Raw genomic sequence first — 57113 nt, forward strand, 5'->3', positions numbered from 1 at the left:
AATCGCGCCGCGGCGGCGCGTCGCGCCGCTCAGCTCGCGCGCGTCGCGGTGGCCTCGGTCTCCTCGAGCTCCTCGCGGGCCTCCTCGCGCGGTGTCAGCACGACGCGCGGGCGGAGGCCGCTGAAGCGCACCCGCAGCCCGCGGTACTTCACCAGGTAGAACACGCCGACCAGCGCCGCCGCGAACCCGCTCGCCGCGCCGACCCCCATCGCCCAGCGCGGGCCGAACGTGTCGGCCACCCAGCCGACGATCGGGGCGCCGACCGGGGTGCCGCCCATGAAGATCGCCATGTAGATCGCCATCACCCGGCCGCGCAGCAGCGGGTCGGTCGTCATCTGCACGGTCCCGTTCGCCGTCGTCATCAGCGTCTGCGACGAGACGCCGATGATGATCAGCGCGGCCGCGAACAGCCAGTAGGTCGGCATGACCGCGGCGATCGCGCATCCCGTGCCGAAGAACGCCGCGCCGGCGAACAGCAGCGACACCCGCGGCCGCTCGCGCCGTGCGGCCAGCAGGGCGCCGACCACCGAGCCGATCGCCATGATCGACGACAGGATGCCGTACTCGCCCGCCCCCTGGTGGAACACGCTGACCGACATGGTCGAGATGAAGATCGGGAAGTTGAGGCCGAACGTCCCGATCAGGAAAACCATGACCAGGATGACGATGATGTCAGGCCGCCGCCGGACATACCGGAAGCCGTCGACCAGTCCGCCGCGGGAGCGCTTGGCGCGCGGCGACCGGTACAGCTTCTCCTTCCGCAGCAGCATCAGCGACAGCAGCACCGCGCCGAACGTCGCCGCGTTGATCAGGAACACCCAGCCCGCGCCGACCGCGGCGGTCAGCAGACCCGCGACCGCCGGGCCCAGCAGGCGCGCCGAGTTGAATGACGCCGAGTTGAGCGCGACCGCGTTCGACAGGTTCGGGCCGGCCACGAGCTCCGACACGAAGGTCTGCCGCGCGGGGGCGTCGAACGCCGCCACCACACCGAGCAGCAGCGCGAACACGTACACGTGCCAGAGCTGGATGACGCCGGTCACGGTCAGGAGGCCGAGTCCGAGCCCGAGCAACCCCATCATCCCCTGCGTCGCCATCAGCAACCGGCGCCGGTCGAGGTGGTCGGCCGCCCAGCCGGTCACCGGCAGCAGGATGAGCTGGGGCCCGAACTGCAACGCCATCACGAAGCCGACGGCGGCCGCGTTGTTGTGGGTGAGCTGGGTGAGGACGATCCAGTCCTGCGCGGTGCGCTGCATCCACGTGCCGACGTTGGAGACGAGCGCACCACCGGCCCAGATGCGGTAGTTGACCCCGGTGAGGGAACGGAACATCGCACTCACGAGTCGGCGATCTCCCGCATGATCGCTGCGGCCTCGGCAAGGGTCTCGCGCTGCTCGGGGGTGAGCGTGCGGAGGCGCTGGTTCAGCCAGGCGTCGCGGCGGCGGCGCGTCTCTGTGACGAGCTGGAGGCCGGACTCGGTCGGGACGACGACGACCTTGCGCCCGTCGACGGCGTCAGCCGTGCGCACGACATAGCCGGCCTGCTCCAGGTGATTGACGGTGCGGTTCATGGAGGGCGGGGTCACGCGCTCGTGCTCGCTCAGCCTCCCGATCGTCCCGGAGCCCTCGCGGACGAGGAATGCGAGCGTCGAGGTCTGGGTGTCGCTCAGCTCGTCGTCCTCCTTCTCCGCGCGCAGACGCCGCGACAGTCGCGCGACGGCGATGCGCAGCGCGCTGCTGAGGTCGTGCGTCGAGAGGCGTCCCATAGATAGTTAGCCTATCAAATTAGGCTGGCTAAATAAAACGCTGTGCCAGAATGAGCCCGTGCAGCGAGAGTTCAGCGCCGACGACGGCCTCCGCATCTTCTTCGACGTCTACCCGGCTGAGCGCCCGCGCGCCGCGGTTCAGATCGCGCACGGTGTCGGGGAGCACGCCGGCCGCTACCGGGCGCTCGCCGAGCACCTCGTCGCCGAGGGCTATACCGTCTACGTCGACGACCATCGCGGCCACGGCCGGACCGGGATGGAACAGTGGCACGGCGACGCGTCCAAGCTCGGCAAGCTCGGGCCGGGCGGCCTGCGCGCGGCTCTCCGCGACTTCCGCGCGTTCAGCCGGCTGATCCGCGACGAGAATCCGGACCTCCCGCTCGTCCTCGTCGCCCACAGCTGGGGCTCGCTGATGGGACAGCTGACCCTCAACCACCACGCCGACGATTACGACGCCGCTGTGCTCACCGGCACCGCCTACCGGATGATCGGGTCGATGAACAGCGGCGACCTGAACAAGCGGCACGCCCACCTCGGCACCACCGGCGCCGAATGGCTCAGCCGCGATCCGGCCGTCGCGCAGGCGTTCGTGGACGACCCGCTGTGCACGCTGGTTCCGCTGCAGAAGCTGTTCGGGATGGCCGACGCCGCCCGCCTGCTCGGCCGGCCCGCGCGGCACTTCGCCCGCGACCTCCCGCTGCTGATCGCGGTCGGCGACGACGACCCGCTGGGTGGCCCGGCCTCCGCCCGCAAACTCGAGCGCGCATACCGCACTCGCTCCGGCCTCTCCGACGTGACGACGATCGTCTACCCCGGTGCCCGTCACGAGATCTTCAACGAGACCAACAAGGAGGAGGTCTACGCCGACGTCACCGCCTGGCTCGACCCCCGCATCCCGGCCCGCATCTGACCCCGACTTCCCCGAGTACGCCCGAATTCCGCCCAAAACCGCCGAGTACGCAGATTATCGGCGTACTCGGCTGTTTCTGGCGGAATTTGTGAGGAGTCGGCGGTCGGCGGCGCGGGTTCTAGGCTGGTCCCATGCATGGTGAGTACAAGGTTCCCGGCGGAAAGCTCGTCGTCGTCGACCTGGAGGTCGTGGACGGGCTGATCTCGGGGTTCCGGCTGGCGGGGGACTTCTTCCTCGAGCCGGACACCGCGCTGGAGGCGATCGACGCGGCCGTCAACGGCCTCCCGGCCGAGGCCGACTCCAAGACCATCGTCGCCGCCGTGAAGGACGCCCTCCCCGAGGGTGCCTCCCTGCTCGGCTTCTCGCCCGAGGCTGTGGCCGTCGCCGTGCGCCGCGCCCTCGCCCGTGCGACGAGCTGGCGTGACTACGACTGGCAGATCGTGCACTCCAAGGCCGTCACCCCGCTTATGCACCTCGCCCTCGACGAGGTGCTGACCACCGAGGTCGGCGAGGGCCGCCGCGGCCCGACCCTCCGGATCTGGGAGTGGGAGGAGCCCGCCGTCGTCATCGGCAGCTTCCAGTCGGTGAAGAACGAGGTCGACCCCGTGAACGCCGAGAAGTACGGCGTGAAGGTGGTGCGCCGCATCACCGGCGGCGGCGCGATGTTCATGGAGGCGGGCTCGGTCGTCACATACTCGATCTACGCCCCCGCCGACCTCGTGCAGGGGATGAGTTTCGCCGACAGCTACGCGTTCCTGGACGAGTGGGCCATCATCGCGCTCAAGTCGCTCGGCATCGACGCCAGCTACGTCCCGCTCAACGACATCACCAGCCCGAAGGGCAAGATCGGCGGCGCCGCCCAGAAGCGCCTCGGCTCCGGCGCAGTGCTGCACCACGTGACCATGAGCTACGACATGGACGGCCAGAAGATGACGGAGGTCCTCCGCATCGGCCGCGAGAAGATCAGCGACAAGGGCATCACCAGCGCGGCGAAGCGCGTCGACCCGCTGCGCAGCCAGACCGGCCTCAGCCGCGCCGAGATCATCGAGCAGATGAAGCTGACCTTCCGCAGCCTGTACGGCGCGACGGACGGCGACCTCACCGATGCGGAGTACGAGGAGGCCGAGCGGCTGGTGGCGTCGAAGTTCGCGACAGAGGAGTGGCTCTACCGGGTGCCCTGACCCGGGGCGTCGCGAGCCTCCCGCCGGCCAGCCGACCTTGGCGGTTCCTGTGCGTCAGCGGAGCGTTCAGAACCGTCCGGTACCCTTGACGGCGTGAATTGGTGGGCCGTGGTCGTGGTGGTGGGCATCGTCGCGGCGATCGTGACGGGTGTGAAGCTCGGCTGGATCGACCTCTCCAACAAGGCCGCCCGCGGCTCCAGCAGCATGAGCGGCGCGATCGGAGGCTCGTTCGACGAGATCTTCGCCCCCACGCGCCACGAGGCCCAGCAGGAGCTCGACCGCCAGTCGTTCCTCCCGGCTCCGGCCCCGCTCCCCGGCGACGGCGGCGACGCGAGCGTCCTGGACGCGGGCAAGATCACGATCGACGTCGGCTCGGCCGGCCGCGGCCAGCGCGCCGAAGGGCGGGCGCCGTCGGAAGAGGGGCGCGCGACGACGCGCACCACCGCCTCGCATCGCGGTTAGGCCGTCACCTCAGCGCCGCTGCAGCTCCTGATACTCGGGGTGGTCCGCCAGCCACCGCCGCACGTACGGGCACGTCGCGATCACCCGCAGGTCCGTCCGGTCGCGCACGTCGTCGAGCGCCGTCTGCACCAGCTGGGAGGCCATCCCGCGTTCGCGCTTCTCCGGGTCGACCTCCGTGTGCACGAACACGATCGCGTCGTCGCGGAGCTCGTATTCGGCGATCCCGATGACCTCGCCGTCCTTCAGGAGGGCGTAGCGGGACTGGTCGGGCTGGTTCTCCACGGAGAGGGTCATGCCGTCAGGGTACCCGGCATCCCGCCGCGCACCCGCGAATACGGGAGAATGGAGGAATGTCCGAACCCGTCGCCGCCACGCAGCCGCTGTGGCTCGCCGACGGGCCGAGCACGATCGTCCACGGCGACAACCTGGAGGTCGTCGCCGGGCTGCCGTCCGGAGCGTTCCAGCTCATCTATCTCGACCCGCCGTTCAACACCGGCCGCTCGCAGGCGCGGCAGCGCACCACGGCGGTGCGTGCGGAAGCCGGCGCCGGCAGTGTCATCGGGTTCAAGGGGCGCAGCTACGAGCGCATCAAGGGCGACATCCTCAGCTACGACGACCGCTTCGAGGACTACTGGAGCTTCCTGGAGCCGCGCCTGATGGAGGCCTGGCGACTGCTCGCCGAAACCGGAACGCTGTACCTGCACCTCGACTACCGGGAGTCCCACTACGCCAAGGTGCTGCTCGACGCGCTGTTCGGCCGGGAGTCGTTCCTCAACGAGATCGTCTGGGCGTACGACTACGGCGCCAAAACCAAGAACCGCTGGCCGGCGAAGCACGACACGATCCTCGTCTATGTGAAGAACCCCGGCGACTACTTCTTCGACTCCTCCGCCGTCGACCGGGAGCCCTACATGGCGCCAGGCCTGGTCACCCCGGAGAAGGCCGAGCTCGGCAAGCTGCCCACCGACGTCTGGTGGCACACCATCGTGTCCCCGACCGGCCGCGAGAAGACCGGGTACCCGACCCAGAAGCCGGAGGGCATCCTCCGCCGCATCGTGCAGGCGTCCAGCCGGGAGGGCGACTGGGTGCTCGACTTCTTCGCCGGCAGCGGGACGACGGGCGCGGTCGCGGCGGCGCTCGGCCGCCGGTTCGTGCTGGTCGACCGCAGCCCCGACGCGATCGCGGTGATGCGGAGGCGCTTCAGCGAGCGGCCAGAGGTGCGGTTCGTCGGCTGACGGCGTTCACGCGCCGGGCTCGCCGGGCTGGGGTTCGGTGGGCGCCGCTTCGACGGGCGCCGCTTCGACATGCGCCTTCAACGCCCTCATGGTGCGCCGGCTCTCCCGGGCCGCCATCATGACGAACATCGGCTCGACAGCGCGGTACATGCCGCGCGTGGTGAGCTGGCCGATCCGGGTGACGCGGGTGACGCCTCCCCGGTCTTCGACGCCGTACACGATGAGCGCGTCGACGCGCCCGGACGGCTTGGCCTGGTGGAAGCGCAGTTCATGGTCGGGGACGTCGTCGATCAGTTCGCCGCGCATCCGCCCGACCATCGTCGAGTCGACGTACGTCGCGGAGTCCGGCACAGCCGCCGCGGTGGGCACGCGGGTCCCGCGGTAGACCAGCGAGTGGCCGAGCCACGCGGGGTAGGCGTCGACCGCCCGCAGCGCGGCGTAGACGTCGTGCGCGGGAGCGTCGATCTGGATGGTGTTCGTGAAGCTCCTCATGGTGCCCGTCCTACACCGTGCGGGCGGGGTTGCGCACCCGCCGCCTTCCGGGCGACGTTCCGGCTCCTCCATGGAAGTTCCCCGGGACGGTGTGGAAGGCTAGTCAACTATGCGACCCGCACCCCTCCGCCTGCTCCCGTTCGTCTGGGGTGCTCTCGGGTCGGTGGTGCTGTTCGTCGCGATCTACCTGTTCTTCGTGCAGAGCTACATCGGCCAGGTGATCGACGAACAGTCCTTCGCGGGAGCCGAGAAGTGGAAGGGCGACCTGATCGACTTCGCCCACACCTTCCTCAACGCGCTGCCGCTCGCGGCCGTCGTGATCGGGGCGATCATCGCCGTGATCATCGTCCTGGTGAGGCGCAACTGGATGGTGTTCGCGATCGCCGTGGGCGCCGCGATCGCGGCGAACGTGAGCACGCAGGTGCTGAAGTACTCGGTGCTCTCCCGCCCGGCGAAGGGTGTGGACACCGGCCTCGCGAACTCGCTGCCCTCCGGCCACACCTCCGTGGCGGCCTCGGCCGCGCTCGTCGTCTTCCTCGTCGCCTCGCCGCGCCTGCGGCCGCTCGCCGCGGTGGTCGGCGCGGTGTTCACCATCGCCGCAGGAGCCTCCACCCTGGTGGAGCAGTGGCACCGGCCGAGCGACGTCATCGCCGCGATGCTCGTCGTAGCGTTCTGGGCCTGCGTCGCGGGCGCCGTCCTCGCCGGGCTGCGCCGCCGCCCGGCCGACCCGCCGGTGCGGTCGAAGCTGTGGGCGCTGGTCTGGATCGCCGGAGCGTGCGGGGTCGTGGCCGCCGTGGCGCTCGCGGTGACCTACAACGCGACTCAGAGTCACACCGAGCACCTCTTCGTCGCCTACGCCGGCGGCGTCTCCGCGATAGCGACGACAGGCTTCCTCCTCGCCGTCATCGGCAACCGCCTCTACCGCGCCCTCGCCTGAGCCCCTCACCCTCCCCAACCCGCGAGTACGCGAATAATCCGGCGAAAACGGCCGGGTACGCAGATTATTCGCGTACTCGGCGGTTTGGTCAGGAGCTTTGGCGGATGACGAGTTCGGTGGGGAGGAGGGTGACGCGGTCGACGGGCTCACCGGCGAGGCGGCGGACGAGGACGCGGGCCATCGCCTGACCCAGGCCGATGGACGGCTGGTGCACAGTGGTCAGCGGCGGGGTCGCGGTGAGCCCGAAGTTGTCGTCGTCGAAGCCGACCACCGCGATGTCGTCCGGGATGCCGAGCCCGGCCTCGTGGATGGCCGAGTACGCGCCCGCCGCCATCTGGTCGTTCGCGGCGAACAGGCCGTCGATCGGCCGGCCCGTCGCGAGCAGCCGGCGCATGGCCTCCATCCCGGAGTACGGGGAGAAGTCGCCGTACTCCACCAGCGAGCTGTCCAGCCCGTGCGCCTCCAGAGCCTGCCGCCAGCCGGTGTAGCGGTCGAGACCGGCGGGCATGTCCTGCGGGCCGGTGATGAGCGCGATGTTCCTGCGGCCGCGCGCGATCAGGTGCTCCGTGGCCCCCGCCGAACCCGCGACGTTGTCCACGTCCACGAAATACGACTCGTGCTGCGCCTCGCTGACAGGACGGCCGCCGAACACGATCGGCAGCGTCGACCCCAGCTCCGCGTAGGAGTGGTCGCCGGAGTGGTGGGAGACCACGAGCGCACCGTCGACGTTGCCGCCCATCAGGTACCGCCGGGTCTTGTCCGGGTTGGTCTCCGATGAGATGACCATGTTCAACGTGTACTCGGTGTCCGCCAGGCTGAGCGCGACGCCCTGCACGATGGACGCGAAGAACGGGTCGGCGAACACCTTCGCCGTCGACTCCGGCACCACCAGCGCGATCACCTGCGTGCGGCGGGAGGCCAGCGAGCGGGCGGCGCGATTCGGCACGTAGTTGAGGTCGGCGATCGCGCGCGTCACCGCCTCCACCACCTCCGGCGTCACCCGCGGGGAGCCGTTCACGACGCGGGACACGGTCGCCCGGGAGACGCCCGCGCGCGCGGCCACCGCCTCCAGGGTCGGCACGCTGCGACCGTCCACCTGCTCCGTCGTCATGGGGTCCTCTCCTCGGGCCGCTCGGGCGTCGGGGGCGTCGGTCGACGCCCGACCTATGTTAGGCGCGCGCGGCTGCCGATCGAGTGGGCACGCCCACGACCTCGACGGAGCGGGCCGCCTCCGCGATGACCCGCGCGTACGCTCGTCCGGAGTCCTTCACCGTGCGCTCCAGCGTCTCGTAGTCGACGTGCACGATCCCGAACCGCTTCGCGTATCCCCAGGCCCACTCGAAGTTGTCGAGCAGCGACCAGACGAAGTACCCGCGGACGTCCGCACCTTCCGCGATAGCCTCCCGGACCGCGTCCAGATGGTCGAGGATGTACGCCTCGCGCTCGAGGTCGCGGATGCGGCCATCGTCGTCCACCACGTCGTCGTACGCCGCGCCGTTCTCCGTGATGTAGAGCGGAGGGAGCGCCGGGTACTCGGCCGTCAGCCGCACCAGCAGGTCCCGGAGGCCGTTCGGGTTGACCTCCCAGCCCATGGCGGTGGTCGGCAGGTCACGGGGCGGGAAGGTCACGAACTCGCTGCCGACGAACGGCGACGACTTCGGCCGGTCGGTGGGCGCGGGCGCCTGTGCCGCGTCCTCAGGGAGCGGCCGGCCGCTGACGTTGTCGTCGTGGTAGTGGTTCACGCCGAGGAAGTCGATCGGCTGCCGGATGACGCCGAGGTCGCCGTCGTGCACCAGCTCCTCGAAGCGGTGCTCGCGGAGGTCCTCCAGCACGTCCGCGGGGTAGGTGCCCCCGAGCAGCGGGTCGAGGTACATCCGGTTCCACAGCCCGTCGATGCGGCGGGCGGCGTCCCGGTCGCGAACGTCCTCCGGGTCGTCGGGGATCGCGTTCGTCAGGTTGAGCGTGATGCCGATCCGCAGTTCTTCTGCGCGGCCGTCGTGCTCACCGGCGAGGTCGCGGATCGCAGCGGCGGCGAGGCCGTGCGCGAGGTGCTGGTGGTGGAGGGCGGCCAGCGCGGCGCGCGGCTCCCGGCGCCCCGGTGCGTGCTCGCCTGCCGCGTACGCGATGAGCGACGAGCAGAGCGGTTCGTTGAAGGTCGTCCAGTGCGTCACCCGGTCGCCGAGTGCGTCGTACACGGCCACCGCGTAGTCGCGGAAGCGGTACGCGGTCTCGCGGTTCGCCCAGCCGCCGCGCTCCTCCAGGGCCTGCGGGAGGTCCCAGTGGTAGAGCGTCAGCCAGGGCAGGATGTCCGCCTCCAGCAGCTGGTCGACCAGTCGGCTGTAGAAGTCCAGTCCCGCCCGGTTGACGGAGCGGTCGCCGGGCTTGACGCGGGCCCACGAGGTGGAGAACCGGTACGACTGGAGGCCGAGCTCCCGCATCAGGGCGACGTCCTGCGGCACGCGGTGGTAGTGGTCGATCGCGCGCTCGGGGCTGTCGCCGCCGGCGATCGCGCCGGGAACGCGGGCGAACGCGTCCCAGATCGAGTCCTCCTTGCCGTCCTCGTGGGCGGCGCCCTCGATCTGGGCGGCCGCGGTCGCGGAGCCCCAGAGGAAGCCGGTCGGCCAGCGCGCCGCGTCGAGCGAGGGGAGAGCGGCGGTACGGTCGTCGGTCATTCGTTAGCCTTTCACCGCACCCGCCATGATGCCGGAGACAAGCTGCCGGCCGGCGAGCACGAAGAGGATGAGCAGGGGGACAGTCGCGAGCACGGCGCCGGCGAGCACGATCGAGTAGTCGACGTACTTGGCCGACTGCAGCTGGCTCAGCGCGACCTGAAGGGTCGGGTTCTGCGGGGCGACGAGCAGCGGCCAGAGGTAGTCGGTCCACGCGGTCATGAACGTGAACAGCCCGAGGATCGCCATCGCCGGCCGGGCGGCGGGCACGCCGACGTGCCAGAACGTGCGGATCATGTTCGCGCCGTCCACCCGCGCGGCCTCGATCAGCTCGTCCGGGATGACGTCGACGAGGTACTGCCGCATGAAGAACACGCCGAACGCGGTGACCAGGGTCGGTACGATCACCGCGCCGAGGCTCCCGGTCCAGCCGAACTGCTTCATCACCATGAACAGCGGGATGATGCCGAGCTGGGTCGGCACCGCGAGCGTGCCGATGACGAACACCAGCAGCCCCTCGCGGCCGCGGAACCGCAGCTTCGCGAACGCGTACCCGGCGAGCGTCGAGAAGGCGACGACCGAGGCGGTGATGACGGTGGACACGATGATCGAGTTCCCGAGCGCCTGCCAGAACGGCACAGTGTCGAGCACGGCGCCGACGTTCTTCCAGAACTGGCCTCCCGGCAGCAGCGGGGGCCACGTCGAGGTCAGCACCGTGCTGTCGCTGGAGCCGGCGACGAACGACCACCACAGCGGGTAGGCGCCGCCGACGAAGATCGCGATCAGGATGCCGTAGGTGAGGAAGCCCGGCCGGCGGTCGATGCCGAGCGCGCGGCGGCGCGGAGTGCGCTCCGCGGCGGGGGAGGTGCGGGTCGCGGTGGTCATACGTTCTTCTCCTCGTTCGCAGCGGCCAGCGTGAGGGCGCCCTCGGCGCTCGCCGCAGGTCCGGAATCGGAGTCGGTCTCGGTCGCGACGGCGTTCGCCGTGGCCGACGCCCGGCTGCGCGCCAGTCGCTTGGCCGTCCGCGACCGGTGCACGCGCGCTTCGGTGGAGGCGATGCGGCGCGAGATCAGGAAGTTCAGCACGCCGAACGCCACGATGAGGAGGAACAGCATCCACGCGATTGCGGACGCCCTCCCGAAGTTCTGCCGGTTGAACGCCATGTCCCACAGGTAGAGCACGGTCGTCTGGTACTGCCGCTGCGGGCCGCCCGGCACCGCGCTCGACGGGTTGAACAGCTTGGGCTCGGTGAAGATCTGGAGTCCGCCGATCGTGGCGGTGATGATCACGAAGATCATCGTCGGCCGGATGCTCGGCAGCGTTATCGAGAAGAACCGGCGGAACGCTCCCGCTCCGTCGAGTGCGGCCGACTCGTGGATGTCGCGCGGCACCGCCTGCATCGCGGCGAGCAGGATCAGCGCGTTGTACCCGGTCCAGCGCCAGTTGACCATGGTCGCGATCGCAATGTGCGAGGGGAGCGTTTCGGTCTTCCACATGATCGGGTGGAGGCCGACGGCCTGGAGGATGTTGTTGATCAGCCCGTACTTCTCGTCGAACGCGCTCGAGAAGATCAGCGTGACGGCGACGGGGGTGACGACGTAGGGGAGGAGCACGCTCATCCGCCAGAAGGTCTTCGCCCGGAGGTTCTGGTCGAGCATCGCCGCGATGAACACCGCGGCGATCAGCTGCGGGATGGCCGAGAGCAGGAAGATGCTGACCGTGTTGAAGAGCGAGTTCCAGAAGAACGGGTCCTTCAGCTCGGTGACGTAGTTGGCGAAGCCGACCCACTGGCCGGGGCCGGTGAGCAGGTTCCAGTTGTTGAGCGAGACGACGAACGTGTAGATCAGCGGGAACAGTCCGACGAGGGCGAAGAGCACGAAGAACGGCGCGACGTAGAAGTACGGCGACGCCTTGACGTCGAAGCGGCTGAGCTTCTGCCTGAAGGTGAGTGCCCGGCGGTCGTCGCGTTCGCGCGGGGCCGCGGCGGGGGCGGCCTCCGGGGTGCGGGTGACGGTGGTCATGCGGTTCTCCATGAGGGGAGGGGTGGAGCGGAGCGGATGGCTCAGGTGAGGGTTCGGGCCCCGCCCGCCGACAGCAGCGGGGCCCGACTGGTGAGGTGTCCTACTTGTTGACGACGAGCTGGTCGAGCAGCTTCATCGCGTTGGCCCAGGCCTGGTCGCCGTTCGCCTTGCCCGAGTCGAGCTGCTGCACGGACGGACCGAAGACCTGGGACTGGATGACCGAGTCGTCCGGTCCCTTGTACTGGGCGACGACGCCCTTCGCGCGCTCCGCCAGGATCTGGCCGACGGGGGCGTTGTTGAAGAACTTCGTCAGGTCGCTCGCGCCGGTCACTCCGGGGTCGGACTGCGCCGCGGTGACCGAGGGGAACGTGCCGGCCGCCTGGAAGGTGGCGACCTGCGACTTGGCCGTAGTGAGCCAGGCTGCGAGGGCCGCGGCCTCCTTCGGGTGCTTGGACTGCTTCGGGACGGTCAGGAACGAGCCGCCCCAGTTGGCCGCGCCGCCCGGGAAGACGTTCGCGAAGTCCCAGCCGGTGGAGGCGTCGCCGCCGCCGGCCTTGACCTGGCCCTGCACGACGCCGAGCATCCAGCCCGGGCAGACGAACGTGGCGAACGAGCCGTCGGTGAACGCCTTGCCCTTGCCCCAGTCCCACTGGGTCTGGTTGGAGGACAGCCCAGCGGCGGCGCCGCCGGCCAGCTTGCTCCACAGCGCCTTGAGGTCGCTGTTGTTCTGGATGTTGAGCTTGCCGTCCTTGGTGTAGTAGCCCTCCGGCTGCTGGTTGACCATGGCGTTCCAGATGAAGCCGGACTGGTCGTAGAACGCCTTGCCGGTGGCCGCCTTGTACTGCTCGCCGACCTTGAAGTAGTCGTCCCAGGTGGCGTTGGCGCCGCCGAACAGCTTGGCGACGGAGTCGCGGTCGCTGGGGAGGCCGGCCGCGGCGAAGAGCTTGCCGTTGTAGCAGAGGCCCTCCGGTCCGATGTCGGTGCCGTAGCCGATGATGCGGCCGTTCTTGTCGGTGGCCTGCTTCAGCTTCCAGTCGACCCAGCGGCTCTTGATGTCGTTGGCGCCGTAGTCCTTGAGGTCGTTGAACTGGTCGGAGACCTGCATGACCTTGGAGAGCCAGCCCTCCTCGACGGCCTGGACGTCGGGGAGCCCGCTGCCGGCGGCCTCCTTGGTCTGCCAGTCGGTCAGGGCGTTGTCGCCGGTGTCGATGTTGGTCGCCTTGATCTTGATCCCCGGGTGCTCCTTCTCGTACTGCGAGTAGAGCTTGTCGAAGCCCATCGTGCCGAACGTCGTGACGGTCAGCGTGATGGGGTTCGAGCTGGTTCCTGCGTCGCTGCCGCTCGCTGAGCAGCCAGTCGCGACGAGGGCGAACGAGGCCGTTGCGGCGAGTGCCGCAGCGACCTTGGTGCGTCGTGAAAGCTTCACGGATCACTCCCTTGTGCGTGTGTGTGCGTGGTCTGGTGTGACCAGTGAGAGCGCTCTCTTTGAAGGCCGTGAGAGCGCTCTCACGGTTGGATGAGAATGTAAATCCCGTGGGGCGCGGATGTCAAGCGCGACTGTGGTCGCGCTCTCATCGTTGAAAAGACGCCAATTACTTTCTGGAAGGCGAAATGCGCGGTATTCCGCGGGTGGTGAGGCGCTGCGTGATCGAACCGTGACCTTGATTGGCCGCCTTTTAGGTAGACTGACCTACCTAGATAGGGGAGAGGCACCGATGGCGGAGTCCGCACGCAACAGCGGGGTGCGTGTCGGCGCTGCCCGCCGTCGCATCCTCGAAGCGGCCGCTCGGCGGTTCTACGCCGACGGCATCGCCGCGACCGGGATCGACGCGATCACCGCCGACGCCGCCGTCGCGAAGATGAGCCTCTACAACAACTTCGCGTCGAAGTCGGCGCTCGTCTCAGCCGTGCTGGAAGCCCGCCACGCCGAATGGCTGGCCCTCTACGCCCGCCGCGCCCGCCGGGCCCCTGATCCGTTCACGCGGATCCTCGCCGTGTTCGACGCCTACCTCGACCAGGCCGCGCTGGCGCCGGAGCCCGGGTACCGCGGCAGCGGCCTCCTGAACGCGGCGGCCGAGCTGCCGCTCGGCGACCCGGGACGTGAGACCGTGCGCCGCCATCTCGCGGAGGTCGACGCCATCCTGGCGGCCGGGCTCCGCGAGCTCACCGACCGTGCCCGCGCCGACCGGACGGCCCAGCACCTCTCCTACGTGCTCAACGGCGCACTCGTCCGCGCCGGCCTGGAGGCCGACCGCCGCCGGCTCCGCGACGCCCGCGCCCTCGCCGTGGACGTGCTCAGCGCCCTCTAGTCGAGCGACATTCGGCACGAATGTCGCCTTTCGCGCCGCCTTTCCCCACATTCGGCACGAAAGCGGGAGGGACCGCCCGGCGGGGGGCGGAGGCACATTCGGCACGAATGTCGCGTTTGACGCGCGCATTCGCGACATTCGGGACGAATGTTGCGGCCTGGCGCGACGCGGCAGGCGGGTCCAGACTGGTCCCGGCCCGTGGCAGGAGGGGAGGGTGCGCGGATGCCGGTCATCATCCTCGTCGGCTTCGCCGCCGTCGCGCTGTGGTCGCTCGTCGCGCACCGGTTCGAGCGGTTCGGGATCGCCGGTCCCGCCGCACTCGCGGTGCTCGGCTCGCTCGTCGTCCTCGTGGACGTGAAGGGCTTCACCGACGCCATCGACAGCGATGTCGCCCAGCACGTCGTCGAGCTGATCCTCGCCGTTCTGCTCTTCGTCGACGCGTGCGAGGTGCGCGGCGGGATCTTCGGCGGCCAGGGCCGAAGCCTCGCGCGGCTCGTGTTGATCGCCCTCCCGTTGTCGCTCGCGCTCGTGGTCGTGACCGGCGCCTGGCTCCTCCCCGCGCTCAACGTCTTCGTGCTGATCGTGATCGCCTGCATCGTCATGCCCACCGACTTCGCGCCGGCCACCGCTCTGCTGCGGTCGGGGCGTGTCCCCGCCCGGGTGCGCCAGATCCTCAACGTGGAGAGCGGCTACAACGACGGCCTCATCTCGCCGCTGTTCGCCATGTCGGTCGCGATCGCCGTCGCCCTCCCGAGCATCCTGAAGGTCGCGAACAGCGGCGCGCAGCTCTCCGGGGCCAGCGAGAAGGAGGTCGAGAAGAACCTGTCGGAGGCCGTCTACGCGTTCTTCGGCGCGGTCCCGGCGACCGTCGTCGCGATCGTCGTCGGCGTCGTCATCGGGGGCGTGCTCGGCCTGCTGACCCGCTGGGCCTCCGACCGCGACTGGGCGAACGCGTCCGGGATCCGTTTCGTGATGCTCATCGCGCCGCTGCTGACCTACGGGATCGCGACGCTGCACGACCTGGCGGCGAACGGCTTCGTCGCCGCCTTCGTCGCTGGCGTGATGTTCCGCGTCACCCGCACGCGCCGCCGCGAACTGCGCGCGGTCCCGCAGGACGAACTGCTGCTGGTGGAGGAGGCCAGCACGGTCGCGTCCGACTTCGTCTGGTTCATCCTGGGCGGGATGACGACGGCGGTGATCGTGGAGGGCATCGACTGGCGCGTGCTCGTGATCGCGGTGCTCGCGCTGACGCTCTTCCGCGCCGTCCCCGTCTACGTGTCGATGCTCGGCTCGCCGGTGACGTGGCGGGAGCGCACCTACCTCGGGCTGATCGGCCCGCGCGGCACGGCCTCCATCGTGTTCGGGCTGCTCGCCTACAACCACCTCCCCGACAGCGACAGCGGCGACGTGCTGAGCGTGACCGTGCTGACCGTGGTGGGGAGCATCGTGCTGCACGGCGTGGTGACGCCGCTGGTGCTGCGCCGTGTGCCGCCCCAGCCCGCGGGCGCAGACGGCGGAACGGCCGCCGCCCGGATGGGCGACGGCCGTCCCGTCGGTGAGGTGGAGTGAGCCCGGTCAGTCGACCGCCGGCCGCGGCCGCTGGGCGGCGACGGAGGCGGTGTCGACCACCGGCTCGATGAGCGCGCCGGTCTCTCCCGCCACGCGGCTGGCGATCAGGCCGAGGTCGGTCTCCTCGAGCTCCTCGCGAGCGGCGGCGTCGGTGTCGGCGGCGGCCATCGCGCCCACCGGAACCGGCTGGCGCTCGCCGGCCTCGGCGCCCTCGCGGGCGGCTGCCGCCTCCGCGCTGGCGTCCGCGGCCTCCTGCAGCGCCGACTTCGCCCGGAGCGGCGGGGTCTTGAAGAACAGCGACAGGACGAACGCGACCAGGACCACGATCATCGCCACCCAGTAGACCTGCACCGCGGAGTTGTTGAACGCGACCAGGAACGGCTTGGAGAGCCGCGGGTCGGCCGTGTTCAGGAACGAGGTGTCGTTGATGTCGGAACTGTTGTTCGCGTTGTTGCTCTTCTTGAGCTGCGTCTGCATGACCGGCACCAGCGTGTCCACGTAGGCGGAGCGCGCCGTCGCGTCGGAGAAGTCCAGCGTCACCGTGCCGTCGCTCGCGACCTTGGCGTACGGCGCCTGCGCCTCGATCTTGGTCGCGGCGGCCTGGATGGCCTGCTGCTGGGCGGCGGCCTCCGCCTGGGCCTGAGCCTGCGGCGGGATGTGGCCCGCGGCGACCTGACCGGCGACGGCCTGGGTGGCGGCGGCCTTGGCGCCGTCGACGGCCTTCTGCAGCGCCTGCTGCGTGGCGGCGGTCGCCTTGCTCGTGATCGGCGTGTAGATCTTCTCCATGATCTGCTTGTTCTCCGGCGCGGACGCGACCGACGGGGTCAGCGCGGCGTCGAGGGCGCTGGTCAGCGTCGGCTTGTCGGTGAGCGCGGTCTGGATGTTCGTCGGGAAGACCGTGAACAGCAGCGACAGCAGCACCGCGGTGCCGAGCGTTCCACCGATCTGACGGAAGAACGTGGAGGCGCTGGTCGCCACACCCATGTCGCGGAGGCCGACCGAGTTCTGGCTGGCGATGGTCAGCGTCTGCATGAGCTGGCCGAGGCCGAGACCGATCAGCAGCATCGCGCCGGCGATGAACCAGTACGAGTCGCCGAACTTCAGGAACGTCAGGTAGAAGAACCCGCCCGCGAGCATCGCGGTGCCGATGATCGGGAACTGGCGGTAGCGACCGGTGCGCGCGATGATCTGGCCGGAGGCGATGGAGGACACCATCAGGCCGAGGATCATCGGGAGGAGCTGCAGTCCCGACAGGGTCGGCGAGGAGCCGAGCACGATCTGCAGGTAGAGCGGGAGGGTCAGCATCGCACCGAACATGCCGAAGCCGACGAGCACGCCGATGACGGTCGCCATCGAGAAGGTGCTGGAGCGGAACAGCTTGAGCGGGATGAGCGCGTCGTCCTTCATCGCCATCTCGATGAAGATGAACGCGATGATGCCGATGGCGCCGATGACGTAGCAGGAGATCGAGGCTGCGCTGCCCCAGCCCCAGTCGCGGCCCTGCTCGGCGACGAGCAGCAGCGGCACGAGGGCGACGATGACGCCCGTGGCGCCCCACCAGTCGATGCGCGCGGAGCCGCGGTCGTGCTTCGGCAGGTGCAGGAAGCGCAGCACCATGAACAGCGCGGCGATGCCGATCGGCACGTTGATGAGGAACACCCAGCGCCAGCCGGCGATCCAGAGGATCTGGTTCGCGCCGGCGAAGAGGCCGCCGATCAGCGGGCCGATGAGGCTGGAGATGCCGAAGACGGCGAGGAAGTAGCCCTGGTATTTGGCGCGCTCGCGCGGGGCGAGCATGTCGCCCATGATCGCGAGCGGCATCGACATCAGACCGCCGGCGCCGAGGCCCTGGACGGCGCGGAACGCCGCGAGCTCGAGCATGGAGGTCGAGAACGACGCCAGGACCGAGCCGACGATGAAGATGGCGATGGCGATGATGAACAACGGCCGGCGGCCGAAGATGTCGGAGAGCTTGCCGTAGATCGGCGTCGAGATCGTCGACAGGATCAGGTAGCCCGTGGTGACCCAGGCCTGCTGGCTGAGGCCGTGCAGGTCGTCGCCGATCGTGCGGATCGCGGTTCCGACGACGGTCTGGTCGAGGGCCGACAGGAACATGCCGGCCATCAGGCCGAAGATCACGAAGAGGATCTGCCGGTGCGACATGATCGGTTTGGGTGCGGACACTGCCGCGCTGGTCTGACTGGACATCTGTCTCCGTGTCGAGAGTCGTGTGAGGGGACGCCCGTCACTGTCGGAGCGTCACGCCAATGTGGGGCAAAGAATTTTGCGGAGAGTGCAAAGTTACACCCAGTGCGAGTCTTTCGGCAACGTGAGACTACGCTTCAGCCCCGCCGTTCGCCACGGGCGAACGTCCGAGCGAATTCCGCGCGGTGACGGGGGCGGCCGTGGATTCTCGCGGCTGTCGCAGAGCGGGCTTGTGCCCCGTCCAGGTGTCGCATAGGCGTCGGGGGTACGGTGGCCGAGGTGATTCCCGTCACCCTCCGAATCATCCCCAAAGGTCGTATGAGTCTTCTCAGTCGTTCCCGCCGTTTGTTCGCCGTCGCCGCTACGGTGGCCGCCGCCGCCCTGCTGTTCACGGGGTGCGCTGGCGAGCCGTCCCCTCTGACGAAGGCGATCGCGAAGGTGGCGCCCGTGGCGCAGCCGAAGAATGCGACGGTGTCCGGCATTCAGCCGGCCGTGGGCAGCCTCTCGGGCGGCTCGGCGACCATCACCGGCACGAACCTCGACAAGGTCGCCTCGGTGCAGATCGGCGGCCAGCCGGCTCCGGTCACCCAGCCCGGCAGCGACAAGATCGTCGTGACCGTCCCGCAGGCGGCGAACTGGGCGGCAGGCGCGGTGCCGATCGTCGTCACCGCGGCCGACGGCGCGGTGATCCCGACCGCCGGCAAGACCTACACCTACCAGGCGCAGACCCCGGTGGACCAGCAGCTCGCGTACGCGCTGGCGCACTGGAACAACTACAACACGACCCAGTACGGCGACCTCAACCCGGTCGGCGGCGACTGCGCCAACTTCGTCAGCCAGACCCTGATCGCGCGCGGCTGGCAGATGAACTCCGACTGGTACAACCACGACGCCGCATCCGACTGGAGCCCGGCCTGGGGCTACGTGCCGGCGATGGACGACTACTTCCGCGAGAACGCCACCAAGCTCGGGCTCACGGAGTACTCGTTCGACCAGCGCGACAAGATCAAGGTCGGCGACATCGTGATGTTCGACTGGAACGACAACGACTCGCTCGACCACGTGCAGATCGTCTCGGCGGTGAACAACGTGAACGGCAAGATCAGCATCGAGATGGCCGGCCACAACACCGACACCGACTACCGCGACCTGGACCACACGATCACGGTCGACCACCCCGGTGCGATCGGTCACTTCTGGAGTCTCTCAAAGTAGGAGGCCGTGTCCGGGCGAGACCGGGAGCGCGCTGACAGCCACAGACACCTCGGGCGTCTATGCTCGGGGCGTGAATTCGAGAGGTCTCCGACGCGTGGCGGTGGCGACCGCAGCGGCGCTCGTGCTGCTCGCCGTCACGGCGTGCTCCGCCGCCGGCCAGCCGTCCCGCAAGCCCACACCGTCCCAGGTCGCCGTCTCGCACGCCTCCCGGCCTGTCCCGACGGCGACGCCGACCGCGACGGTGGCCGCCTTCGACAAGACCGCACACTCGATCGACGACCCGGCGAGCATCTGGGTGGTCGTGAACAAGCCGCGCCCGCTGAACCCGCCGAACTACGCGCCGGCCTCGCTGGTCTACCCGGAGGTCACCTTCGTCAACCGCCAGCCGATGCGGCCGGAAGTCGCGGAGGCGCTGGTCGCGATGTTCCGCGCGGGCAAGGCGGAGGCCGGGCTCGACTTCTCCGTGCAGAGCGCCTACCGGTCGTTCGAGTCGCAGACCAATGTCTACAACGACGACGCCGCGCGCAACGGCGTCACCGCCGCCGACACCGACACGGCCCGTCCCGGCCACAGCGAGCACCAGACCGGCCTCGCGGTCGACATCAGCGCCGTCCCGGCCAAATGCTCCCTCGACGCCTGCTTCGCCCACACACCGCAGGGGGAGTGGCTGGCGGCGAACGCCTGGCGCTTCGGCTTCCTGCTGCGCTACCCGGCCGACAAGGTCGCGGTCACCGGCTTCACCTTCGAGCCGTGGCACTTCCGGTACATCGGCGTCTCGCTGGCCACCCAGCTCAAGGAGACGAAAGTCACGACCCTGGAGGAGTTCTTCGGAGTGCCGGGTGGGACGGAGTACCACTAGCAAGCACTGCTAGTACTCGAACGGTTTAGAACACGTGACCTGCGCGGCCGTCTGCCCGTGCACGTTCGAGGGCAACTCGACGGAGCCTGCGTCCGTCACCTCGGGCTGGGTCTCGACCGGGGTGGGCGCCTCCTCCGCCGTCTCCGAGCCGAGCCCCGTGTCGCCCGTGAGAGAGACCGGGCGGTCCTCGCGGAGCGCGGACATCAGCAATTCGGCCTCGTGGGAGTCAGGGGCGACGCCGTCGCCCTCCAGATGGTTCGGGTACTGCACGAAGACGACTTTGGCGGGATCGACGTCCTTCAGCGCCATGCCGAGCGAGGCGATCGTGGTGATGTTCCTGAGGCTCTCGGAAAGCTGGATGTTGTCGGCGGCGGCCTTCGCGAGAGCGTAGACCTTGACCGGGTTCGCCAGGGTGTCCGCGCTCTTGATCGTGCGGATGAGCGAGGACAGGAAGACCTGCTGGTTGCTGATCCGGGCGAGGTCCGAGCCATCGCCGACGCCGTGCCTGGTGCGCAAGAAGGCGAGCGCCTGCTGTCCCTGGAGGGTGTTGTCGCCGGCCTTCACGTCCAGCCCGCTGTAGGAGTCCTTGATGTCGCCACTGACGCAGACGGGCACTCCGCCGACCGCGTTGGACATCTCGATGACGCCGTCGAACTCGATCACCCCGGCGTAGTCGATCTCGAGCCCGGTGAGCTTCTTCACGGTCAGCGCCGTGCAGGCGAGCCCTCCGTAGCTGAGGGTGGTGTTGAGCTTCTGGCGGCTCATCGTGCTGAAGCTGCCGCCGTCGGGGTTCGGGCAGGACGGGATCGGCACGTACAGGTCGCGCGGGAGGCTCACGATGGTGGCGTTCGTGTGGTCGGCCGAGACGTGCAGCAGCATCGTCACATCGTTGAGCGCCGCGCCGCGAACGTCGTAGGCCGGATTGCCGCCTCCGCTGTCGCTGCCGGTGAGGAGGACGTTGAAGGCGCCGTCGACGGCTCCGACCCGCGGCGCGATCGCCTTGCCGGCCTCGTCGACGAGCCGCACCGCCTCCTTCGCGTTCACGGTCGCGAACACGTCGAAGGCGGCGAAGCCGACAAGAGCGGCAGCGCTGACCGCGACGACGGCGACCGAGCGGAGGGCCAGCGCGCCGAGCGAGGACCGGAGGCTGCGGGGCGCGAGACGCCCGTGCCGGGCGACGGGCGCACCGTGCGAACGCTCGCTGGCGCGCGCCTGCGCGCGGGTCGGGGCCTCGTGCTTCGGGTGGGACTGCATCGCAACAGGCTAGCCGTCGATCCTGAATGTGTAACGTAAGCAGTGAAGGTATGAATTTCACGTGGAGACTCCTCCTGGCAACGCAGCGACATCACCCTGAAGTCCGGTAGACACCTCAGTACAGTTGGACGCATGGTCGTCGACGCGCAGGCGGTGCAGCAGACAGAGAGCGCGCGGCAACGCGCACTGGCCGGCCTTCGGGTGGTCGACACGGGGCCGGAGGCGCGGTTCGACCGGATCGCCCGGCTCGCGCAGCAGCTGTTCGCCGTCCCGATGGTGAGCATCACCCTCCTCGACGGCGATCGCCAGTGGCGCAAGTCGCACATCGGGCTGACGACCGAGGCCCCGCGAGAGAAGGCGTTCTGCGACGTCACCGCCCGCCAGGACGCCGCGCTGATCGTGCCGGACGCGACGGGCGACGCGCGTTTCGCGGACAACCCGTTCGTCGTCGGGGACCCGCACCTGCGCTTCTACGCGGGCGAGCCGCTGCACGCGCCGGGCGGGGAGGCCGTCGGCACCCTGTGCGTGCTCGACACCGAACCGCACACCCTCAGCCCCGAGCAGGAGCGCGTGCTGCGCGACCTCGCGGACTGGGTGCAGGACGAGCTCAACCGCGACGACGAACTCGACCGCGCGGCGATCGCCCAGAAGGGCCTGCTGCCGCGCCGCAAGCCCCGGGCCGCGGGGTTCGAGGTCGCTGCGGCGTGCGAACCGTCGCGCGGCGTCTCCGGCGACTTCTACGACTGGTACGACGTGGGCGACGACTTCTGCGTCACGGTCGGCGACGTGATGGGCAAGGGACTGGCAGCCGCGATCGTCGGCGCGTCCGTCCGCACCGCGCTGCGCAGCGCGATGGACTTCGCCGACCTGGAGGACTCCGTGGACGCCGCCTCCCGGCTGGTGGAGGAGGACCTCGACCAGCTCGCCACCTTCGTCACGCTCTTCCACGCCAAGGTGCACACGGACGGCGCGGTCGACTACGTCGACGCCGGCCACGGGCTCGCGGTGATCGTCCGTGACAGGGGGCCGCTCGAGCGGCTGCAGAGCAGCGCGCTGCCGCTCGGCCTGCCCGCGCCGGAGCCGCGCGCGCCGGACCGGGTGGTGCTCGGCCCGAACGACTCCCTGGTCTGCGTGAGCGACGGCGTCCTGGACGCGCTCGGCGGCGACCGGGCCTTCCCGGTGCTGGAGGCCATCGTGCGGGGCAATGTCACCCCCGGCGGCGCGGTCTCCCGCATCCTCAGCGCCGCGCGCGGGGGCGTGCCGATCGACGACGTGACCGCCGTGATCGTCCGCCGGAGCAGCTGGTGAACCGCGGGCTGCTCCGCCTCATCTGCGTCCTCACGGTCTTCGCGGGCCTCGACTACGTGCTGTGGCGGTGGCTGGCCTCGGTCAACTGGTCGGCGTGGTGGATCGCCGTGCCGCTGGTGATCGCCGAGACCTACAGCCTGGTCGACACGTTCTTCTTCGCGCTCACGATGTGGCGTGTGAAGGTGCGTACCGGCCCGGACGCGCCCCCGGCCGGCACCGTCGACGTCTTCATCACGACCTACGACGAGCCCGTCGACCTGGTGCTGACGACCGCGCGGGCGGCGAAGGCCATCCGCTACCCGCACAGCACCTGGATCCTGGACGACGGCGACCGCGCCGAGATGCGCGCCGCGGCCGAGCGCGAACGTCTCGGCTACGTCACCCGCACCGAGGACTGGCTGGACAAGCCGCGCCACGCGAAGGCCGGCAACCTCAACAACGCGCTGTTCCAGACCGACGGCGAGTTCCTCCTCATCCTGGACGCGGACCAGATCGCCGAGCCGCAGATCCTGGACAGCACGCTCGGCTACTTCGCCGACCCGAAGGTCGCGCTGGTGCAGACGCCCCAGTTCTTCTCGAACGTGGACGAGGCCGACCCGCTCGGCAACCAGGCGCCGCTGTTCTACGGCCCCATCCAGCAGGGCAAGGACGGCTGGAACGCCGCCTTCTTCTGCGGCTCCAACGCGGTGCTGCGCCGCGACGCCCTGATGGAGCTGGGCATCGTCGGGTACGTGCGCGACGTCGAGCAGACGGTCCGACTCTCCCTCCGCTCGGCCGACCGGATGCTCGCCAAGGCGCAGCGGTCAGCCCGCGCCGACCTCGAGACGGCGCGGCTGATCGCCGAGGTCCGCGGCCACGTGGAGGACGCGAACGCCCGCCTGCGCGCCGGTGAGAGCGTCGGCGAGGTGACGTACCGGCTGCAGCAGCAGATGGATGACGTCTCGCGCACCGTGGTCCGCAGCGACATCGCCGCAATGGAGGAGGACCTCCGGGCGATCGCCGCCCTCCCGGTGCAGGCGGACTCCGAACTGGGCGCGTTCGTCGTGGACGAAGTCGCGCTCGACCGGCTCGCCGAGCGGGACTGGTCGCCGCTCGGCGCGATCGACTCCGTGCAGCGCATCGCCGACACGCTCGCCGTCGACCGGCCCGGCCAGGCGCAGCCCGTGATGCCGATGGCGACCATCTCGGTCACCGAGGACATGGCGACGGCCATGCAGCTGCACGCGGGCGGGTGGCGCAGCGTCTACCACCACGAGATCCTTGCCTGGGGGCTGGCCCCGGAGGACCTGGGGACGATGCTCGGCCAGCGGCTGCGCTGGGCGCAGGGCACCCTGCAGGTGATGCTGAAGGACAACCCGCTGGTGAAGCGCGGGCTGAGCGCCGGTCAGCGGCTGATGTACTTCGCGACGATGTGGAGCTACCTGTCGGGGTTCGCGTCGGTCGTCTACCTGGCGGCGCCGGTCGTCTACCTGCTCACCGGGATCATGCCGGTGACCGCGTGGAGCGTCGAGTTCTTCGCGCGGTTCATCCCGTATTTCATCCTGAGCCAGCTGATGTTCCTCGTCGCGGCACGCGGGCTGAAGACCTGGCGGGGCCAGCAGTACGCCCTCGCGCTGTTCCCGTTGTGGATCCGTGCGTGCTGGACGGCGGCGGCGAACGTCTGGTTCGGGCGCAAGCTGGGCTTTGTCGTGACGCCGAAGGAGCGCAGCGGGCGTGCGCCCATCCCGTGGCGGCAGATCTGGCCCCAGCTCACGGCGATGGCCGTGCTCGTGATCGCGGCGGTCGTGGGCGTCCTGCGTGTCGTCGCCGGAACCGCGGACGGGTTCGGCACGCTGGTGAACACGGTCTGGGTGATCTACGACCTCGTCGTGCTCGCCGTCATCCCGCGCGCGGCCCTGTACCGCGGACCGGCCGCGCACGCGGCCAGGAAGGAACCCCGCCTCCGATGAACATCACCACGACCATCCGGCAGGACGGCGTCGCCGTGCTCGCCGCGAGCGGCCGGATCAATCTGGTCACCGCCCCGACCGTTCGCCGCGAGGTGCAGCGCATCGTGGACGAGGGCCACGCGCGGCTCACGCTCGACCTCAGCGAGGTGGAGTTCATCGACTCGTCCGGGCTCGGCGCGCTGGTCAGCGGCCTGAAGACCGCCCGGACCGCGGGCGGCGACCTGCGACTCGCCGCGGCGTCCGAGCAGGTCGCCGGCGTGCTCCGCCTGACCAACCTGGACCGCATCCTGCGCGTGTACCCGGCGACCGACGACGCGTACCGTGACTGAGGCGTTCCGGGAGGCGTTCCTGGCGCCGGCCGACGCCGAGGCGATCGAGCGCGTCCACGCGCTGTTCGCGGAGCTCGCGGAGCGGCGGCCCGACCTCTCGGCCGAGCGCCGCGGCGCGTTCGAGCTGGCCGTCGTGGAGGTCGTGACCAACGTCATCCAGCACGGCCGGGAGGGCACCCGCGCCCGCGTGGAACTGGAGGTCGGTCACACGCCGGACGGCATCCGCGCGGTCGTCACCGACGACGCCGAGCCGGCCGACATCGACCTGTCGTCGACGGCGATGCCCGAACCGGAGGACTTCGGCGAGTCCGGCCGGGGGCTCGCGCTCATCGCCCTGCTCGTGGACGAGTTCACGCACGAGCCCCTCCCGCACGGCAATCGCTGGACGCTCGCCTCGGGCAGCTGACCGGCTGCCGGCCGAGCCTCAGGCGCCGAGCGCGTCGCTCACGATCCGCTTGGCCTCCTCCTGCACCTCGCGGAGGTTCTCCTCGCCCGCGAAGCTCTCGGCGTAGATCTTGTAGACGTTCTCGGTGCCGCTCGGCCGGGCCGCGAACCACGCCGTCGCCGTCTCGACCTTCACGCCGCCGAGGGGGGCGTCGTTGCCGGGCGCCCGGCTCAGCTTGGCGGTGATCGACTCGCCGGCGAGCTCGGTCGCGGCGATGGCGTCGCCGTCGAGCTTGCCGAGGGCGGCCTTCTGCTCCGGGCTCGCCGGCGCGTCCACCCGCTGGTAGACCGGGTCGCCGAACCGCTCGGTCAGCTCGCGGTAGAGCTGCGAGGGCGATTTGCCGGTCACCGCGCGGATCTCGCTGGCGAGCAGGGCGAGCAGGATGCCGTCCTTGTCGGTGGTCCACGCCGAGCCGTCGAAGCGCAGGAAGCTCGCCCCCGCGCTCTCCTCTCCGCCGAAGCCGACCGAGCCGTCGATCAGGCCGGGGACGAACCACTTGAAGCCGACCGGGACCTCCCACAGGCGCCGGCCCAGCGACTCCGCCACCCGGTCGATGATGGAGGACGACACGAGCGTCTTGCCGACCGCGGCGTCCTTCCGCCAGCCGGTGCGCGTGGTGAAGAGGTAGTCGATCGCCACAGCGAGGTAGTGGTTCGGGTTCATCAGCCCGCCGTCGGGCGTGACGATGCCGTGTCGGTCGGCGTCGGCGTCGTTGCCGGTGAGGATGTCGAAGTCGCCGCTGCGCGCGACGACCGACGCCATCGCGGACGGGCTCGACGGGTCCATCCGGATCTTGCCGTCCCAGTCGAGCGTCATGAAGGCCCAGGTCGGGTCGACGTCCGGGTTCACGACGGTGAGGTCGAGGTCGTACCGGTCGGCGATGGCCTGCCAGTAGTGGACGCTCGCGCCGCCGAGCGGGTCCGCGCCGATGCGGATGCCGCTCTCCTTGATCGCCTTCACGTCGATGATGTTCTCGAGGTCCGCCACGTAGTTGCCGCGGAAGTCGTAGGTCTCGACGCCGCTCGGCTCGGCCATCCGCACGTCGCGCAGCCCGTCGGCGATGATCTCGTTCGCGCGCTTCGCGATCCAGCTCGTCGCGTCGGTGTCCGCCGGCCCGCCGTGCGGCGGGTTGTACTTGAAGCCGCCGTCGCGCGGCGGGTTGTGGCTCGGCGTGACGACGATGCCGTCGGCCTGGTCCGGGTGGCCCGCCTTGTTGTAGGCGATGATCGCGTGCGAGACGGCCGGCGTCGGCACCCAGTCGTCGAACTCGTCCACCAGCACACGCACCTCGTTGCCGACAAGTACGGCCAGGGCCGTGGTGGTGGCGAACTCGCTGAGCAGGTGGGTGTCGGCGCCGATGAACAGCGGGCCGGTGATCCCCTGGGCGGTGCGGTACTCCACGATCGCCTGCGTGGTCGCTGCGATGTGGTCCTCGTTGAACGCGGTGTCGAGCGCCGAACCGCGGTGCCCGGAGGTGCCGAACACCACGCGCTGCTCCGGGATGCTCACGTCGGGCTTCAGCTCGTAGTACGCGCGGCGCAGGGCGTCCACGTCGATGAGGTCGGAGGGCTGCGCGGGGGTGCCTGCTCGTTCGTCCATGCGACTACTCTTCCACGGCGGCGCGGAACCGGCGAGGGCCGCGGCGATGCGCCTCGCTAAGCTGAGGGCCATGTCCTCCGCGCCTGCCGACCCCACCGCCGAGCTGCCCGCGTCCGTGGACGAGGTCTACAGCTTCCTCGGGCCGTCCGGCACCTTCACGGAGGCCGCGCTCGCGCAGGTCCCCGAGGCCCGCGGCAAGAGCTGGCGGGCCGTCAACAACGTGGGGGAGGCGCTCGCCGACGTGGTCGCGGGCCGCAGCGTCGCCGCGATGATCGCGATCGAGAACTCCATCGAGGGCGGTGTCTCCGTCGCCCAGGACGCGCTCGCGACCATCCCGGGCCTGCGAATCGTGGGCGAATACCTCGTGCCCGTCAACTTCGTGCTCGTCGCCCGGCCGGGGACCACCCTGGCGGACGTGCGGACGATCAACGCGCACCCCGTCGCCTACGCGCAATGCCACCAATGGCTGGACGCGAACCTCCCCGCGCACGGGCACCTGCCCGCGTCCAGCAATGTCGCCGCCGCGGCCTCCCTGTTCGACGGGAGCACCGCAGACGCCGCCATCGCCCCGCCCGGGATCGTCGACCACCACGACGTGACCGTGCTCGCCGAGAACATCGGCGACAACCCGAACGCCGTCACCCGGTTCGTCCTGGTCAGCACGTCGCGCACCGTTCCGGCGCCGACCGGGGCCGACAAGACCAGCCTGATCGCCGAGCTGCCGGACGACCGGCCCGGCTCGCTGCTCGACCTCCTGGAGCAGTTCTCCACCCGCGGCATCAACCTGAGCCTCATCGAGTCGCGGCCCATCGGCGACGCCCTGGGACGCTACCGGTTCGTCATCGACGCGGACGGCCACATCCACGACGAGCGCGTCGCGGACGCCCTGCTCGGCCTCCGCCGGTTCAGCCCGTCGGTGATCTTCCTCGGCTCGTATCCGCGGGCGGACGGGGTGCGCGTCGACTTCGACCAGCGCTACCGCGACGAGGTGTTCACCGAGGCGCGCGAGTGGCTCGACACCCTGGTGGACGACCACGGTGCCGCTTCGGGCGACCGCGGGTAAGCTGCGCAGCAGGGAGCGCTCACATCGGATGCCACTCCCATCCGATGCGCGGGAGGTCGGGATGATCGTGGACGACGAGCAGAAGGACGCCGCGCGCGGCATCGACCCCCGTTACGACCCGCAGTTCCAGCGCGGCTACCGTCCGCAGCCGGGCGAGCGCGCCAGGACGCGCCTGCGCGCCGCGCCGGCTCCCTCGGCGGCGGCCGAGGAGAGGGCGGCGGAGAAGGCGGACGAGGAGCGGAGGCCGGTCGAAGCGGCGTCGCTGAGCATCGCACCGGTCGACCTGCCGCGGGCGACGGCGGAGCAGCCCGCGGCCGAGCCCGGCAACCGCCCGTATGCGGCCCCGGCGCCCGCTCCGACCACGAGCATCCTCGACCGGCTCGACCTCTCGCCCCGGCGCAACCCGCTGATGCTCGCGCTCTGGCTCGTGGCGGGGGGCTTCGTCGTGCTGGGCATCGTGCTCTACTCGGTCTCGGTGAGCCTCTCCTACACCGGCTCGACGCCGTCGACCGACGTCGGGTCCCTCGTCGTCTCGCAGCTCGGCTGGATGCTCGCGGGGCCGCTCATCACCGTCGGCCTGATCACCCTGGTGGCGCTGCTCTTTCTCACGGCGCTCACCGGCCGGGGCACGAAGCGCGCGCCCTCCCAGGACCTCGCCACCGCTGACCCCGGCGAAGACGACGACATCAGCTGAGGCTCGTCATTCGTCACGAATGTCGAGTATGTGCGCCGCATAAGCGACATTCGTCACGAATCTCACGCGGTAGGGGGCGCTCATCGGGGCACGCGGACCCGCAGTCCCTGCGGGTCCACGGCGATGCCGAGCCGGATGACCTCCCCGAATCCGTCGCCGTCGAGCTCGAACGGCTCTGGCGCGTCCAGCTCGACCGCCACCGCCGCGCCGCGCAGGTAACTGAGCCGGGCGCGGATGGCCTTATCGGTGAAGCGGATGATCCGCCTCCCGAGCGCGCTCCGGCGGAGCACCCGGTTCTCCCAGCTGACCTTGCGCCAGATCGCCAGCCAGCCGAACACCGTCACCGGCTGCAGGATGGCGATGTCGATCAGGCCGTCGTCCACCTCGCTGTCCGGGATGAGCTGCATGTTGCCGGGGAGGTCGCCGCAGTTCGCGAACAGGATGGTGCTGACGTGCGCCGTGCGTTCGGCGCCGCTCTCGATGCGGAACCGCACCCGGACGTCGCGCGACGCCGGCCATGAGCGGAAGGCCGACTCGACATAGGCGAGCCAGCCGAAGCGGCGCTTGAGCTCCGGGCGGGTGGTCTCGATCATCCGGGCGTCGAAGCCGATGCCGGCCATGACCAGGAAGGCGTGCTCGCTGCTGCTCCCGTCGGGCCGCTCGGCCGTGGCGACGCCGATGTCGATGCGCCGGGTGACGCCGTCGAACGCGACGGCGACCGCCTCCTCCAGGCCAGTGAACGGGACGCCGATGTTGCGGGCGAGGAGGTTGCCGGTGCCGCCGGGCAGCAGGGCCAGCGTCGCGTCCTGGTCGCGCAGCGCCTCCGCGACCGCCCGGACCGTGCCGTCGCCGCCAGCCGCGAGCACCAGCGTCGCGCCGCGTTCGAGCGCCTGGCGGGTCTGGCCCTGGCCGCCGTCCTCCGGTGTGGTCTCCAGCCAGAGCAGCTCGATGTCGCCCTCGTCGGCCGCGCGGGCCTCCACCGCCGCCCGCACCCGCCGCACATCCACGCGCACGGGGTTGTAGACGACGGCGACCGTCGTGCCGCTCGTCCCCTCCCGCTCGTCCACGGGATCACGCTACTGGACGACGATAAGCTGGGGCAGTGATCGATCCCGTCCTGCTGCGCGAGAACCCCGATGTCGTCCGACGTTCCCAGGAGGCCCGTGGCGACTCCGTGCAGCTCGTCGACGAGGCGCTGCAGGCCGACATCGAACGCCGGGCCGCCATCACCGCATTCGAAGAGCTGCGGGCCGAGCAGAACGCGTTCGGCAAGCAGGTCGCGCAGGCGCCCAAGGACCAGAAGCAGGCGCTCGTCGCCCAGGCGCAGGCGCTCGCCGGCCGGGTGAAGGAGGCGCAGCAGGCCGCGAACGCCGCTGAGGCGCACTTCGAGGCCGTCGTGCGACGCATCGGCAACCCCATTGTGGACGGCGTCCCGAGCGGCGGCGAGGACGACTACGTCGTGCTGAAGGAGGTCGGCGGCATCCCGGAGTTCGACTTCGAGCCGCGCGACCACCTGGAGCTGGGCGAGCTGCTCGGAGCGATCGACATGGCCCGCGGGGCCAAGGTCGCGGGAGCCCGGTTCTCCTTCCTGCGCGGCATCGGCGCGCGGCTCGAGATCGCGCTGATGAACATGGCGCTCGACAAGGCGCTGGGGAACGGTTTCGTCCCGATGATCACGCCCACCCTGGTGAAGCCGGAGGTGATGCAGGGCACGGGCTTCCTGGGCTCGCACGCCGACGAGGTCTACCACCTGGCGGACGACGACCTGTACCTCACCGGCACGAGCGAGGTCGCGCTCGCCGGCTACCACGCGGACGAGATCCTCGACGTCTCCGAGCCGCTGCGCTACGCCGGCTGGTCCACGTGTTACCGGCGCGAGGCCGGCTCGGCGGGCAAGGACACCCGCGGCATCATCCGCGTGCATCAGTTCAACAAGCTGGAGATGTTCGTCTACACCCTCCCCGAGAATGCGGAGGCCGAGCACGCCCGGCTGCTCGCCTGGCAGGAGGAGATGATGCAGGCCCTCGGTCTCAGCTACCGCGTCATCGACACCGCGGCCGGCGACCTCGGCTCCAGCGCCGCGCGCAAGTACGACGTGGAGGCGTGGATCCCGACGCAGGGCCGCTACCGCGAGCTCACCTCGACCTCCAACTGCACCACCTTCCAGGCGCGCCGACTGGAGATCCGCTACCGCACCGAGTCCGGCAAGACCGCGCCGGTCGCGACGCTGAACGGCACGCTCGCGACGACCCGCTGGCTGGTCGCCATCCTGGAGACCCATCAGCGCGCCGACGGCTCTGTGCTGGTGCCGGAGGCGCTGCGGCCGTATCTCGGCGGCCTCGAGGTCCTGGAGCCGATCGCACAGTGAGCACTGTGGCCGGGAGCGACCGTCTGCTGATCGCGCTCGACGTGGACGGCACCCTCATCCACGAGGACGAGTCCGTCGGCGACGCCGTGCTCGCCGCCGTCACGCGCGTCCGGGAGGCCGGGCACGAGGTGATGCTGGCGACCGGCCGGAGCTGGGAGACCGCGCGGGCGATTCACGAGAAATTCGGGCTGACCAGCAAGTTCGTGGTGTGCGCGAACGGCGCGCTGACGATGATGCGCGACGAAACCGTCGAGGGCGGTTACCGTCGCGAGTTCATCGAGACGTTCGACCCGACCGAGGTGCTGCGCACGATCCGACCGCATCTGCCGTCCGGCAGCTTCATGGTCGAGGACCCGACCGGCTTCCGCCGCTACACCGAGGGCATGACCGACTGGGAGCTGGTGAACGCGGAGCAGGTCGAGTTCGAGGAGCTCGCCGCGCATCCCGCCACCCGCGTCGTCGTGGTGTCGCCGCAGCACGACGAGGAGGAGTTCCTCGCGATCGTGGAGCGGATGGGCCTCCAGCGGGTGAGCTACTCGATCGGATGGACGGCGTGGCTCGACATCTCGCCGGACGGCGTCAGCAAGGCGACGGCGATGGAGCGGGTGCGGCACGCGCTCGACATCCCGGCCTCCCGCCTGGTGGCGGTCGGCGACGGCCGCAACGACCTCGAACTCCTGGAGTGGGCGGCCGCCGAGGGCCGCGGAGCCGCGATGGGGCAGGCGCCGGACGAGGTCAAGGCGATCGCGTCCGAAGTCACCGGCACCGTCGCCGAGGACGGCCTCGCGGCGGTACTCGACTCGCTCTGATCGCGCGCGACATTCGTCACGAAGGTCGCCTTTCGCGGCGTCTGACGCGACATTCGTCACGAATGTGGCGGCTGACCTGGGGGTTCGGTGTGCAGAGGCTTTCCAGGCGGCTGTGTCAGACTTGTGGATGGTGTGTGCTTTCTCAGGCGCCGCCGTTCCGACGTGGTCCGACGAGAGGGAGTGAATGGACGAGATGCCCACCCGCGCGCAGGCGCGCGCGCAGGAGAAGTCGGCCGGCCCGTCGCTGGCCCGGCACGGACGCCTCAAGCGGCATCATCCCTTCAAGACCGTCGCGGCCCTGCTGATCGGCGTGCTCGCCGTCGTGGGGATCAGCACCGCGGGCGTCGCGGCGTACGCGACCTACGACGTGGCCACCAGCCTGAAGCCGGCGGTCAAGCTCGTGGATGCGAAGGGCAAGGTCGTCACGCCGGGTCTCGGCGCGATGGACGGCGCCTTCAACGTCCTCCTCGCAGGCTCCGACTCCGGCGGCGGCAACAAGAGCTACGGCGACCGCGGCGAGAACCTCAACGACGTGACGATGCTGCTGCACGTGTCGGCCGACCACAAGAACGCCACGGTCGTCAGCTTCCCGCGCGACATGTACGTGCCCATCCCCTCGTGCCCGGACGGCAAGGGCGGCAGCTACGACGCGATGAGCCGCCAGAAGATCAACAACACCCTGAGCTACGGCGGCCTGGCCTGCACGGTGCTCACGGTGGAGAAGCTGACCGGGCTCGACATCCCGTACGCGGGGGTCATCCAGTTCGACGGCGTGATCGAGATGTCCAACGCGGTCGGCGGCGTGGACGTCTGCGTCGCGGGCGACATCAAGGATCCGTACACCGGCCTCGACGTGAAGGCCGGCCAGAACACCCTCCAGGGCCAGCAGGCGCTGGCGTTCCTCCGCACCCGGCACGGCGTCGGCGACGGCTCCGACCTCGGCCGGATCAGCAACCAGCAGGTGTTCCTCTCGTCGCTCGTCCGCACCATCAAGAGCGCCGACACGCTCGCCAACCCGGTGAAGGTGTACGCGCTGGCCAAGGCCGCGACCAGCAACATCTCCCTGTCGGAGAGCCTGAATAGTCCGACCACCATTGCCTCGATGGCCATGGCGCTCAAGAACGTCGACGTCTCGAAGGTCGTCTTCGTGCAGTACCCGAACCACTACGAGGGCAACGGCGTGGCTCCGACCAAGGACGCCGCGAGCACGCTGATGACGGCTCTGCAGAGCGACAAGCCGGTCACCCTGACCGGTGACACCGGCGTCGGCTCGGAGGCGGCGCCCGGCACGGCGACGCAGGCCCCGGCCGCCCCGTCCGCTCCGGCGACCGAGGCTCCGGCTGCTCCGGCCCCGACAGACACGTCGAGCGCGGCGCCGGGCGACGGCTCGTCCGTGCAGCTCCCCTCCGACGTGCACGGCCAGACGGCCGCGCAGGTCACCTGCTCGAAGCCGTTCCACGACTGAGCCGGCTCGAGTGCGCCTGGCGGGAACGAACCGCCGTGGTGCACACTTGAATCCTGCGGAGGTTCGCCCCTCCGCTCACAGTTCCATCGTGTAACTACCTCGCGCCGGCTCGTCCGGCGGACCAAGGCGGCACTTGAAGCCCGCGGTCCGCCGCGGTGAAGACAGAAGGCCAGGCATGACGCGACCAGACACGACCGACACCGGCGTCACCAGCGAACCGGAGCGCCCGACGACGCTGCTCCGGGCGGCGGGTTTCTCCTACTTCCCGGTCGCGCTGCTGGCGCGCCTCCCGTACGCCATGATGGTCGTCGGTGTGCTGACCCTGGTCGTCTCGGCACGCGGCGAGCTGTCGCTCGGCGGCCTGACCTCCGCGATGGTCGGCGTCGGCACCGCGATCTTCGGCCCGCTGATCGGCGCGGCCGCCGACCGGATCGGTCAGCGTGGCGTGGTGCTCGCCGCGGGGATCGCGAACAGCGTGGCGCTGCTGGCGATGGCGTGGGTGGTGTTCAGCCCGGCTCCCGACGCGCTCGTGCTGCTCGTCGCGTTCCTGATCGGCGCGACCGCGCCGCAGGTGTCGCCGATGTCGCGCAGCCGCCTGGTCGGCATCATCGCCAGCCGCCTCCCCGGCGACCGGCATGCCGCGGTCCTCAACGGGACGATGGCGTACGAGTCCGCAGCCGACGAGGTGGTGTTCGTCTTCGGCCCGTTCATCGTCGGCCTCCTGGCGACCACGCTGAACCCGGCAGCCCCGATCATCGGCGCCGCCGTGCTCACCGTGCTGTTCGTGACCGCGTTCGCCCTGCACCGCAGCGGCGCGGCGCGCCCGACCGAGGAGGACGGCCTCCCGGTGCGGCAGGCTCCGGCGCGCGAGTTGCTCCGTCCCGGCCTGATCGCGGTCACCGTCGGCGTGCTCGGGATGGGCCTGTTCTTCGGCTCGATGCTCACCGCGCTGACGTCGTTCCTGTCGGACTTCGGCCACCCGGAGCAGGCCGGCCTCGTCTACGGCGTGATGGGCGTCGGCTCGGCCGCGCTCGCGCTCGGGGTGGCCTGGTTCCCGCTCAGGTTCGCACTGCGCTGGCGCTGGCTGACCTTCGCCGGCATCCTGGCCGCCTCGACGGCGGCGCTGCCCTTCGCGACGACCGTTCCGGGGATGATCCTGGTGCTGCTCGTGGCGGGATTCGGCGTCGGCCCGACGCTGGTCACGCAGTACAGCTTCGGCGCAGAACGCAGCCCGGTCGGCCGCTCGGCGACGGTGATGACGATCCTCGGCTCGGCCGTGATCGTCGGCCAGTCGGCGTCCTCGGCGCTGGTCGGCGCGCTGGCGCAGAGCGCGGGTACGCACGCGGCGATGTTCGCCCCGATCGTGTCGGCGCTGATCGTGCTGGCCGCAGGCGCGGCCAACGTGTTCATCACGGGCCGCCGACCGTCGCCCACCCGCGTTCGCTAGAATCGGTCGACGCCGGTCCGCCGGCGCCGGGAGGGCTGTCCGAGCGGCCGATGGAGCCAGTCTTGAAAACTGGTGGGCAGAAATGTCTCGTGGGTTCGAATCCCACGCCCTCCGCCACACTTGATGGTCCGGAATCCCAGTAATCTACTGGGATTCCGGGCCATGATAGGTCCGCCGACCTATTGATTTGCGCACATTTTGCGCACAACTGAATGAGCGCGAACTTGCACCGATGAGCACCGATAAGGCCGCAAGGGGTGCTTCTTGCGCCATCCAGTCGCCCTCTTCGAAGAAGAATCGACCAAGCTACCCGCGCATGAAGGCCCACGAGAACGGGAGGGCAACCGCGTAGAAGCTTGCTGCCCAAAGGCTCTTGAGGATCCGATTTGCCCCGCTGAGGAGCCGCCAGCTCTCTGAATCATTGCCCACGAGATGGTAAATGCGGACGCTTGTCCAGAGGGCGACGACTAGGCCCAGCGCGATCGTCGGTGCCCAGCTCCCCACCTCAACTGATGCCGCGATCCCAATCATCGCTGACGAGGCGGCTCTCCCTTGCAGGTACGCAGCACCAACTCCGAACAACATGATTGCAAGCCCGGCAATGGCTACAACCATGCCTCGGTCGTTCAGCCAATGGTGGGCGGCCACGAGCGCGGGTTGGACCATGGGCAGGCCTGCCCACCCTGCAGCTCCAGAAAGGGTCAGAAGTGGTCCGGTCTTCAGGAACAGTCCAATGATGCTCGCCAGTGCCAGGACGGACGCGACAAAGCGATACGGGGCATCCCATCTGACGCGCAGTAGGTCGAGAAACCCAGCCAAGCCATCTCCTCACGAATTTGGCTCACTTTAGCGGCCGCCACCGACTTTTCGCCCAAGCGGGGAGAGTCGCCGGACCACGGAGTCTAGACGGGCGAAACCGATCGCTGCACCGCCGCGTCCAGCGCATCCGCCACTGCATCCAGGTCATCGTCGAAGAGATCGGCATACACGTCGAGTGTCATTGCGGCGGAGGCGTGACCCAGCATCCGCTGAACGGCCTTGACGTTTGCGCCGGCGCTGACAGCGAGACTGGCCGCCGTGTGTCGCAGATCATGAACGGTCATCGGCTCGATCGCCGCGCTCACGAGTGCGGCCTTGAACCAGGTTCGCTCTCCCCGCGTCGCCCGCTTGAGGTGCTCGCCGAAGCGCCCGGCGAAGAGCAGGTCGTTCGGTTGTTTGCCTTCGACTGCGCTTGCGAGAGCGGCGGCGAGAAAGGATGGGAAGGCCACCGAGCGTCTCTTGTGAGTCTTGGGCGTGCCGACGATGGTCTCGCTTCCCACTTCGACTGCATTCTCGGAGACGACGATGCGGCGCCGCTTCAGATCGACGTCACGTACTCGAAGCGCTGTCACCTCTCCCCATCGAAGCCCGGTGTAAGCCAGCACAAGGACCAGCGCCCCGTGCTTTCCGCTCGCCTTGGCCAGATCGTGAACCTGCTGATGACTCAGGTATCGGTGAGCTCGCGGAACCTTGCGGGGGAGCCTGGAGCCACGCGCGACGTTATTGGGAACGCGTCGGTCCCGCACCGCGACATCGAGAATGCCGGCGAGTACTCCGTACGAGCGAAGGACGGTAGTTGCGGATCGTCCCGCGGTCAGCGAAGTGATCCACGTCTGGACATCCGAATGCCGGACGTCCCCGACCGGCACGTTGCCCCAGCGAGGCTCGACCTGGAGACGCCACGCGATCTCCAGTGGACGCAGTGATGAGGGTTTGAGGTGAGTCTGGTTCGCGAGCCACTCGGTGCCGAGTGACCCAATCGTGGTCCTTGCTGCGCTCGCGTCGATGTACTCGCCGCGCGCTTTGCTCGTCTCGATGGAGGCCAGATAAAGCTCGGCGTCGCGCTTCGTCTTGAAGCCGCGCTTGGCGGCCTGCCTCCGCTCCGGAGTCCGGTATCGAACGACATAGCGCTTCCCTCTAGCGCTTTCGTATGACTCGATGCTGCCCACCAGTCCACCTCCAATGCGCGCCTACGACGCCACGCCCGATCTCTCCGAGATCCCCGCGCTCACGAGCAGTTCAGCGACGCGCGAGACCTCTCGCGTCACTATGTCGATGCGCGCTTGGACGTTGCTATTGCTGGCCATGAGGTCCGGATCGCCGGAAGCGGTTTGGACACCGAGAACGACTTGGAGACGCTCGAGCTCCCGCCGGAGCGTCCCGAGCTCGCGTAGTGAAGTCAAGATGTCGATGTCGACACGTTCGGCCGCAAGTCGCGGGCGATATGAGCTCAGCGGCGTGGCCGACAGCCAGCAATCGAACTCGGCCGGCGTCATCTGTTCGAAGTGCGCGCTGAGGTTCGGAAGGTCGAGTTCGGCGTCCGGAGTGGCCATTGGGGCGAGCAACATGCTTGGGGGGACCCCGAGCCCTCTGGCGATGTTCAAGAGCTGGCTGACGCTGAGATCGGCCTTCCTGCCGGACTCGATGTTTTCCAGAACGGCCATGGTGACGTTGTCGGCCGGAATGGCATCTGCCAGCTCGCGAGTGGTGCGGTAACCGCGTTGGCGCCGCGCCAGCTTGATCCGTGCCCCGATGCTTGGTTCCGATCGAAAGTCAGCCATTTCGACAGACTAGCGCGTCTTCTGTTGTCAAACCACTGAATTGACGCTACTGTCTATGCAACAGAGCAAGGACTCCTGGGTTGTCGAACGGAGGAATTGAGATGACGGGAGAATACATCCAGCCCGAAGATGTGGCTGAACTCACAGGCATGAGCCTCAAGGCTCTTGGCTACCTGCGTTGGCACGGCGGTGGCCCGCGCTTCTATAAGCCCACGCCGCGCACCATCCTCTACAAGCGAGCGGAGGTGTTGGAATGGCTGGAGGCGAGCGCCCAGACGAAGACCGGAGTACCGGCCTAAGCGACACTGCGCGGGCAGCGCCGGGTGTCATCCAGGACTTCGTCGATGGCTATCTTGTACCGGTCGATCCGATGGATGAACTGCACTGCGAGAGCTGCGAGTAGAACAGCTCGTTCACCCCGGCGCGCCATCCAGGCGCGACCCCCGTTCGGGGGTAGCGTGCGGCACCAAATGGAGCGGCTGATTCTTACCCCGACTGCCGAAACTCCCGACTCGCGATTCGAGTCAGGGCGCCGGTAACGCATCGTGACTGAGACTCCCGAACTTCAGAGTCGAAATCGCTTCTCCATCACCGAATCCGGGCGCGCCGCCCCGACCTCCCCGGCGACGCTCGGCTCACCTCACCCCTCACCATCGCGGGCGATTCCGTGCGCCCATTCGCGCTGACCCACAGCGCACTCTGACGAGCCGTCCCGGCTCGAACCCGGTCCTTCGAAGTAGCCACCTCCATGCAAGGAAGGTTGTGATCTCGTGGCTGGAGGAACCCAAGTCCGCACGCGGACGGATGCTCTTCTTACGGAGTTGCTCCGTGAAGTAGACACATTGCGACCGTATGTCCGCTTTCAATTGCGCGGCTGGCCGAATGAGGTCGACGCCGTTCTCCAGATCGCCCGGGAGACGGTCTGGCACCGATCCTCCACCTACGACCCCGAGCGTGGGTCGCCGCACGCGTTCGTGTTCGGGATCACCCGTCACGTCGTGCTCCGAGAGATCGAACGGAAGTATGGCCCGGTGGACGACGTCACCGTCGACGTCGAGGTCGAGTCCGAATTGGACATTGACCCGCTCGAGGCGATGATCCGCCTCTTTGACGCGCATCGGTGGATGGTGCTGGTCGCCGATTACGTCGGCCCATCCGACTGGCACGTGATGAGCGACCTGAGCCTGGCAGACGGTGACGCCGAGCGGGTGGCGGAAGCTCATCAGCTGTCCAAGCGTGGTGTCCGCACGATCCGTGAGCGGGTGTGCCAGACCGCACGAACCGTGCTCGCCGCGCTTGCGGCCGCAGACGCGGGGCTGCCGATGACAGGGTCGGTGATCGTGTCGTGCGTGCCCGAGATCGGTGGGTTCCGTGAGGTCGCAGGGATGATCGGCGACGACGCAGACACCATCGCCGCGAGATTGCACATCCACCCCGGATCGGCGCGGGCGCGGATTGCGACTGCAAAGCGTCTGCTGGTGATCGCCCGGGCCGTTTTCGAGCTGGAGATGGTGGCGTGATCGGGGTCGGTACGGCGGCCGCGCAGGTCGTCGCCCATCCAAAGTCCACTCGGAACCTGCTGATCGTCGCCGCGGTCATCGTCCTGGTCGTCCCCGTCGCTCTGGTCGCGGTGCCGGTGTCGTTGGTGCTCGCGATGGGTGCGAACGGGTTCAGCGGCGGTGGGGGAGTGTGCGGTGGATCCGCGCCGTCGGTCGAAGCGGGCCAGAACGTGGACGGCTACGGACTTGACCAGTTGAAGATAGCCGCGACGATCATCACCGTCGGCCAGCAGCTCAGCGTCCCGCCGCACGGGCAGACGCTTGCATTGATGGTCGCGATCGGGGAGTCCGGGTTGCGGAACCTGGACCACGGGGACGCGGTGGACAACACCACCATCGGGGTCTTCCAGCAGGGAGCCGGCTACGGGACCGCTGCGGAACGTATGGACCCGGCGACCGCGGCCGCCGCGTTCTACACGCGCATGCTGCACGTCCCGGACTGGCAGACCCTCGCCCCCACCCTGGTCGCGCACGCGGTCCAGATCAACGCCGACCCGAACCACTACGCCCGATTCTGGACACCAGCGGAGCAGGTGCTGGCCGCCCTGACCGGGGCGAGTGCCGGTGCGTGTCAGGTCCCCGCGGACGCCCGCGAGGCCGCCGCGGTCTTGGTTGGCGCGATCCAGGCGAAGAAGCTCAACTTCCTTGAGCCGCGCTACCAGCAGCAGGTCATCAACATGGCCGACGGGTCGGCGACGTCCGACTGCATAATCGACGCCCACGTCCTCCAACTGATTGTCGTCGCCGTCCAGACATTCCGACAGGTCGGCGTCAGCGACCTCAACCGGCGCTGCACCGGAATGACGCCAGGCGCCGGCACCGCATCCGCGCACTGGAAGGGCAAGGCAGTGGACTTCTACGCGATCAACCGGCAGTCCCTCACCGGAGCCGACACACTCTCGATCGATCTGATCCGCGCGCTGGACCCATATGCACCGCACGGGTCATCGATCGGTCAAAGCGACTGCCGATCCCGCGCCCGCGTGGCGCTCGGCGCGCTTACGAACTTCACCAACGACTTCCCCGATACCTGCAACCACCAGCACATTCAGGTGCCCTGACCATACGAATCTCCGAGATGCGCGCCACTTTTCGCTCGGAACCGGAAGTTCTAAGTGAAGGGCGCATACGAAACCGAGGTGAATTGAGATGAACAAGAAGCTGGTCGCAGTCGCGGCGCTCCTCCCATGCCTGGCCCTCGTCGGCTGCGTCCGCACAACGCCCACACGGAACCCGTCATTCACGACGGTCGCGCCGGACAAGCCGACCCCGACGCCGACATCCGCACAGGACGCGATGCCAGCCGCATCGGGCATCGTCAGCAGCGTGTGGGTCGACGTCTACCCGGGCACCACCGTCAAGGCCAAACACGGCTGCCGGTGCACCCTCCCGAACTCGCCTTCGGAGCTCTTCCCGGTAGGAACGCCGGTGCTGCTGCTGAAGGTCACAATGACCGGCAAGTGGATCCCCTCCCAGGGCAACCAAGACTTCCAGGACGTCACCGGCACCACCCTCAAGGGCACACAGTTCGACGGTCGCCCGGAACCGGCCGTCCTCGACACCGCGGACGGTCCTGTCGCCGCCAAAACCGCTGGCCTGCCGTGGTTGCCCACCGGGCTCTTCCACGGCCAGTCGACCTGGACGATCCCGAACGAGAAGAGCCGATCCTTCGCTGTCTCCTACTACGTCCCTGCCGGAGTCGACCAGCTGGAGCTGACCGTGAACATCCCGTCGGAGGGCAAGGCCAACGTCCTCACCGTCCCCCTTCCGGCCTCCGCGACCGGTGCGGCCAACGCCAGCGGAGAGTGACCGTCATGGATCTGCTGCTCAACCTGCTCGGCCTGCTTGGCCTGATCTGCATCACCCTGCTCGGCGTTACCGCCTCCGGCTACCTCGCCGCTAAGCGCATGCGCGAAGCACCAGTACCTGAACCGTCGACCGACCCCACGGAAAGGAACCAAGAATCATGAACGCACTCAACGAAGCCCTCGTCACCGTCCACTCCCGCATAATCACCGTGGCGGCCGTCCCGAACCCCAGCCCGGACTTCTCCGGCCCCGGCGTCGGAGCCCTGCAGGCGATTGCGAACGTCGTATTCGCCATCGTGCTCATCCTCGGCGTGATCGGCGGGCTGATCGCCGGCGGGTTCATCGTCGTTGGCCACGTCTCCAGCAACGGCCGTGTCCAGAAGGCCGGGATCGTCGGAGTGCTCAGCTGCGTCGCTGGGGTTGCGATCGCCGGCAGCATCGCCGGGTTGATCAACTGGGGCCAGTCGCTCCACGTGGCGTGACCATCATGATTGCCACTGCTGCGGCGGCACCGCCGGACCCCTTTACGCCGAACTACGGATGCTTCGTCGCCGACTTCGGCTGCCAAGCCTCCCAAACCGTTGCCCAGTTCATGGGCTCCACCATCAAGAACCTTGGCGACTTCATCGCCACGATGATCGCTGGCTCGTTCAACACGAACATCGATCAGGGCAGCTGGAACATCGCCCACTCGCAGTTCCTGTTCTGGATCGCCGTCACCGCGCCGGTCATCCTGATCGTCGCGCTCGTCCAGATCGGGATCGCGATGATCCTGCAGGACTGGTCCCGAATCGGCCGCACCGCTGCCGGCGCGGCCCTCGCCATCCCGTTCAGTGCGATCTGCGTGTGGGGAATGCAAAAGGCCTCCGGCATCACCGACGACATCACCCACGCGCTCACCAGCGCCGTGCAAGGTGGTGACCTGAGCCAAAGCCTGCTCCGCGTTGTCGGCCTCTTCGACGCACCGAAGGAGATCCACGGTGCCGTCATGAAGACGATGCAGTTCTCCCAGGACGGCGTCATCTGGGGCATGGCCACCCAAGGAGCAGCAGGCCCAGGCTCCGTCGGCGAATACGTCATGGCGTTGCTCATCGTCGGACTCATGATGATCGCCTCGCTGTTCCTGTTCATCGCCATGTCGATCCGCGAGTTCGGTCTCCTGGCGCTGGCGGCGATGGCTCCGGTCGGTTTGATGATGATCGGTCAGCCCAAGCTCACCGCCTGGGCGCAACGCTGGCTGAACCTCTCCGTCGGACTGCTCATCGCCAAACCCCTCGCCGCCGGCGTCGTCCTCCTGGCGGTCGAGTTGACCAAAGCCAGCCTCAGCATCGGCGTCATTCTCGTCGCGGCAGGTGCCGTCATAGCAGCCTCGTTCAGTCCGTTGTGGGCGACCAAGCTCGTCTCTTTCGCCGGCGCCGAGGTCGGCACCGCCCTCCACCACCGGTTCTCGGTTCGCGACCAGTTTTCGCGCGCCAGCACCGCCTCCGCACCCGTCCGCTCCGCGGCACGGATCGTCAAGGTTGGGAGATAACTCATGACCACCCTCACCGCCGACCAGATCATCACCGAGGAAGGCGCACCCCGCGTCCGCTTCGCCGCCCGGGAACGCCGCGGGATCTTCCTCGGCCTGACCTTCCTGCAGCTGGTCGTGATCGGCGCCGCCGTCGCGGTCCTGCTCTCCACCCTCTTCATCGACACCAATGCGATCTGGGTGATGCTCCCGATCGTCGCCGTCGTCGTGTTCTTCGCACTCGCCACCTACCGACGCGAACCGATCATCGTGATCGTCGCCCAAGCCGCCCGCTACGCGCGTCGGAGCCTGACCGGGCAGACCATCTTCCGTCGCGATGTCTGGCTCCGCGTGACCGTCGCGTCTCTCAACGTCGGTCACGCCCAGGTCGCTGCGACCACCCCGGTGGTGACCTCCAAATTCCTCCTGCCCGGTGCGCTCGGCGATGTCCAAGTCGTGCAGATCCCCGGCGCCGGTGGGTTCATCTACAACGCCCGTGGTCGCCTCGCTTCCGTCACAGTGAAGGTCGGATCCAAGGCGTGGGCGCTGCGGGACAAAGGCACCCAGGAGGCCGCCTATGACGGGTTCGTTGAATGGCTCAGTTCCCTGGAAAACCTGCCCGGCGTCCGCGAAACCACCATCAGGATCCGGGTCGACCGGGCCTCCTCGAACGAACTCCGCGACTACCTCCTGGTCCGGGAGAACGAACACGACCCCCAGGTCAGCGCGGAACTGCGCGCAGAGTACTGGGCGCTGACTCAGGCAGCGTCGAAACGGTCCATGGGGTTCACCAACTACATCACCCTCACCTTCGATACCGCCGCGCTCAACGGCGCCATCCGCGACGCGGGCAAGGGCCTCACGGGGTTGGCCGCCGTGCTCAAGGAACGCGTTGCCGGGATCGAGACGTCGATGGAGCACGCCCGGCTCGCTTCCGCCGGCTGGCTGACCTCGGACGAGCTCGACGAGCTCAACGCGCTGTCGGCCGACCCGATCGCCGCCGCGAAGCGGCGCGAGCAGGATTCCGGGGTTGTATCTGCGCCTTCGCCGGTGATGGGGATCGACGAGGGCTGGGATGCGATGCGCGTGGACGAGTCCTGGCATCAGACCTTCTGGGTTGCCGAATGGCCACGCACCGACGTCCGCACCGGATTCCTCGAACCGCTGCTCTACGCGGGCGACGCGACGCGGGTGATCACGTTGCAGGTGCGTCCGGTGGCGACGCACAAGGCGCTCGCCCAGCTGAACCGTGCCCAGTCCGACATGGAGACCGCCGCGACGATCCGCATGAAGCTGTCCTCCCGGATTCCGCTCACCCAACTCCGTGAAGAGGAGGACCTGGCCGTGCGCGAACACGACCTCGTCGACGGGTACGGCGACGTCCAGTACCGCGGATTCGTCACGATCTCCGCCGAGTCCAAGGACGCTCTCGCCAAGGCCCGCACCGACGTCGAACAGGCCTCCCACCCCGCCCGACTCGTGCTGGCATCGATGTCTGGACAGCAAGCTGCCGGGTTCGTCACCGCGGCGCTGCCGGTGCCGGTGGAAGGGGAATGACCATGAAGCAGTCAGCCGTCATCGGCCGCATCCCAGCGAACGAGAAGCCCGGCGCCAACGGACGCCGCCGCCAGTCCGCTTCCACCGACAAGAACTCCACCTGGAAGCTGCAGTCCGCGGAACTCCCGGCGTCGAAGATGCCGGCCTGGGGGTGGAAGCAACCGCACAACCTGCGTGGCCCACTGCGCGCCACCCCACCCGCTCACCGATGCTCCTCGAAGGTGCTCGGTGGCGCGTATCCGTTCCTGGCGGAGACCGGGGACATCCTCACCGGGGCGTACATCGGGGAGAACCTGCTCTCGCGTGCACCGTTCTGCTTCGACCCCTGGGACGCCTACTCCGCCGAAGCCGTCCGCTCCCACTCCGTTGCCATCCTCGGGGTGAAAGGCACTGGGAAGTCGATGCTGGCCAAGTCCTGGTCCTCCCGGCTCGCCCGGCTTGGCCGAAAGATCGCGGTTCCACACGACCCGAACGGGGAGTGGGTGCGCGTCGCTGCGTACGTTGGCGGCCGGTCAATCAGCGTCGGCCCCGGGAAAGCCGCCCGAATCAACCTGTTGGATGAAGGTCCGCGGGATGCGTCGTTCTCGGATGAGGACTGGAACCAGAACGTCCTTCAGTACCGACGCTCCACGGTCAAGACGATAATCCGCCGCCTCCGCGAAGGCGGGAACCTCGAACCGGTCGAGCACACCGCACTCGATATCGCACTCGACGCATTGCGTGGCCAGTCCACCGTCACCATCACCCACGTCTACGACCGGCTCGTCGATCCCCACCAGGACCAGCCGCTCGAGGTGGTCGAAGCCGGTCACCTGCTCGCGCACTCGCTGCGCCGCATGGTCTCCGGCGACCTCACCGGGTTCTTCGACGGACCCTCCACCGTCCGCTTCGACGCGGACGCACCGATGATGGTGGTCGACACCTCCGCCCTGAAAGGTGCATCACCTGAGGCTCAGGCGCTGGCCCGACTTGCGACCGCGAACTGGATCCGCCGGTCCAGCCTGGGCGCCAATCGGCAGGCCCGGGTGATCATCCACGAAGAGGCCGCCGTCGAACTCCTCAACGATGTCTCCGGCGGCGACGGGCTCGCCGACCGGGTTGAGGACGAGAAGGTCGCCCGCCACCTCGGCACAAGCAATTGGTACCTCCTCCATCGCGTCGCCGATCTCGACGCGCTCGGCGACCGCAACAGCGCCCTGCATTCTCGGGCGCTCGGTCTCCTGGCGGACTGCGAGACCCGTATCTCCTATGCGCAACACACAGGGGAGATCGCCCGGTCGCGGGAGATCCTGGGGTGGAACGATACCCAGGCCGACCTTGTCCGCAAGCTCCACAAAGGGGAAGGGCTGTGGCAGATCGGCCAAGAGCGCGTCGCCAAGGTCCGCAACATCTGCACCGACTACGAACTCGGGATATTCCGCACCGACGCGATGGGCGGTGAGCGAGCATGAGAAACAACGGCTCCTCCTGGACCCACCTCGCCCTCTACAGCCTCTTCGCCACCGTCGTCGCCGGAGCTCTCACGACCGGGATCGCCTCTGCCACCGTCGCCCTTACCTGCGGTGGTGGCGGACAGCCGGGCAGTGTATTCGCCGGGCTCCAACTGGCGATGGGCGGGGATCCCAGCGGGTTCGCTCTGGCGCCGGGATGTCCGGCCCCGGTCACGCTGATCCGTGTCCTCGACCTGCTTGCGGTCTTCGTGCTACTCAGTGCGGTGACAGTGGTCGTGGTGTGGTGGCTTCGCTACCGCCAGTCGGACCGGCACTTCATTCACGAGCTGCGCGGCCGCGATGGGCTCGCCAAGCCCGGGGAGGTCCGCAAGCACACCTCCGCCCGCACAGCCCTGCATCGGGCCAAGATGCTGCGGCCGTCTCTGGTCAACCCGACGCCGTCTGCCGCCGGGTGGAAGGTGGGCAGCGCACACGGGCAGGACGTCTACGTCTCTATCGAGGACTCGATCGTCGTCGAGGGCGCACCCCGCTCCGGGAAGGGCTACCGGTTCATCGTCAACGCGATCCTCGACTGGGACGGCCCCTTGATCACCACCTCCACCCGCAACGACAACCTCTCCGCCACCATGCGCGAACGCGCCCGAGTCGGCCAGGTGACGGTGTTCGACCCGCAAGAGCTCACCGGCGTCCGCTCAGCGCTGCGAATCTCACCGGTTGCCGGATGCGAGGACCCGCTCGTAGCCGACCAGCGCGGGCAGGCGATCATCGCCGGCACCGCCCTCGGAGCTTCCAAGACCAATCAGGAGTGGGCGCAAGTGTCCTCTTCGGTGCTCTCCCGGCTGTTGCACGCCGCGGCGGTCTCGGGACGTGGCACAGACGCGTTGGCGCGGTGGGGCTCCAATCCGCGGATCGCGCGTGAAGCCGTCAGCGTGCTCGCAAACCAGGGTACCCCGGGCTGGTCGGAAGACCTGGACGCGATCATCAACGGCGATGAGAAGCTCCTGGCCAACTCCTGGTTCGGTGTCTTCGGCGCGCTCCGCCCGCTGTCCATCCCCTCGATCCGGAATGCCATGACACCTGGTCCGGGGGAGCAATTCGACCTGGACGCGTTCCTCGCCGGACCCAACAGCCTCTACCTCGTCGGCACCGGAGCAGGCGCCGGATCCGTCGGCGGGTTCCTTGGTGCCATCCTCGACGACATCGTCGAGACAGCCCGACGCAAAGCGCTCGCTTCACCCGGCTCCCGCCTGGATCTCCCACTAGCGTTGATCTTGGATGAGATCGCGAACATGTTCTCCTGGCCCGCGTTGCCGCGGATCATGGCCGACGGCGGCGGCATCGGCATCTCCACCGTCGTGGTGTTGCAGGCGCTGTCGCAGGCCGAGACCGCGTGGTCACGGGCTGAAGCGGACACGATCTGGTCCGCCGCCACCGCCAAGCTGCTTCTCGGAGGGGCGTCTGACGTCGACCACCTCCGCGACATCGAATCGCTGCTGGGCTCCCGCAGGATCCGCAACACCGGGCACTCATACAACGACAGCGGGTCATCGACCAGCGTCCAGAACGAGAAGGTGCCGGTCATGACGATCGACGAGATCCGCCGCATGCCCGAAACGGTCGGCCTGCTCGCTTACCGGAACCGGCGCGGCATCCTGCTCGACCTGCGTGGTTGGACTGCACGTAACGATGCCCGTCAGATCAGCGCGGGGAAGAAGCTCACCGAGCTCGACCAGCAGGTCGTGTTCGCCGAACAGTATCAAGCCGCGCTCGATCGCCGCCGATCAGCCGGGGAGGGAAACTGATGTCCAACCGTCGCCGTTCCGCCCGGAACAACAGCTACCGCAGCCACTACCTTCGCTCTGGAGCCTGGTTCGCTCGCCGCGGCCGGTGGTTTCTCGAGGAACAGTCCCGCAATGGCACCATCCGCTGCGCCCTCTGTCTCGGCGCTGGCAGCGCCCGCAGCCTCGAACTTCACCACCTCGACTACCGCGGAGTCACCCAGACTTCCTACGGCTGGACCGCCCACGAACAGCACGAAGACCTCACAGCACTCCATCCACGCTGCCACGAGTACGTGCACCAGCTCATCGAGCGCGACCGGGCACTCTCCGGCTTCGTGCCTCGCCGCACTGCCTCCATCCAGGCCATCGCCCGACTGCAAGCGAAGATCGCCCACTACATCGAAGCCTCGCTGGAGCAGCAGTGACCGAGGACATCCCACTCGATGACCTCGTCGCTTCCCTCGCTGAGGGATGGGAAGACCAGGCACCCCGGCGGACTCCGGGGATGCTCGGCATCCGCGTCATCAACTGGCGCAACCTCGACGACGAGGACGCCTCGCAGGTCTGGACCGACCTGCGGGAATGGGTGGTCTGGTTCACTCACCGCTACAACATCGCCTCCCGCAAGATCCCGCCCTGCTGGTACCAGCACGGCGCCCTCGTCGAAGAACTCTCCGCCCTCCACACCGCATGGCTGGTCTCCTACGACAGCCTCGACGCGGGCTACGGACCCATCGGCTGGCAGGAACGCCTCGCCGTCGCCATCCCACGACTGGCGACCTGGTACAACGGCGAATGTCACAACGGCCACACCGAACTCCCACAGGCCCGGGACGCCGCCCTCCCGGCGGGGTGGGCCGACTGGATCCGCCAAAGCCACGCCGGCGCGTAAGTCGCGCTGACGCGAATTGCGCGCCTTCCGCGCGCATTTTCCGTCCCGAAACCGGAAGTTCTAATTGAGAGCGACCCGACCAGCGGGCGCCAAAGGAAAGGAATAGAACCATGAGCACACGAGTCCCGATCAGCATCGAAGGCAACCTCGTCGCCGACCCCGACTACGGCGAATCCCAGAATGGCACCAAGTTCGCCAAGTTCACCGTCGCCGTCACCGACCGCAAGCTCGAAGACGGCAAATGGGTCGACGGCGACACCCAGTACCACCGCACCACCGTCTTCGGCCACACCGCCGAGAACGTCCGCGCCAGCCTGGCCAAGGGCGACACCGTCATCGTCAACGGCAACCTCGAGTTCCGCCACTGGACCGACCAGGCCACCGGCGAACCCCGAGCTGCAACCGAAGTCGTCGCCGATAGCGTCGGACCCTCCCTCCGCTACACGACGGCGGAGGTCGCCCGTCGCGCCCCAAAAGCTGACGGCCCGGCAGCCTCGGCCACCGGGCCAGCCCAAGTCGTCGGTGGTCACGCGCACGCCGTCGCAGTGGAGTGACTACGAAGCACGTCCCACGCACACAGATGAGGATTCCATCCCTATTGGGCTGGAATCCTCATCTGCTTCTTGAACCCAGCGACGTTGCCACGGACGAACTGAACCCTGCGGTACCGTTTCCTCGTTGTGCGACAAGACGGTCTTAGTCGCGGCGAGGGAATTTTGGCTATTGCGGATGAACTTGATCGAGGGCCACTGATCGCTCAGCTTCGGGCCGCCATAGTCGCTAATGGCGCTCCAACGGAGTCGTCACGAATCGTCGGACTTTCAGGGCCGTGGGGAAGCGGCAAATCGTGGCTCGTGGAGGAGGTCCGGCCTTCGCTGAACGGAATCACGAGAGAGTTTAACCCCTGGCTCTATAGCGACGAACTCGGCCTCTACCGCGGATATGCCACGTTTTTGATTGAGCGCATCAAAGACAAGAGGGCGCGACGGAAGATCGCGCGTGCTCTGGACTATATCGGTCCATCGATGAAGGGGTTCGGCTTCGACGTCAGTGGCACTTTGAAGGAGGCTTCCGAGGCCCTGAAAGGCCTCAGTACTCCCTCTGAGATCACGAAGCAGCTTGCAGCTCATTTCGATGACCCAGGCACCCGGACCTATGTGCTCGTGGATGATCTTGATCGACTCACTCCGACAGAGCTCCTGCTCTTCTTCAAGCTTCTCCGTCTTGTTGGAAACCTTCCTAACATTGTTTATGTCCTCGTGTATGACGAAGTCGTATTGCTGCAGCTTCTCGCGCAAACCGAGATCGGCGGCGGTTCCGTGGATCGGGCGCGGCTCTACCTCGACAAAATCGTTGAAGTTCGAGTGTCGATACCCCGGATAACCCGACGGCTGTGGAAGCGCCACCTACTCGACCCGTTGATGGCGTTTGGTATTCAGACGAACGGACCGTTTGCAGAGTCAGATGTCGAGCAAGCCAACTTTGACTGGTCAGTCGAGACGGCAATGTGGGGCAGTGTCCACACGAAGCGCGTCATCGATCGCCTTGTCGAGACAGTTACGTCCCTCCCGCAGGCACTTTATGGGGAAATCAATTACCTCGACTGGTGCAGGATCTCTTACGTGCGCGTTGTCCATCCTCAGACGTGGCAGCTCATTGTTGATCATCCGTACGTCTTTGCTGCTGAGCACATCGGGTCGGGGATGCGCTTTATGCAGGGCGAAGGCAAGCAACGCGCATCTGAGTTGGCCGAGACGATCCGCAGCAGCACGTCCACAACATTCGAAGGGGAGGACTTGCTCGCATTGCTTGACGAGCTATTTCCCAGATTCGCCGCAAATCGTGCTGGCGACCGACCATCATACTCCAGCGAACCCGATCGAGCTGGGCAGCACATTGGAGACGAGCGGTATTTCTATCGATACTTTTCGCATCAGCTTCCGGAGAATCAAGTCTCCGATATGCAGGTCCGCGCGCTGTTGCGTGAATTGGGTACAGCCGGCGGAGCAAAGGCTGAGCTCGAACTGACGACTCTCTTTCGAGCCATGCCGGAGGACACGCTCGTGGCGATAGGTCGACGTCAGGCCGAGTCGATTTCACCGCGTCCGCTGTTCAACTTCCTCTCCTCCCTGGTACTACTGCCCGAACTTGAATATCGATCCGGCCACTTCGGGCTTCGAGGCTCCTCGAACCTCCTATTGCTTGCGATCGAAGCTCTGCAGCGAGCAGGCGCCGAAACATTTGCTGGGTGGGAAGTCCCGGAGTCCGGTCCTGTCGATCCTCTGCTCCTGGCAGTCCTTACACGCGAAAAGAGCCCAGCCGGGTCGGCCCCTTACGTTGCGTGGATAACGGCTCAGCGCAAGGCTCTTGCTGATCGCGCGGACGCAGAACTGCGGATGGCAAAGTCTCCAGTCGACAATGACGCTCAAGCGGCAATGTGGTTTCACTACTTGGCGTCCTTGGACCCCTCACGCGCGATGTCGCTCGCAAAGGAGGCGCTCGGTGAGGGACGGTGGCGCGCGGATGACGTTGCCTCATTAGAGCTTCGCTATCACCATCAGCCGGGCGAGCCGACGACAGTGAGATCGGTCCATCTCAGCCAGAGATATCGACTCGACCAGAGGATGATCGAGCTCTTGCTCGCAGGCGATCGAACGTCGTATCCAAGTGACTGGGATCTAAATCCGGACCTTGTACTCGACGACTTGCAACTATTCGGCCGACAGCTTGGTGCACTCGCTATTGCCAAATTGGAGCGCGGCGAGACGCCGAAAGAGGCTGAGGAAGACGACATTTAGGGCAAGGCTCGAATGTCTGACGTTCGCCGAATAATCGAGCCATGACGTCCGTCAAGTTCGCAAGCTGGGAGGACGGTCGCCGTGTGTTCTACTCGGAGTTCGAGTCGTGCATACGTAAATATCATCCGCTGTCGATCCTCACGGCGCTGGCGCAATACACATCGAGTCAACCGGAGTTCGAAGGATTCCAAAGTAGCTGGGCAACGATAGCGCCATGGAGTGTGTCCGCGATCGCGCGACAGGCAATCATGTCGTCCAACCGGAGCGGCACTCGACCGGTCGACAATCAGGGACTGCGTCGGATGTTGAATCTCTACCGGCAGATCGACGTCACGCCACCGGCAGGCTTTGACGTGCACCGATTTCTGGCCGGCGCGGCCAACGAGCAGTTCTCGTACAGCTTGTCCGCTAAAGAAGACCTGAGCCGCACCCTCGCTGTCTTGTTGGACACACCTAGGACCCGGTCCGACCAACTTGACGAGACGGAACTGGACAAGCTTGTCGGTGCACCGATACACGATCTGGCCACCTCGACATTCGTCCTCTACGGGATTGCACGCGCCACGAAGGGAGTGGTCACTCGCGATTCGGTGGTCGACCTTGCGAAGGACTATCCAGATCAGATGCCATCTGGTGAGTCAATGTTGGGGACTCTCGACCGTCTGACCGCAACGATTCAGGAGGCGCGAGAAGATGGTCTTTCGACCCTGCAGTTCAAAGGCGGATTGCAGAAGTTCGGCTACAACCCGCTGACTCGAACGCCGTTCATTCGGGTCGATGATGAGACGGTCGTTGCGCCGCAGACTCACTTCGTACTTCAGTCGTGCTCTTTGGAGGCGATTTACTATCTCGGCCAACGAGCGAAAATCCGCAATTTCGGCTCAGATCTGGGCATGAGACTAGAAGCTTACGCAGGCCGGCAGTTGCGCCATACTGGCAATTTGGAAGTCCATCCAGAGATTCCTTGGGCTGACAAGAAAAGCATCGACTGGTTTATTGTCACTCCGAAGGCAACCGTGCTCCTCGAATGCAAGTCGGCCCACTCAACACTCGCAATCCGAGCGGGCGCAGAGACCGGAGCGAATGAGGTAGCCGATAAGCTCGGGCCCGCCATCCTGCAGATCAATCGAACCGTTCAACAGCTACGAAGCAGGAACCCAAAGTTCGCTCACATACCGAAGGACCGGCCGTTCATCGGCGTGATCGCCACAGCCGAACCGATTTACGGCGCGAATGCGAATGAGGTACGCGCTCTGATGCCGAACGCCGCCGTTCCGACGATCACGATGGGCCTTCGAGAGGTCGAGAGCATTGCGACACTTGATCCAGATACGCTCGGTGATGCACTGCTAGAAGTCGCGACTGATGACTATCTGTCCAGAGTCGAGGCATTCAGCGCGCTCCAGCAGGTCCTGGGCGACTACAGGTCGAACCGCCCAAACAACCTCATCGATCAGTCCTTCCAGCGACACGTCATGCCGAAGCGTTGGCTCGAGGAGCGATTCGCGTGAGGCCCGTCACAGCTTCGGCTTCTGAGGAGGCGCGACTCGTGGTGCATTTCGCTCGACCGCGGCAAACTGAAGTTGTGTCTGCTGTATCGCCGTCGCCAAGGCCGTGGGGTGTCTCGAACGAGGAAGCAATCGAATTGTGCCGGGAGTGGATGGTCCACCTTGGCGCGACCGACACGCGTGCGGTAAGTGAATCGGCACACCATGTATGCGACCTCTACAGCTCGCATTTCCTTGGTTGGGTCGAGAACGGACGGGGCAACCTTGGTGTCGACCTCGTTGAGCGTGCCGCCGCCACCTCGGCCGGTGACGGGCGCTCCCCCCTGCTGTTCGTGCCTGGGGGTGTGTTCCCGGACGCCCGCGATCGGGCTGACGCGCTTGGAGTCGCGCTCCTGCGGTTTCGGGCGCAGGACGGCGCGCTAGATGGCGTCAACGGGCTTGGTCGACGCGCTCGGACCTTCGGACTCGCTAAGTCCTAATCCGACGTCATCGGCCGACAACCGCCCTTCCGTCTTGACGCGCCATCGTGGATGGACCTGTTTCGCTCTGGGCAGCGCGACTGAGTTCAACTCGTGCGGCAGCTCGCGACGCATCTAGGGTCTCTTCGATGGACTGCCGCTGCATCATTTCAACGAGTTGCGTTCTCGCGGAAGCTTCGGTCGGTGCAACGAGAACGATATCGTTCGTCTCCCTGCCCCGCGTAAGACCAACGTAGAGCCCTGCGGCGTCCACACCGGGTCCGACGAGCGCACGATCCGTGGTCTCGCCCTGGACCCCGTAGACAGTTGATGCGTAGCCCAGGTGCATGTGAGCGTTGGCGTATTCGTGGGTGACTCTCTTGAGATCGGTTGAGTCAGACGAGGAGGCGAGAATCACATGTCCTGTCGTGATCCGCTTGACCACCCAATGTTGACGATTCTGAATATCCGAACCGCGATCGTTTCGTCGGGTTTGAACTATGTCGCCCACGAAGATCGGCTGACCAGATTGGCCCGAGGTGGATTCAGTGGTGTCGATCTCTCCGGCGTGGATTCTCCGACTTTGGATATCCTCGCTGATTGCCAGCGCTTCAGCGTGCGTCGCGGCGACAAGCGCGATCGACTGTCGCTGCTCCTGCGCATCGAACCAGGCTGAGACCATTCCGTTTCGAGCCTCGGTTTCGCTATTTGCAAGGACGACATGCCCACTGTGCACGAGATCGTCGGCGACGCTCTCGGACGCTGCCCGACCTTGCGGATCGCGCAACCTCAACGTTAAGTCTGCCCAGACGGGATCCTTGAATCGATGGATGGCCATAAGCTCGACCTGGTCCGCCGAGTGGGCCCAGAAGAGAGCCATCGCGCCGGAGTGTCCCACAGGCAGCGCCTGACGTTCGTCTCCGACTAGTGCCACCGTCGCTTGGGTTCGCTCCAGCACCTCGACGAGGGCATTAGCTGCCTCGAGATCGAGCATTCCGGCCTCGTCCACGACGATCCGATCCCCGGGGCAGATCGCAATATTAGGACCGCGGTACACGTGCCCTGTATCTTGATCGAGTTCTCCGATCTGCAGGCACCTCCAATCGGTTCCTCCGGCCTTGTTCGTGTACCAACGCCAGCCATAGTCGTGGAGTAGTTGATGCAGCGACGAAGACGCACTCTGCGTTGCACGGCCAGCCACGGCCGACGCCTTCTTCGTCGGTGCCACGATGATCATGTTGCGGCCACGTCGACGAAGCGCTGCGCCAGCGACCTTGAGCATAGTTGTCTTGCCCGTTCCTGCAGCACCTGACACCGCGACGCTTCTCGAGGTGCCGGCTATTGTCGCGGCGCCAGCGAGTTGACCTCTGTCAAGCGAACGTTCCGGTTCTATTGCTTGTCCCACGTCCTTTACCTCCGCTGTGTTCAGCGCTGCGCCGGGGGCCGAGATTCGTTCGATCCGTTGTTGGAGGGATGCTTTCAAAGTCGCAGTCGAAGTGGCCATTCGTCGCTTGACGTGCGCAGGGATGTTCGGCTCACTAAGCAGGGTCACGGTGTAAGTGCCCGTGGCGAAGGAGACGACTCGGTCAACGATTTCAGCCAGGTGTTGCCTGTCGGCGACGACGCCGGAACTCGCGATCGCTCGAATCGCGCCGGCCAGAACGTCCATGTCGCTGAACCTGCCTCCCGTGCGAGTGGACCGGGCATCGGCGTCGACGATCGCCTTTGCCGCGAGGAGCTCGATGTCAACGTCCTCGATAGCGATCGACCGCGCCACCTTCGCGTCTCGTGGCAGCCCAAGTATCGGGTCGGCGTTCAGGAGTTCGGCCATCACAAAGGACGCCCAATCGTTCTCGTCCAGCTGCCCCGGCTTCTTCGGACGGCCAGCCGCCCATGCCCACTGATCGATCTGGGTCAGGACGGTGGCGGAAGGCTCCTCACCGGGGTGCTGTTCCCTCCACTTGTGGAGATGCGCTGCCTTGTTGGCCTCGATCTGCGCGGAGCGCTTCGACAACGGCCGCACCAGATGCTGCAGCTGCGCGATCTCCCCGTCCGAGTTCAGGGTGAAGCCCTTGGCAGCCAGCGCACCGATCCAGGCTGTGTCGGTCCTGGAGGCGAGGTCGCCTTCAGCGTTCACGACGTTCTGGAACCGGAGCGCGACGCGAGTGTCGACGTTTGACCACTTCCCGTCGAGTCCTTGGACCTTGACGTTCAGCCAGAGGTGGCGGTGTTTATGCGGGTCCAGCGAACGGGACCGTTCGTGTCGGAGCTCCACGACCTCGATGCGAGCGAGGTCCTCGCGAATCGAACCCTGCTTCCCGCGGCGGGCGTTGAGTTCGGTCTGCCACAGCTTGATGATCCGGTCCCGCAACCGGTCCTGCAGATCCTCGTACGCGGCCGCCAACTCCGGGTCCAGCATCGAGGCGATCGAGAACGACTTCGGGGCGTTGATAGTCGCATCCAGAATCAGGTCCGAGATCGGCGACTCCAGATCCCGACCCCGCCGCTCACCCGTGAGCGGGTCGACCCCGTCAACCCAATCCTTCAACTGCGACCGAGTGAGCAAGTCCTCGCGGATGGCGCCGTGCTCCACGATGTACCGTGTCATCACCGCATCCGCATACCCCGCAGCTGCCAGCGCACCATCGGCGGTCTTGGCTGTCAGCGTCGCGTCGCAGACGCCACCGAACGCGTAATGCACCGCCTGCTTGACCCCTTGGGCCGCCTGCCCGCGCTTCCAGCGCGCGACTCCACCTCTCACACTTAGAACTTCCGGTTGCGCGCGCTTTTTGGCGCGCACGGAGCGCGCCCACTCAAAGTGTTATGTCTCAGGACATAGGTGACGAATCTGCCTCAGGACATCGGTGACACTTCGGCGTTTTTTGGTGGTGACGTTTCTCCTCGATCTTTGAGGAATGAGCCGTGTCGAACCCGTTGATCCCCGTGTCCGTCTCGCGATCACCCAGTGGCCACCGGATGCTCCTCGCGGGTCGGTGACCAGGTTCTGCGCCGAGCACGGCATCTCCCGAAAGACCTTCTACGAGATCCGCAAGCGCGCCATCGAAGACGGCCCCGCCGCCGCGCTGGAACCCCGATCGAGGCGCCCTCGAGCCAGCCCCGGGAAGATCACCGATCAGATCAAACAGCAGGCCATCCAAGTGAGGGCGGCGCTGGAACAGTCCGGCCTGGACCACGGCCCGATCAGCGTCCACGACCGGATGCAGCTGCTGCGGATCACCCCGGTTCCCGCGGTGTCCTCACTGGCCCGGATCTTCCGCGACGCCGGCGTCGCCCGCCTCGAGCCGCGGAAACGACCCCGCGCCTCCTACCGCCGGTTCGTCTATCCGGCACCGAACGCCTGCTGGCAGATCGACGCCACCGAATACGTCCTCACCGAGGGACGCAAGTGCGTCATCTTCCAGCTCATCGACGACCACTCCCGCTTCGCCGTCGCCTCCCACGTCGCCTGGACCGAGAGCTCCCAAGACGCCATCACCGTCGTCGCCAAAGCGATCCGGATCCACGGTGTTCCCCAACGGCTGCTCTCGGATAACGGCATGGCCCTCAACCCGTCCCGGCGCGGGTTCGCCGGCCAACTAGTCACATATCTCGCCTCCTACGGCGTCGAGGCGATCACCGGCAAACCCTTCAAACCGACCACCCAAGGCAAGAACGAACGCTTCCACCAGACCCTGTTCCGCTACCTCGACAAGCAGCCCATCGCCGCCACCCTGGCCCAGCTGCAGGAACAGGTCGATGCGTTCGACATCATCTACAACACCCAACGACCCCACCAAGCCCTCCCCGGACGGATCACCCCGCACCAGGCCTGGCAGGCCACCCCGAAAGCCGAATCACCCAGGCCGCCCGCGCACGACTCCCGACTCGGCCGCCGTGACGACGGCATCCGCGTCAAACTCGTCGACCGCGGCGGCAGCGTCGAGTTCCACGGCATCCGCTTCGGCATCAGCCGCGACTACAGCAAGAAACGCATCGCGATCCTCGACACCGGCCCCACCATCATGTTCTTCGACCTCGACGGCACCCTCATCATCGAACAACCCTGGCCCTCACCCGGCGTCAAATACGTCAGCAACGGCCGACCCCGCGGACGTCGCCCCAACCCACGACCAGACGAAGTGTCACCGATGTCCTGAGACACCAACCGCTTCCGATGTCCTGAGACACTTCCGCTTCCGATGTCCTGAGACAAGACAGCGCGCCCACTCAAAGAGTGCCTACGTGCATTCGCCCTTTCTCTCTTGTCTTCCTTCCCTTCGTCGTTCGTCCTTCGTTGCTTCCTTGGTCTGCTTTTCTTTCCTTCTCTCCTTCCCCTTCCTGTTTCCCTTCGTCTCCGTTTCGTTCTCGTCTCGGCTTCATCTCTCGCGTTCATCTTTCGGCAGCCATCTGTCGCCCCAGCTGACATGACAGAACCCCGGCCCAATTGGGCCGGGGTTCAACTCCTGCTGATGCGTTATTGGCGATGCTCGATGATCTCGGCGATCGTATGCGCAGACTTCAACACGCGTGCCGCCGTGTCTCGGATGATGGTGGTGTCTTCTTTGGCCCATCCGGCGATGTAACCGATGCTGTAAGCGCTGGTGTCGAATCCGGAGAGGCCAGCGACGACGAAGG

Annotated in this window: 53 protein-coding genes and 1 tRNA gene (1 of these 54 only partly in view); 36 read left to right on the plus strand and 18 right to left on the minus strand. The window is 67.6% G+C overall.

Features of this window, described 5'->3' with window-relative positions:
* Window positions 1-29 precede the first annotated feature (29 nt).
* Window positions 30-1328 carry an MFS transporter gene (locus AC1ROW_RS16860; RefSeq protein WP_493020041.1) on the minus strand — a complete coding sequence of 433 codons (1299 nt, stop codon included), beginning with the start codon at window positions 1326-1328 and terminating at the stop codon, window positions 30-32.
* Between the two features lie 5 nt (window positions 1329-1333).
* Entirely contained in the window at window positions 1334-1762 is a 429-nt protein-coding gene (locus AC1ROW_RS16865) for a MarR family winged helix-turn-helix transcriptional regulator (protein WP_493020042.1), read from the minus strand.
* A gap of 58 nt (window positions 1763-1820) precedes the next feature.
* On the opposite strand from AC1ROW_RS16865, the gene AC1ROW_RS16870 reads away from it, so the two are divergent.
* From AC1ROW_RS16870 to AC1ROW_RS16880, 3 genes are all read left to right on the plus strand, one after another.
* Window positions 1821-2672 (plus strand): alpha/beta fold hydrolase, encoded by an 852-nt coding sequence (locus AC1ROW_RS16870; protein ID WP_493020043.1) that lies wholly within the window; start codon window positions 1821-1823, stop codon window positions 2670-2672.
* 131 nt (window positions 2673-2803) lie between these two features.
* Window positions 2804-3853 carry a lipoate-protein ligase LplAB gene (lplAB, locus tag AC1ROW_RS16875; protein ID WP_493020044.1) on the plus strand — a complete coding sequence of 350 codons (1050 nt, stop codon included), beginning with the start codon at window positions 2804-2806 and terminating at the stop codon, window positions 3851-3853.
* Window positions 3854-3946: 93 nt separating this feature from the next.
* Window positions 3947-4315: a hypothetical protein gene (locus AC1ROW_RS16880; protein WP_493020045.1), complete on the plus strand. Its 369-nt coding sequence runs from the start codon at window positions 3947-3949 to the stop codon at window positions 4313-4315.
* A gap of 9 nt (window positions 4316-4324) precedes the next feature.
* On the opposite strand, the gene AC1ROW_RS16885 is transcribed toward AC1ROW_RS16880, so the two are convergent.
* Window positions 4325-4609, minus strand: coding sequence for a GNAT family N-acetyltransferase (locus AC1ROW_RS16885; protein WP_493020046.1), 285 nt, complete (start codon window positions 4607-4609; stop codon window positions 4325-4327).
* 56 nt (window positions 4610-4665) lie between these two features.
* On the opposite strand from AC1ROW_RS16885, the gene AC1ROW_RS16890 reads away from it, so the two are divergent.
* The gene (locus AC1ROW_RS16890; RefSeq protein ID WP_493020047.1) at window positions 4666-5550 is read left to right on the plus strand and encodes a DNA-methyltransferase; all 885 of its coding nucleotides are present in this window, start codon (window positions 4666-4668) and stop codon (window positions 5548-5550) included.
* Between the two features lie 6 nt (window positions 5551-5556).
* Here AC1ROW_RS16890 and AC1ROW_RS16895 read toward each other — a convergent pair whose 3' ends face one another.
* A complete protein-coding gene (locus tag AC1ROW_RS16895) occupies window positions 5557-6042 on the minus strand; it encodes an SRPBCC family protein (RefSeq protein ID WP_493020048.1) in 486 nt (161 codons plus the stop codon).
* Window positions 6043-6151: 109 nt separating this feature from the next.
* Between AC1ROW_RS16895 and AC1ROW_RS16900 the strand changes: the two genes are divergently transcribed.
* Window positions 6152-6979, plus strand: a complete 828-nt coding sequence (locus AC1ROW_RS16900; RefSeq protein ID WP_493020049.1) for a phosphatase PAP2 family protein — start codon at window positions 6152-6154, stop codon at window positions 6977-6979.
* An 88-nt stretch (window positions 6980-7067) separates the two neighbouring features.
* Here the strand turns inward: AC1ROW_RS16900 and AC1ROW_RS16905 are convergent, their stop codons facing one another.
* From AC1ROW_RS16905 to AC1ROW_RS16925, 5 genes are all read right to left on the minus strand, one after another.
* Complete coding sequence (locus AC1ROW_RS16905) at window positions 7068-8090, minus strand: LacI family DNA-binding transcriptional regulator (RefSeq protein WP_493020050.1); 1023 nt, start codon at window positions 8088-8090, stop codon at window positions 7068-7070.
* A gap of 58 nt (window positions 8091-8148) precedes the next feature.
* Window positions 8149-9651 (minus strand): GH1 family beta-glucosidase, encoded by a 1503-nt coding sequence (locus AC1ROW_RS16910; RefSeq protein ID WP_493020051.1) that lies wholly within the window; start codon window positions 9649-9651, stop codon window positions 8149-8151.
* 3 nt (window positions 9652-9654) lie between these two features.
* Window positions 9655-10533, minus strand: a complete 879-nt coding sequence (locus tag AC1ROW_RS16915) for a carbohydrate ABC transporter permease (protein WP_493020052.1) — start codon at window positions 10531-10533, stop codon at window positions 9655-9657.
* Complete coding sequence (locus AC1ROW_RS16920) at window positions 10530-11669, minus strand: carbohydrate ABC transporter permease (RefSeq protein ID WP_493020053.1); 1140 nt, start codon at window positions 11667-11669, stop codon at window positions 10530-10532. Before AC1ROW_RS16920 ends, AC1ROW_RS16915 begins: the two co-directional genes overlap by 4 nt.
* A gap of 100 nt (window positions 11670-11769) precedes the next feature.
* Window positions 11770-13095 carry an ABC transporter substrate-binding protein gene (locus AC1ROW_RS16925; RefSeq protein ID WP_493020054.1) on the minus strand — a complete coding sequence of 442 codons (1326 nt, stop codon included), beginning with the start codon at window positions 13093-13095 and terminating at the stop codon, window positions 11770-11772.
* Between the two features lie 289 nt (window positions 13096-13384).
* Here AC1ROW_RS16925 and AC1ROW_RS16930 point away from each other — a divergent pair, with 289 nt between their 5' ends.
* Window positions 13385-13978 (plus strand): TetR/AcrR family transcriptional regulator, encoded by a 594-nt coding sequence (locus AC1ROW_RS16930; protein ID WP_493020055.1) that lies wholly within the window; start codon window positions 13385-13387, stop codon window positions 13976-13978.
* A gap of 222 nt (window positions 13979-14200) precedes the next feature.
* The gene (locus AC1ROW_RS16935; RefSeq protein ID WP_493020056.1) at window positions 14201-15547 is read left to right on the plus strand and encodes a cation:proton antiporter domain-containing protein; all 1347 of its coding nucleotides are present in this window, start codon (window positions 14201-14203) and stop codon (window positions 15545-15547) included.
* Window positions 15548-15553: 6 nt separating this feature from the next.
* Here the strand turns inward: AC1ROW_RS16935 and AC1ROW_RS16940 are convergent, their stop codons facing one another.
* Window positions 15554-17755: an MDR family MFS transporter gene (locus AC1ROW_RS16940; protein WP_493020057.1), complete on the minus strand. Its 2202-nt coding sequence runs from the start codon at window positions 17753-17755 to the stop codon at window positions 15554-15556.
* Between the two features lie 315 nt (window positions 17756-18070).
* Here AC1ROW_RS16940 and AC1ROW_RS16945 point away from each other — a divergent pair, with 315 nt between their 5' ends.
* Both AC1ROW_RS16945 and AC1ROW_RS16950 read left to right on the plus strand, forming a co-directional pair.
* Window positions 18071-18967 carry an amidase domain-containing protein gene (locus AC1ROW_RS16945; protein WP_493020058.1) on the plus strand — a complete coding sequence of 299 codons (897 nt, stop codon included), beginning with the start codon at window positions 18071-18073 and terminating at the stop codon, window positions 18965-18967.
* A gap of 70 nt (window positions 18968-19037) precedes the next feature.
* Window positions 19038-19826 (plus strand): M15 family metallopeptidase, encoded by a 789-nt coding sequence (locus AC1ROW_RS16950; protein ID WP_493020059.1) that lies wholly within the window; start codon window positions 19038-19040, stop codon window positions 19824-19826.
* 9 nt (window positions 19827-19835) lie between these two features.
* On the opposite strand, the gene AC1ROW_RS16955 is transcribed toward AC1ROW_RS16950, so the two are convergent.
* On the minus strand, window positions 19836-21080 hold the full coding sequence (locus tag AC1ROW_RS16955) for an LCP family protein (RefSeq protein WP_493020060.1): 1245 nt from the start codon (window positions 21078-21080) through the stop codon (window positions 19836-19838).
* Between the two features lie 132 nt (window positions 21081-21212).
* On the opposite strand from AC1ROW_RS16955, the gene AC1ROW_RS16960 reads away from it, so the two are divergent.
* Genes AC1ROW_RS16960 through AC1ROW_RS16975 form a run of 4 tightly spaced genes read left to right on the plus strand, consistent with a single transcriptional unit; the run spans window position 21213 to window position 25072 of the window.
* Entirely contained in the window at window positions 21213-22388 is a 1176-nt protein-coding gene (locus tag AC1ROW_RS16960; protein ID WP_493020061.1) for a PP2C family protein-serine/threonine phosphatase, read from the plus strand.
* Window positions 22385-24337 carry a glycosyltransferase family 2 protein gene (locus AC1ROW_RS16965; protein WP_493020062.1) on the plus strand — a complete coding sequence of 651 codons (1953 nt, stop codon included), beginning with the start codon at window positions 22385-22387 and terminating at the stop codon, window positions 24335-24337. The genes AC1ROW_RS16960 and AC1ROW_RS16965 overlap by 4 nt, the downstream gene beginning before the upstream one ends.
* Window positions 24334-24666 carry an STAS domain-containing protein gene (locus tag AC1ROW_RS16970; RefSeq protein WP_493020063.1) on the plus strand — a complete coding sequence of 111 codons (333 nt, stop codon included), beginning with the start codon at window positions 24334-24336 and terminating at the stop codon, window positions 24664-24666. Before AC1ROW_RS16965 ends, AC1ROW_RS16970 begins: the two co-directional genes overlap by 4 nt.
* Window positions 24659-25072, plus strand: coding sequence for an ATP-binding protein (locus AC1ROW_RS16975; RefSeq protein WP_493020064.1), 414 nt, complete (start codon window positions 24659-24661; stop codon window positions 25070-25072). The genes AC1ROW_RS16970 and AC1ROW_RS16975 overlap by 8 nt, the downstream gene beginning before the upstream one ends.
* Before the next feature lie 18 nt (window positions 25073-25090).
* Here the strand turns inward: AC1ROW_RS16975 and pgm are convergent, their stop codons facing one another.
* On the minus strand, window positions 25091-26710 hold the full coding sequence (gene pgm / locus AC1ROW_RS16980) for a phosphoglucomutase (alpha-D-glucose-1,6-bisphosphate-dependent) (RefSeq protein ID WP_493020065.1): 1620 nt from the start codon (window positions 26708-26710) through the stop codon (window positions 25091-25093).
* Between the two features lie 70 nt (window positions 26711-26780).
* Here pgm and pheA point away from each other — a divergent pair, with 70 nt between their 5' ends.
* Window positions 26781-27773, plus strand: a complete 993-nt coding sequence (gene pheA / locus AC1ROW_RS16985; protein WP_493020066.1) for a prephenate dehydratase — start codon at window positions 26781-26783, stop codon at window positions 27771-27773.
* Between the two features lie 28 nt (window positions 27774-27801).
* Window positions 27802-28467, plus strand: a complete 666-nt coding sequence (locus AC1ROW_RS16990; RefSeq protein WP_493020067.1) for a hypothetical protein — start codon at window positions 27802-27804, stop codon at window positions 28465-28467.
* 80 nt (window positions 28468-28547) lie between these two features.
* Here AC1ROW_RS16990 and AC1ROW_RS16995 read toward each other — a convergent pair whose 3' ends face one another.
* On the minus strand, window positions 28548-29534 hold the full coding sequence (locus AC1ROW_RS16995; RefSeq protein WP_493020068.1) for a diacylglycerol/lipid kinase family protein: 987 nt from the start codon (window positions 29532-29534) through the stop codon (window positions 28548-28550).
* Window positions 29535-29569: 35 nt separating this feature from the next.
* Between AC1ROW_RS16995 and serS the strand changes: the two genes are divergently transcribed.
* The 5 genes from serS (at window position 29570) to AC1ROW_RS17020 (ending at window position 34673) form a co-directional block, all read left to right on the plus strand.
* Window positions 29570-30835: a serine--tRNA ligase gene (serS, locus tag AC1ROW_RS17000; RefSeq protein ID WP_493020069.1), complete on the plus strand. Its 1266-nt coding sequence runs from the start codon at window positions 29570-29572 to the stop codon at window positions 30833-30835.
* On the plus strand, window positions 30832-31644 hold the full coding sequence (locus AC1ROW_RS17005; RefSeq protein WP_493020070.1) for an HAD family hydrolase: 813 nt from the start codon (window positions 30832-30834) through the stop codon (window positions 31642-31644). The genes serS and AC1ROW_RS17005 overlap by 4 nt, the downstream gene beginning before the upstream one ends.
* 184 nt (window positions 31645-31828) lie before the next feature.
* Entirely contained in the window at window positions 31829-33109 is a 1281-nt protein-coding gene (locus AC1ROW_RS17010; RefSeq protein WP_493020071.1) for an LCP family protein, read from the plus strand.
* Between the two features lie 175 nt (window positions 33110-33284).
* Entirely contained in the window at window positions 33285-34556 is a 1272-nt protein-coding gene (locus AC1ROW_RS17015) for an MFS transporter (protein ID WP_493020072.1), read from the plus strand.
* A gap of 29 nt (window positions 34557-34585) precedes the next feature.
* Window positions 34586-34673, plus strand: a tRNA-Ser gene (locus AC1ROW_RS17020).
* 189 nt (window positions 34674-34862) lie between these two features.
* On the opposite strand, the gene AC1ROW_RS17025 is transcribed toward AC1ROW_RS17020, so the two are convergent.
* The 3 genes from AC1ROW_RS17025 to AC1ROW_RS17035 form a co-directional block, all read right to left on the minus strand.
* Window positions 34863-35375, minus strand: coding sequence for a hypothetical protein (locus tag AC1ROW_RS17025; protein ID WP_493020073.1), 513 nt, complete (start codon window positions 35373-35375; stop codon window positions 34863-34865).
* An 83-nt stretch (window positions 35376-35458) separates the two neighbouring features.
* Window positions 35459-36544, minus strand: coding sequence for a site-specific integrase (locus AC1ROW_RS17030; protein ID WP_493020074.1), 1086 nt, complete (start codon window positions 36542-36544; stop codon window positions 35459-35461).
* A gap of 21 nt (window positions 36545-36565) precedes the next feature.
* Window positions 36566-37156, minus strand: a complete 591-nt coding sequence (locus AC1ROW_RS17035) for a helix-turn-helix domain-containing protein (protein WP_493020075.1) — start codon at window positions 37154-37156, stop codon at window positions 36566-36568.
* A gap of 101 nt (window positions 37157-37257) precedes the next feature.
* On the opposite strand from AC1ROW_RS17035, the gene AC1ROW_RS17040 reads away from it, so the two are divergent.
* From AC1ROW_RS17040 to AC1ROW_RS17110, 15 genes are all read left to right on the plus strand, one after another.
* Window positions 37258-37455, plus strand: a complete 198-nt coding sequence (locus tag AC1ROW_RS17040; RefSeq protein ID WP_493020076.1) for a helix-turn-helix transcriptional regulator — start codon at window positions 37258-37260, stop codon at window positions 37453-37455.
* A gap of 471 nt (window positions 37456-37926) precedes the next feature.
* Window positions 37927-38676 carry a sigma-70 RNA polymerase sigma factor region 4 domain-containing protein gene (locus AC1ROW_RS17045; protein ID WP_493020077.1) on the plus strand — a complete coding sequence of 250 codons (750 nt, stop codon included), beginning with the start codon at window positions 37927-37929 and terminating at the stop codon, window positions 38674-38676.
* A complete protein-coding gene (locus tag AC1ROW_RS17050) occupies window positions 38673-39776 on the plus strand; it encodes a hypothetical protein (protein ID WP_493020078.1) in 1104 nt (367 codons plus the stop codon). The genes AC1ROW_RS17045 and AC1ROW_RS17050 overlap by 4 nt, the downstream gene beginning before the upstream one ends.
* Before the next feature lie 88 nt (window positions 39777-39864).
* The gene (locus AC1ROW_RS17055) at window positions 39865-40524 is read left to right on the plus strand and encodes a hypothetical protein (RefSeq protein ID WP_493020079.1); all 660 of its coding nucleotides are present in this window, start codon (window positions 39865-39867) and stop codon (window positions 40522-40524) included.
* Window positions 40525-40529: 5 nt separating this feature from the next.
* On the plus strand, window positions 40530-40685 hold the full coding sequence (locus AC1ROW_RS17060) for a hypothetical protein (protein WP_493020080.1): 156 nt from the start codon (window positions 40530-40532) through the stop codon (window positions 40683-40685).
* Window positions 40682-41005, plus strand: coding sequence for a hypothetical protein (locus AC1ROW_RS17065; RefSeq protein ID WP_493020081.1), 324 nt, complete (start codon window positions 40682-40684; stop codon window positions 41003-41005). The genes AC1ROW_RS17060 and AC1ROW_RS17065 overlap by 4 nt, the downstream gene beginning before the upstream one ends.
* Window positions 41002-42054, plus strand: coding sequence for a hypothetical protein (locus AC1ROW_RS17070; RefSeq protein ID WP_493020082.1), 1053 nt, complete (start codon window positions 41002-41004; stop codon window positions 42052-42054). The genes AC1ROW_RS17065 and AC1ROW_RS17070 overlap by 4 nt, the downstream gene beginning before the upstream one ends.
* Window positions 42055-42057: 3 nt before the next feature.
* Window positions 42058-43590 carry an SCO6880 family protein gene (locus tag AC1ROW_RS17075; protein ID WP_493020083.1) on the plus strand — a complete coding sequence of 511 codons (1533 nt, stop codon included), beginning with the start codon at window positions 42058-42060 and terminating at the stop codon, window positions 43588-43590.
* Window positions 43591-43592: 2 nt separating this feature from the next.
* Window positions 43593-45041, plus strand: a complete 1449-nt coding sequence (locus AC1ROW_RS17080) for a putative type IV secretion/conjugal transfer ATPase (RefSeq protein ID WP_493020084.1) — start codon at window positions 43593-43595, stop codon at window positions 45039-45041.
* Window positions 45038-46843, plus strand: a complete 1806-nt coding sequence (locus AC1ROW_RS17085; protein WP_493020085.1) for a type IV secretory system conjugative DNA transfer family protein — start codon at window positions 45038-45040, stop codon at window positions 46841-46843. Before AC1ROW_RS17080 ends, AC1ROW_RS17085 begins: the two co-directional genes overlap by 4 nt.
* A complete protein-coding gene (locus AC1ROW_RS17090) occupies window positions 46843-47247 on the plus strand; it encodes a hypothetical protein (protein ID WP_493020086.1) in 405 nt (134 codons plus the stop codon). Before AC1ROW_RS17085 ends, AC1ROW_RS17090 begins: the two co-directional genes overlap by 1 nt.
* On the plus strand, window positions 47244-47714 hold the full coding sequence (locus tag AC1ROW_RS17095; RefSeq protein ID WP_493020087.1) for a hypothetical protein: 471 nt from the start codon (window positions 47244-47246) through the stop codon (window positions 47712-47714). Before AC1ROW_RS17090 ends, AC1ROW_RS17095 begins: the two co-directional genes overlap by 4 nt.
* 110 nt (window positions 47715-47824) lie before the next feature.
* Window positions 47825-48268, plus strand: coding sequence for a single-stranded DNA-binding protein (locus tag AC1ROW_RS17100; RefSeq protein WP_493020088.1), 444 nt, complete (start codon window positions 47825-47827; stop codon window positions 48266-48268).
* Window positions 48269-48394: 126 nt separating this feature from the next.
* Window positions 48395-50512 carry a KAP family P-loop NTPase fold protein gene (locus tag AC1ROW_RS17105; RefSeq protein WP_493020089.1) on the plus strand — a complete coding sequence of 706 codons (2118 nt, stop codon included), beginning with the start codon at window positions 48395-48397 and terminating at the stop codon, window positions 50510-50512.
* 41 nt (window positions 50513-50553) lie between these two features.
* Window positions 50554-52023, plus strand: a complete 1470-nt coding sequence (locus AC1ROW_RS17110) for a hypothetical protein (protein ID WP_493020090.1) — start codon at window positions 50554-50556, stop codon at window positions 52021-52023.
* A 483-nt stretch (window positions 52024-52506) separates the two neighbouring features.
* Here AC1ROW_RS17110 and AC1ROW_RS17115 read toward each other — a convergent pair whose 3' ends face one another.
* Complete coding sequence (locus tag AC1ROW_RS17115; RefSeq protein ID WP_493020091.1) at window positions 52507-55278, minus strand: AAA family ATPase; 2772 nt, start codon at window positions 55276-55278, stop codon at window positions 52507-52509.
* A gap of 115 nt (window positions 55279-55393) precedes the next feature.
* Here AC1ROW_RS17115 and AC1ROW_RS17120 point away from each other — a divergent pair, with 115 nt between their 5' ends.
* Window positions 55394-56635 (plus strand): integrase core domain-containing protein, encoded by a 1242-nt coding sequence (locus tag AC1ROW_RS17120; RefSeq protein WP_493020092.1) that lies wholly within the window; start codon window positions 55394-55396, stop codon window positions 56633-56635.
* A 317-nt stretch (window positions 56636-56952) separates the two neighbouring features.
* Here AC1ROW_RS17120 and AC1ROW_RS17125 read toward each other — a convergent pair whose 3' ends face one another.
* Window positions 56953-57113, minus strand: the end of a protein-coding gene (locus AC1ROW_RS17125) for an ArdC family protein (protein WP_493020093.1). The gene runs 703 nt beyond the window's last position; the window shows 161 of its 864 coding nt (coding positions 704-864); its start codon lies beyond the right edge, outside the window; it ends in the stop codon at window positions 56953-56955.

Source organism: Leifsonia sp. GW821-FHT13C09, assembly GCF_058806435.1.

Excerpts from the sequence above, each read along its gene's own strand:
- AC1ROW_RS17120 (WP_493020092.1), top strand. The coding sequence starts at position 55,394 with ATGAGCCGTGTCGAACCCGTTGATCCCCGTGTCCGTCTCGCGATCACC.
- AC1ROW_RS17080 (WP_493020084.1), top strand. The coding sequence starts at position 43,593 with ATGAAGCAGTCAGCCGTCATCGGCCGCATCCCAGCGAACGAGAAGCCC.
- AC1ROW_RS16920 (WP_493020053.1), bottom strand. The coding sequence starts at position 11,669 with ATGACCACCGTCACCCGCACCCCGGAGGCCGCCCCCGCCGCGGCCCCG.
- AC1ROW_RS16915 (WP_493020052.1), bottom strand. The coding sequence starts at position 10,533 with ATGACCACCGCGACCCGCACCTCCCCCGCCGCGGAGCGCACTCCGCGC.
- AC1ROW_RS16935 (WP_493020056.1), top strand. The coding sequence starts at position 14,201 with ATGCCGGTCATCATCCTCGTCGGCTTCGCCGCCGTCGCGCTGTGGTCG.
- AC1ROW_RS17055 (WP_493020079.1), top strand. The coding sequence starts at position 39,865 with ATGAACAAGAAGCTGGTCGCAGTCGCGGCGCTCCTCCCATGCCTGGCC.
- AC1ROW_RS16970 (WP_493020063.1), top strand. The coding sequence starts at position 24,334 with ATGAACATCACCACGACCATCCGGCAGGACGGCGTCGCCGTGCTCGCC.
- AC1ROW_RS17015 (WP_493020072.1), top strand. The coding sequence starts at position 33,285 with ATGACGCGACCAGACACGACCGACACCGGCGTCACCAGCGAACCGGAG.
- AC1ROW_RS17035 (WP_493020075.1), bottom strand. The coding sequence starts at position 37,156 with ATGGCTGACTTTCGATCGGAACCAAGCATCGGGGCACGGATCAAGCTG.
- AC1ROW_RS16895 (WP_493020048.1), bottom strand. The coding sequence starts at position 6,042 with ATGAGGAGCTTCACGAACACCATCCAGATCGACGCTCCCGCGCACGAC.
- AC1ROW_RS17075 (WP_493020083.1), top strand. The coding sequence starts at position 42,058 with ATGACCACCCTCACCGCCGACCAGATCATCACCGAGGAAGGCGCACCC.
- AC1ROW_RS17090 (WP_493020086.1), top strand. The coding sequence starts at position 46,843 with ATGTCCAACCGTCGCCGTTCCGCCCGGAACAACAGCTACCGCAGCCAC.
- pgm (WP_493020065.1), bottom strand. The coding sequence starts at position 26,710 with ATGGACGAACGAGCAGGCACCCCCGCGCAGCCCTCCGACCTCATCGAC.
- pheA (WP_493020066.1), top strand. The coding sequence starts at position 26,781 with ATGTCCTCCGCGCCTGCCGACCCCACCGCCGAGCTGCCCGCGTCCGTG.
- lplAB (WP_493020044.1), top strand. The coding sequence starts at position 2,804 with ATGCATGGTGAGTACAAGGTTCCCGGCGGAAAGCTCGTCGTCGTCGAC.
- AC1ROW_RS16990 (WP_493020067.1), top strand. The coding sequence starts at position 27,802 with ATGCCACTCCCATCCGATGCGCGGGAGGTCGGGATGATCGTGGACGAC.
- AC1ROW_RS16930 (WP_493020055.1), top strand. The coding sequence starts at position 13,385 with ATGGCGGAGTCCGCACGCAACAGCGGGGTGCGTGTCGGCGCTGCCCGC.
- AC1ROW_RS16960 (WP_493020061.1), top strand. The coding sequence starts at position 21,213 with ATGGTCGTCGACGCGCAGGCGGTGCAGCAGACAGAGAGCGCGCGGCAA.
- AC1ROW_RS16900 (WP_493020049.1), top strand. The coding sequence starts at position 6,152 with ATGCGACCCGCACCCCTCCGCCTGCTCCCGTTCGTCTGGGGTGCTCTC.
- AC1ROW_RS17085 (WP_493020085.1), top strand. The coding sequence starts at position 45,038 with ATGAGAAACAACGGCTCCTCCTGGACCCACCTCGCCCTCTACAGCCTC.
- AC1ROW_RS16865 (WP_493020042.1), bottom strand. The coding sequence starts at position 1,762 with ATGGGACGCCTCTCGACGCACGACCTCAGCAGCGCGCTGCGCATCGCC.
- AC1ROW_RS16910 (WP_493020051.1), bottom strand. The coding sequence starts at position 9,651 with ATGACCGACGACCGTACCGCCGCTCTCCCCTCGCTCGACGCGGCGCGC.
- AC1ROW_RS17040 (WP_493020076.1), top strand. The coding sequence starts at position 37,258 with ATGACGGGAGAATACATCCAGCCCGAAGATGTGGCTGAACTCACAGGC.
- AC1ROW_RS17110 (WP_493020090.1), top strand. The coding sequence starts at position 50,554 with ATGACGTCCGTCAAGTTCGCAAGCTGGGAGGACGGTCGCCGTGTGTTC.
- AC1ROW_RS16885 (WP_493020046.1), bottom strand. The coding sequence starts at position 4,609 with ATGACCCTCTCCGTGGAGAACCAGCCCGACCAGTCCCGCTACGCCCTC.
- AC1ROW_RS16905 (WP_493020050.1), bottom strand. The coding sequence starts at position 8,090 with ATGACGACGGAGCAGGTGGACGGTCGCAGCGTGCCGACCCTGGAGGCG.
- AC1ROW_RS16945 (WP_493020058.1), top strand. The coding sequence starts at position 18,071 with ATGAGTCTTCTCAGTCGTTCCCGCCGTTTGTTCGCCGTCGCCGCTACG.
- AC1ROW_RS17100 (WP_493020088.1), top strand. The coding sequence starts at position 47,825 with ATGAGCACACGAGTCCCGATCAGCATCGAAGGCAACCTCGTCGCCGAC.
- AC1ROW_RS17060 (WP_493020080.1), top strand. The coding sequence starts at position 40,530 with ATGGATCTGCTGCTCAACCTGCTCGGCCTGCTTGGCCTGATCTGCATC.
- AC1ROW_RS16860 (WP_493020041.1), bottom strand. The coding sequence starts at position 1,328 with ATGTTCCGTTCCCTCACCGGGGTCAACTACCGCATCTGGGCCGGTGGT.
- AC1ROW_RS16890 (WP_493020047.1), top strand. The coding sequence starts at position 4,666 with ATGTCCGAACCCGTCGCCGCCACGCAGCCGCTGTGGCTCGCCGACGGG.
- AC1ROW_RS16940 (WP_493020057.1), bottom strand. The coding sequence starts at position 17,755 with ATGTCCAGTCAGACCAGCGCGGCAGTGTCCGCACCCAAACCGATCATG.
- AC1ROW_RS16955 (WP_493020060.1), bottom strand. The coding sequence starts at position 21,080 with ATGCAGTCCCACCCGAAGCACGAGGCCCCGACCCGCGCGCAGGCGCGC.
- AC1ROW_RS17065 (WP_493020081.1), top strand. The coding sequence starts at position 40,682 with ATGAACGCACTCAACGAAGCCCTCGTCACCGTCCACTCCCGCATAATC.
- AC1ROW_RS17010 (WP_493020071.1), top strand. The coding sequence starts at position 31,829 with ATGGACGAGATGCCCACCCGCGCGCAGGCGCGCGCGCAGGAGAAGTCG.